The organism is Paenibacillus sp. FSL W7-1279 (assembly GCF_037969845.1).
Classification (GTDB): Bacteria; Bacillota; Bacilli; order Paenibacillales; family Paenibacillaceae; genus Paenibacillus_AQ.
Window position 1 is genome coordinate 1,616,543 of record NZ_CP150215.1, and the last position, 57,671, is coordinate 1,674,213.

Sequence of the window (57,671 nt, forward strand, 5' to 3'; positions counted from 1 at the left end):
TACACCGGAGCGGGGCGAAATATTGACGAGGCCTTCCAGCCTTACGTGAAGAGCATTGACGGAAAGAAAATTGCGGTGCTGGGCGTCAGCCGGGTGCTGTCAGACAATTCCTGGATCGCGGGCAAGAACCATCCGGGCGCTGCTTCCGCTTACACGATGGAGCCGATGCTGAACCATATCAAGAAATCGGCAAAAACAAATGATTACACAATCGTGTACATCCACTGGAACGAGGAATTCGCTGACTATCCGGAAGAATATGCGCGCACGATGGCGAAGAAGATGATCGACGCCGGTGCCGACATCATTATTGGATCGCACAGCCATACGTTGATGGGCATCGAATATTACAAGAACAAGCCGATTTATTATTCGCTCGGGAACTTCGTGTTCAACCGCTCGACTCGGGGCGGGGATAAAACCTTGCTGTCGATGATGGTGCATGTTGAGATTCAGGGCTCCAAGATCACGAGCCGGGTTACGCCGGTGAAGATTATTCAAGGCCAACCGAATCTGATGGACAAGAAGTACAACAAAGAGATTATCGCGAAACTGAACAAACTCTCCTACAATGCAAAGATTGATGCCAACGGCAACGTCAGCAAAAAATAATAGGAAATGTTAAAAACAACTGCGGCTATATGCTGCGGTTGTTTTTTGTGTGCGGTTGGAAGTTCATCTTAAAAATAAGTCGGAAACTGGCAGAAAGGCGTTTGTTTTTATTCCCCGCATTCGACAAAAAGCTCCGCTTACGTCATTCAGTCGCAAATTCCTGCTAAAAAATAAAATAAAATTTTACAAAATATATTGTAAATTGAAATAAAATTTCAATATGATGAAGAGAGAGAAGACGAGTTAATTTCGGTCGCCCGGAGCGGTAATTACGGATCGGCAGCATACTTTTTTGCAGCCCTTCCAGCTAATGACTGAATGTAAAGCCGATAGCGGCAGAGTTAACTTCGTCTTAACACAGATCGGAGGTGGAATTAACAAGCCAGCGTTATACTCCCGAGTAGGTCTTTCGTTCATGAGCGGACTTACAACCGAGAGGAACCAGAGTCCAAGCACAGAGAAGGAGGAATTCATGTACATGTTAAGGAGCAAAAAGAGAATATCAGCGCTGCTCAGCGGTGTGATGTTTCTATCGCTGCTGTTTCCCGCAGGACAAGCTGCTGCAAGCGACCCAGCGGCCGCCGCTACATCGGTCATTGATATGCGGCAGATGGAGATCGGGCCGGGGGCTACATATACTTGGGCGAATATGCAAAAGGGCAGCGGCGAGCAGAAGGTCCATATGGTGGAGTTCAACCCAACGCAGGGGAATCTGGAGCTTCAGCCGGGACTCACGGACGGCAAGGTATACGGCATGCAGGGAGTCAGCAAAATGGCGTCCGATGCCGACAAGGCAGGCAATCGCGTCATCGCGGCGGTAAACGGAGATTTCTATGATATGTCCACCGGCATTCCGCTCGGATTGTTCATGGGGGACGGGGAGCTGTTGACGGATCCGCCCAGCGGCCGGAACGCCTTTGGCATTAAGCAGGACGGAACGAGCCTGTACGGCAGTCCGAAATTAACGAAAAACGTGACGATAGGCGGAACGGTCAGCAGCCTCTCCTCCATTAACCGTCTAAGAGGGACGGACGCACTTGTCCTTTATACCGAAAAATTCAATGCCACCACGATGACCAATAATCTTGGCGACGAGGTCATTCTGGATATCGTAAGCGGCAGGGCCGCCAGCGGGGAGACCTTGACGATGAAGGTGGCTTCCGTTCTTAAGGACCAGGGGAACTCGCCGATTGGCCAAGGTCAAGTGGTTCTGTCCGCTTCGGGCTCGCAGCGGAACAAGCTTGCCGGGTTGAAGGCCGGGGATGAAGTGACGGCGAGTTTTCAGCTGGATAACGAATGGCGGGACGTCACGATGGCGATTGGCGGTACCGTGATGCTGGTCAAGGATGGCGTCGTGCAGCAGCATACCGATCCGGCTGTACACCCGAGAACGGTGGTGGGCAGCAAAGCGGACGGCTCCGTTGTGCTGTTCGAGGTTGATGGCCGCCAGCCGGGGTTCAGTGAAGGGCTTAATTACATCGAGCTTGGTGAAATGCTGAAGGAGCTTGGCGTAGTGAACGCACTGAATTTGGACGGAGGCGGTTCGGCCACCTTCGTTGCCCGCCTGCCGGGAGAAACGGAGCGCAAAGTGCTCAACTCGCCGTCGGACGGCGGGGAACGCAAAACGGCCAACGGCATTTTACTGGTGAACAAGGCGCCAGAAGGAGCAGCGAATAAACTTGTCGTTACACCGACGCTGGAAAGAGTGCTGACTGGTTCATCCGCTACCTTCAAAACGGCGGCCGTGGATCAGAATCTGCATCCGGCGAATATGACGGAGGCCGCGGTTTGGAGCGTTGACCCAGCCTATGGGACAATCGACGCCACCGGGACGTTTAAGGCAGGCAACCAACCTGGATTGACCGAGGTATCCGTACAATCCGGTAATCTGACGGGAAAAGCCGCATTGGAAGTTGTTGATGAGCTGAACGAGCTCAAGTTCTCGGACGCGGTGAAGACATTCTCTTCCGGCTCGACCGAGACGCTCAAGGTCACGGCGCTTCGCAATGGTCAAGTGGTACAGGCCGACAATAGCCGTTTAGAGTGGCGTTCTGAAGGCGATATCGGGACGATTGACGGCAACGGGACGTTTACCGCTACGGACAAGCAGGACGTCAGCGGCAAAATTTTCGTGAAGTACGGTCAAATCGAGACCTCAATCGAAGTGAACGTCGGTCTTCCGCCGGTCATGCTCGAAGATTTCGAGAACGGCCTTAGCCGTTATAAACCGAGCGCCGGTGCGCAGTTCAAATCGACCAAGGTATCCATTGAAACCGATGAAACCTACATTCGTTCGGGGAATGGAGCGTTGAAGCTGGAGTATGATTTTACCGGAATGACAGGCACCTCCGGCGCTTATCTGCAGACCAACGGAACGACAGACAATATTGAAATTCCGGGCTATCCGGAGAAAATCAGCATGTGGGTCTATGGGGACGGCAATGCGCACTGGCTCCGTGCCCAACTGCGTGACAGCAAGGGCGCGATCCCGCTCGATTTTACCGATCAGACAACCGGCGTCGATTTCAAGGGATGGAAGTATCTCGAAGCGTCCGTACCCAAAGGAAGAACCCTTCCGCTGGTGATGGATATGCCTGTTCGTTACATGGAAACCCAGGCTGCAAAAAAAGACGCTGGTGCCATCTACGTGGACGAAATTCGGGCATTGTACGGTCCGGCCAACGACGATATCGATCCGCCGGTTCTGAAGAAATTCTCGCCGGCCGACGGTGCGGAGATTACAGAGAACACGCCGACCATTACCGTGTATGCCGAAGATGCAGGCTATGATCCTGTCGCGCACCCGGGAACGACGCTGATCGATTCGGACAAAATCCGATTCTATCTGGATGGAAGTCTGGTGCAGCATACCCTTTATCCGCCGGAAGGAAGAATCCATTACACGCCGAATGTTCCACTCGCCGATGGCGTTCATCAGGCGAAAGTCACCGTCCGTGATCTGTCGGGCAACCAAACGACCCATGAATGGAACTTTACCGTAAATACCGGTGCAGCCAAAGTGGTATACAATACGCCGGATACGATCTATGTTGGCGGCAGTTACACGCTGGATATCGGAGGTGTGAAAACATCCCAAATCCGCAGCGGCCATGTCGATTTCCAATTCGATCCCACCAAAGTGGAGAATCTGGAGCTCATACCGGGGGATAAGCTGAGTGCATCCCAGGTTAGCGCAAGCATTGACGGTTCAACAGGAAAGGTGAGAGTGACTTGGAAGGATATTCATACCGCATCCCTGCAGGATACGGATTGGATCGGCCAAATCCGGTATGACGTGAAAAAGAACGCAACCGGCAGCAGCATCATTTCGCTTACGTCCGGGGCGGTATCCTTCATCGATACGGGCAATACTGAGTTCTCGTTCTACGGTCTTCCGATGGAATCGCAGATCGCCACGCATTATGCGCTGAGATGGAATGAGGAGGGAACGGTGCAGGGTTATGAAACCGAGTTTAAAGTGACCGATGCCCAAGGTCAGCCTGTGGAAGGCGTACAGATCTTAGCAGACGCGGCAGCGGTGGGCATAACGGATGCGGCGGGTATCCTGAAGACCGGGTCGCTGACGTCCCAGGTCAAGACGTATACCTTGCAGGCAGTGAAAGGAAATCAATATAGTCCGGCCTTGGAGTTTAAGGTATCGCCGCTGGCTGGAAGTCCTACTCCGTTCAACATCAGCGTGGGTATGGGCGAAGATCCAACCACGTCGCGGATGCTGAACTGGCACACGGACCCGGCGACGGAAGGGACTGTCGTGGAATTGGCCAAGCGGTCCGAATTTACGGATTTCGATGCGCCAAACGTCCAGAAGTTCAATGGTGCCAGCGAGCTGTACCATACCTTGGATCTCGGCACGGTCCGCGTCCATAAAGCGACGGCGGCCGGTCTTGAGCCAGGCACAGAGTATGTGTACCGTGTCGGTGACGGCCAAGGTCATTACAGTGCCCAAGGCTCGTTTAAAACGACGGAACTCGCGGGAGATACAACGAAATTCTTGTACTTTGCGGATTCCCAGGCATCCACCGCCAAAGAGTTCGAGCTGTGGGGGAATACGATCGACAAGGCGGCAGCCGAGCATCCGGACGCCGAATTCATGGTCCATGCCGGGGATATGGTGGACAAGGGCTTCCTGGAGGAGCAGTGGAACTATTGGTTCGATGAAGCCCAGAAGCATTTCCTGAATACAACGTTAGTGTCGGCCATCGGCAACCATGAAGTGATGGGGACCAAGGAAAACGGGGACTTCCTGGCTCACTTTAACCAACCTGGCAATGGCTTGGACAGCTTGAAGGGAACGAACTTCTCTTTTGATTACAAAGACGTTCATTTCATTATGCTGAACAGCGAGTATCAGCTGGAGGAGCAGAAGAAGTGGCTCCAGCAGGATCTGGCCAACAACACAAAGAAATGGACCGTTGCGATGTTCCATCGCGGGCCGTACGGCAGCATTTACGACTCCGCCGAGGTACGCAGCCTGTGGGCGCCGCTGCTGGAGGAATTCGGCGTGGATCTCGTGTTAAACGGACATGATCATATTTATATTCGTTCCTACCCGATGATGGATAACCAGATTGTTGCGGACGGCGAGGGCACGACCTACGTCGTGGCGGGGTCATCAGGTCCTAAATTTTACTCCCACACGGAGCGCGGCTGGCATGAGGTGGTCGACGAAGAGAAGACCCAGATGTACGCCTCCGTGGAAGTGAAGGGAGACGCGCTTCATTTTGTAACCAAAACGCTTGGCGGACGCGTCGTGGATGAGTTTACGCTGACGAAGCCGAATCCGGAACAGATTGTTGTAAAATCTGACGAGCTGACGCTCGCAGCTGGCGAAAGTCACGAATTGCAGGCTGCGGTGAAGCCGAGCCGAGCTGAACGAACCGTGGTATGGTCCGTATATCATTCCGAACCGTCGGATCATGTCGTCAGCGTCTCCGAGGACGGCATTGTGACGGCTCAAGGGCTGGGCCATGCGGTCGTAAGAGCGACCAGCACGGTGGCATCGGATGTCTATACAGACGTGAGCATTACGGTAGATCGAATTCCGAACGGCAGCATCGAATCGATACGCTTAAGCGGCAAATCCGAGCTGAAGATCGGGGACACGGATAAGACGGTTACGGAGGCGGTTTATACCGACGGCAGCCATATCCGTTTAATCGAAGGCATTACCTATGCGAGCAGTAAGACGGACGTAGCTTCCATTGATGAACAGGGCTCGGTACGGGCTTTGGCGGTAGGGGCGACCGTTATTTCGGCAACCTACGAAGGATTCAAATCGGAGTACGCTTTGAGAGTAGTCGCCCGTGGCGGGGGGAATCCTGATCCGGGACCGGAGCCGCCGGTAGACCCGCCCGTGCAGCCGCCGGTAACACCACCGGTTACGCCTCCAGTAACGCCGCCGGTAACACCGCCGGTAACGCCGCCTGTTAGACCACCGTCAGGCAGCATCACCCTATCGGCCAGCGAGCTTGCAGCTAAACTGTCGAACGGGCAAGTGATCTTGTCGGTGGACGGAAACTTTACGGATATCACGCTGCCAGGGAATGCAGCAGACATACTCAAGGATGGTTCAATCCGTCTCGAAGCGAAGAATTTGTCCCTAACGATACCGGCCGAAGTGCTTCGTCAGCTGGGCGGTCTTGCAAATGCTGGGCAGCTTGAGAATGGCGCGATAAAACTGAGTGCCTCCACGTTATCGGATGCGGAGATGAAGGAGCGAATCACGCAAGCTGCCCGCGTCTCCGGCGCTAAGCTGACAGCAGCCGGAGCCATGCTGGAGTTCCAGCTTCAATTAACGACAGCGGATGGCAAAGTTCACAGCTTAACGGAATTCGATCATCCGATCATGTTAGAACTGCCGTTAACTTCAGATGTTAATGGCAAAAGAATCTCCATGTACTATTTATCCGGCAGCGGAGAGCTGGAGTATATCGGCGGTGTAAACAAAGACGGCCGCATGGCCGCGGGAATCCGCCATTTCAGCGCTTATGGTTTGCTGGATTACGAGAAAACTTTTGCGGATGTTCCATCTTCGTTCTGGGCTGCGGAAGTTATCGGCGATTTGGCTGCGAAGCAGCTTATCGAAGGCGTCAGCGCGGACCGCTTCGCACCGGCCCAGCAAGTGACCCGGGCTGAATTTGCCGCGATGCTGGTTCGTCTGCTGGATCTTAAGGCAGAAGGACCTGCACCGTTTGCCGATGTGGATTCAAGCAAATGGTACGCCAAGGCCGTGTCAGCAGCTGCCCAGTCCGGCATCGTGAACGGAACCGGCAAAGACAGCTTTACGCCCGACGCACCGATCAAGCGCCAGGAAATGGCGGCGATGCTGGTGCGTGCTTATGCCCACGCGATGAAACTGCAGCAGGAGAGCATCAGCGCGGGAAGCGGATTTACCGATCTCGCCGAGTCCCCGGACTGGGTTCGGGAAGCGGTAGAAACCGCGCATGCCCTCGGTTTTGTTCAGGGCCATACGCCGAGCCGCTTTGAACCGGATGGCCTGACCACGCGTGCGGAAAGCGCGCAGGTCATTTATAATCTGCTGAATAAGCTGAAGTAAATTCTAGAAGGCAGAATACCGCTTCTCTTCTCCTGTAGACCATCACAGTGGAAGAGAGGCGGTTTCTTTTTTTAGACTAACCGCGGTCTACCTTCATGGCATATACGTCGAAAGACATTTTTCTTACAGGTTAAAGAATGGCGGAAGTTCCGATATAATGATTACATGGTCAATGAGTGAATGTAAATCGGAGTAATGGCTAATCTGGTAACCGGGAAGAGGGGAAGAGGGGAAGAGGATGACGGAATACGCGAACACGCCGAAGCCGCCGTATTATGCCTGCATTTTTGTGTCCAAGCGTACAGAGGGTGACCGGGGTTATGGGGCGATGGCCGATAAAATGGCAGAGCTCGCAGCGCAGCAGCCCGGCTATTTGGGGGTGGAGTCTGCTCGGGATGAGGGTCTCGGGATCACGGTATCGTACTGGGATTCCCTGGAGGCCATTCGTTTATGGAAGGAAAATGCCGCACATCAGGTAGCACAGGAACGGGGCAAGAACGAGTGGTATGAAAGCTTTGGCTTGCGAATTTGCAAGGTGGAGAGGGATAGCTTCTACAAGCTTTAGGCAAGGCCAATCAAGGAAGAGGATGGGGAGGAATAATGATGATGCAGAATCCGGGCAAGATCAGATGGGGAATTATGGGGACAGGCTGGATTGCGGAGCAGTTTGCAGCCGATCTGGCGTATGTGGAGAACGCTCAGTTTGTGGCCGTAGGCTCACGTACGGCGAGCAGTGCAGGTGAGTTTGCGTCCAAATATGATATACCGCGGGCTTATGGCAGTTACGAGGAACTCGTGAAGGATCCCGATATTGACGTTGTGTACATAGCGACTCCGCATCCGCTGCACCGGGATCATGCCTTAATGTGTCTTCAGGCCGGCAAAGCCGTCCTGTGCGAGAAACCCTTTACGATTAACGGGGATGAACTGGAGGAATTAGTGGCGGCTGCACGGGAGCAGAAGCTGTTCCTGATGGAGGCCATGTGGACGCGTTTCCTTACGCCGATCCGGCAGGTGCGCGAATGGCTGAACGATGGACTTATCGGCGACGTTCGGCTCGTGAAGGCCGATTTTGGTTTTCGGAGCGGCTGGAATCCGCAGGGCCGTTTGCTGAATTTGGAGCTTGGCGGCGGCGCGCTGCTGGATGCGGGTATTTATCCGGTATCGTTTGCATCCATGATTTTCGGAACCGAGCCGGAGAAGATATGGAGTACCGCGCATATCGGCGAAACGGGCGTCGATGAGCAGTTCTCGGTTATTCTATCTTATGAATCCGGGAAGACCGCTTCATTAAACGGGGCGATCCGCCTAGGATTGACGAATGAAGCTTATATTTATGGTACAAACGGGTATATTCACATTCCGTCCTTCCTGAATGCAACATCCGCTTCGCTTCATGTTGATGGCGAGGAACCGGTGGTTGTTACGGATGATCGTCAGGAAAAAGGGTATAGCTTCGAGGCTTACGAAGTGGGGCAGTGTCTGCTGGAAGGGCGGCTGGAGAGCGACGTGATGCCGCTTGATGAGTCGCTTGCGATTATGAGGCTGCTGGATCAGATCCGGGGGCAGTGGGGCCTGAAGTATCCTTCGGAAGGTTAAGCCGTGACGCTAATTATCGGACTTTTTGAATACGTGAACTGAATGAATTATGAAGCCGATACGGGGGATTGTCCCGTGTTGGCTTCTTTTTTGTGTTTGCTACGGCATGGGCAGCTTAAATTCCTGCCTGATTTATAAAATTATATTTTATTAAAACTATTGAAATTTGAAATAAAATTTCAATATGATAGAGATAGAGATGAACATGTATGTACAGACCATCACGAACATCTACTCCAGCAGATCGACAGGAGGTGAGCTGCAGCCGATTTCGCTTGGAATTGGACTTCAGTTTGGATAGCAAGCACTCATACTAAAGGGAGTGAATTCGTGAATGATAATCAAAAGGCGTGTCTATCGAAGTAAGTCGATCCTATCCGTGACGCTGGCGTTAGCCGTGATGTTCAGCTCGGCTGTTTCTGCTTGGGGTAATTCCGTTGATGAGTACGCAAGCACCGGAGTACCAGGGGCGGTCGTTATGGAAGATTTTGAATCGGTAACAAATTTGTTTGCATCCTCCGCAAGGGGAAAGGCCCAGCTGGATGTAGTGGGGAGGCCGGAGCCAATCTATTACGGACATCACGCTGCAGCTCTAACTTATGATTTTGTGGGCAGCGAATCCGGCACCTCGGCAGCATATCTCAACTTCAAAGACCCGGACGGTTCTACCGGCAGAAGCGTCCCCGGTTCACCGACTGCCCTCGGTTTATGGGTTTACGGCGATGGCGGGAACCATTGGCTCCGGGCCCAGCTTCAGGATTCCTCCGGCGGCAAGCATGCCGTGGATTTAACGTCTACCTCCGGTTTTAGCTGGAAGGGATGGAAATACGTCAAATTTAACGTTCCCTCTACCATCAAGGCTCCTCTCAAAGTGAATCAAATCTATATCACCGAATTAAAAGATACGAATAAAAACAAAGGCACCGTATACTTCGACAGGCTGTCCGCATTCTATACGGGTTCCCAGGTGTACGGGCTCGACATTGGCGGGCTGACGCCCATGGGCGTTGGAGAAACGGTGAAACCCCAAGTATATGCAACCTATGAAGGACAAACGGAACCTGCATTATTAACAACCGGCGTGAAACTCACCAGCAGTGACGACAACATCGCTACGGTGACAGGCGCTACATACGACACCATTGAAGCAATGGCGCCGGGAACGGTAACCATAACGGCTGAATACGGAGATGCGCCAAAATCTCAGTATGAGCTTCATATTACGCAGGATGTGCCAGCCCCTGGAGAATTGCTGTTATCCGGGCCGCTGCATATGGAGACCAGTCTTACCGGAAAAATGAGAACCAGCGTGGTTTACTCCGTCTACGGAAACCAGACGGATCCTGTATGGCTGACTGAAGGAATTAGTTATGCAAGCGATCAACCGGGCGTTGTATCGGTAGATCAAGCTGGTCAATTGACCGCAGTTTCTGCGGGAACGGCAGGCATTACAGCAATGTACCGCGGAGTAACCGCACAGCATGCCATTACGGTGACGGACCCGGTTCCGGTTCTGCAGAGCATCGAACTTCAAGGTCTTACAGCGGTTACGGTTGGAGACTCCTTCGAGACGGCGGTGTCCGCAACCTACTCCTGGATGGAGGAGCCGGTGATCATAACGGAAGGTGTTACGTTTACCAGCAGTAATCCGAGTGTAGCCGCTGTCGACGATAAAGGAGTGGTATCCGGCTTGAAAATAGGTTCCGCTAGAGTAACAGCCACATTCCAAGGAAAGACCAGCTCACTCTACATTACGGTGAATAAAGCCGCCGAGCATCCGAAAACCGAGATGAGAGCCGCCTGGATTGCAACCGTCGACAATATTGACTGGCCCGCCAAAGGAGTCACCGATCCGGATCAGCAGAAACAGCAGTTTATCAGCCTGCTTGATCAGCTGGAGGATGCGGGGATGAACGCGGTCATTATGCAGATCAAGCCGACGGCGGATGCATTCTACCCGTCCAACTACGGGCCATGGTCAGAATGGCTGACGGGAGTTCAGGGCAAGGATCCAGGGTACGATCCGCTGGCATTCCTGCTGGAGGAAGTCCACAAGCGGAACATGGAGTTTCATGCCTGGTTTAATCCATACCGCATCAGTCTTCAAGGAGATGTCAACAAACTTGTGGCAGACCACCCGGCCAGGCAGCATCCGGAGTGGGTCGAAGTTTATGGCGGCAAGCTGTATTTCAACCCGGGGATACCGGAGGCACAGCAGTTTATCATCGACGGGATTATGGAGGTCGTTCGGAATTACGACATCGACGCCGTGCATTTTGACGATTACTTCTACCCGTATCCCGTAACCGGCGTGGATTTCCCGGATACGGACACCTTTAACCAGTACAAAGGCTCTTTTACGAATAAGGGCGACTGGAGAAGAAATAACGTCAATCAATTCATTCAGAAGGTGAACGAAGCTATCAAGGCCGAGAAGAGCTACGTGAAATTCGGCATCAGCCCGTTTGGTATCTGGAAAAATAAATCCAGCGATCCGACCGGCTCTGAAACCAATGGTCTCGAGAGTTACAATGCCATCTATGCCGACTCGAAGAAATGGGTTGAAGAAGAGTGGATCGATTATATCACGCCTCAGATTTATTGGAATATCGGTTATTCCGCTGCCGCTTACGATAAGCTGATCGATTGGTGGAGCGCGATTGTGTCCGGCAGGAATGTTCATCTATACAGCGGACAAGCCGTATACAAAATCGGGTCGAATGCCGATTGGTCCAATCCCGAAGAGATGCCGAACCAGATCCATTACAACCGCAACTTTGAGGAAGTCCGGGGCAGCATGTACTTCAGTTCCAAATGGTTTAAGGATAATGCGCTCGGATTTACCGACAGACTGAAGAACGATCTGTATCGATATCCGGCATTGATTCCGGCGATGCCTTGGATCGATTCGGAAGCGCCGACAGCGCCCAAGAAGCCCAAGGCTGATCACGAGCAGGATGGTGTGAAGCTAAGCTGGAAGTCGACAGATGACGAGACGTATTATGCGGTCTATCGTTTTGATGGCAGAGGCTCCGGCAGTGTTCAAGATCCGTCGCATTTGTTAGGAACTCTCCGAAAAACCGCCGATAAGACGCAATTCTTTGTTGATCATACCGCAGCGGGGGGACAAACTTACACGTATGTTGTGACGGCTGTCGATCGTCTGCATAACGAGAGTGCCGCAAGCAAACCGGTCACGGTGAAAGTGAAACATCATGGTAAGCCTGGAAAGCCTCCGGTGAACCCACCGGGGAAACCGAACAAACCGTGAGTTTACATCCTTACTGGTTAACGGTTGGTTTACTTCCCTAAGTAAGAAGTCGCTTTAGAGAGCGGACTGGCCCGCATCAGGTAAAGGGACACCCCGGCTTATAGCCTTGGGGCGTCCCTTTTGCGTTTGTTCCAATGGACATGCTGCGTGATACAATAGGTGCATTACGACCTGGAGTGTGGTGTATGTTCAAGAAATTAGGAATGGCATTGGTTTACGCCGCCATAGGTGGTCTTGTGTATTTTTATGGAGATACCATATTGGTCTGGATTCGATCGACAGACAGTATGACGCTGATCATGTTCATGGCTGTCATCATGGCCTTGTTTCCGGTGATCCCTTATCCGGTGGTAGGAGGCGTAATCGGTGCCGCCCTCGGGCCGGTTATCGGTGGAATCGTCACTTGGGTCGGCTCTACCGCTGCTTCCATCCTCATGTTTATATTCATCCGATACGGGTTTCAGGAATGGGGCGACCGGGTGCTTTACCGTTATAACAGGCTGGGAAAAGTGACAACGATGTTCGAACGGAACGCCTTTATGACCATCCTGTTTACCCGGTTGATCCCGTTTATTCCTTCCATTGTCATCAATGTGTACGCGGCTCTCAGCAAGGTAACGTTCTCATCTTACAGCATCGCGTCCGCGCTAGGCAAGATCCCTGCGATGCTGCTGTTCTCGATGGTAGGCGATCATCTGATGACCGACCCTTCCCACATCATGATAACCATTGGGGTATACGGCGTATTTCTCGGGATAACCCTGCTGGTTTACCGGTTGTCAGGCTTTGGCCGTTCGGGAAGAACGGAGGGCAAACGGTTATAATTGCTCAATGGATGAGGCGGGACCACTCCGTTCTGCAGATGCGGAGGTCTCGCCCTTTTTCTTTTGGAACCAAGCCCGAACCGCCTCGATCTCTCGCTGATCCATGCCGTTTAAGCTTTCGTTGATCTCGCTGAATATCATCTTCACCTGCAGAGACAGGAGTCCTCTTCTTCGCTGTCTGCGGGTGCCGCTGACCTCCATGGCGATAATCTGCGGTCGGCGTATATACCTGGTGGACATCGCAATGAAACGGCTGCGGATCGTCAGCTGTTTGTCCGTTACATTAAGTCCGGAATCCCGGTGCGAAAGGAGTCCCCAAGCTAACGAGAGCGGGAGGAGCAGAAGCGATAACAAACCGAGTTTGTCAAAATACCAAATGCATGCGCCGCTAACGATCGCGGCAAAAGCCAGCTTCCACCGCAGGTACATCCATTTTGCGCGGGGCGGCGGCGAAGCGGTAATAGGCTGAGCGCTGAATTGAGGCGTGACCCGATCCAGCAGCGCTGGAATATCTACGATCTTCAGTAGAGGATGAAGCATGAAATGCTTGTCGGACTCGGACGTAAGCACATGAACCTTCACTTCAGCGTAACCGAACCAGCGCCGGAATACGCCTTCTTTCACGGTAATGGCCAGCACTCGTTCGGGAGAGAAGAGCAGTCTTTTTCTCTCCAGCAGACCGCAGCTGACCGAGATTTGTTTCCCGATGCGCTCGACGGTAAATCCCGCATATTTGATCGTGTAGAGCACGGCGGAGAGCAGCCAGGATATGATGAACGCCACAGCGGCAATGCTGATCCAGCTCCCGGGCAGCAGCTTCCCTGCCGATTGAAACAGCGATTGGTACATTTGATCCGGGAGCAGGTCATCGGCAAAAGATAAAATACCGCCTACAAAGGCTAAAGCCAGAGACAGGTTGGGCGAGGAGAGCGCGGCAATGAGCAGGCGTCCCGAGGATAGCTGGAGCAGCGTGCTGCGTTCTTCCTCTGCCGTCCCAGGATCGTCTGCGGTATCTCTCCCGGCAGTAGCGCCGAAATCGGAACCCGTCAATGGATCGCTTCCGTATGCCATGTTCTGATTCGACGGTTGAATGGATTCGTGATTCTCTCGGGTTTCCGACGCTTGAACAGCTGCCCTCTCGCTCGGAGCGGGAAAGCTCTGATCGGATGGGTCGGAACTTTCATGAGCTTGGCGAACCTCCCGTTCCGTCTGCCTTGTTCGGGTTTGCTCGCGCAGCCAGCGCTGCAGCCGTTCGCCTTCGCTATTGGTGATGGCAGGCAGTATGCCGCCGCCTTCCGTTTTGCCCGGCGTTTCGATTCGGACCTGGGTGAGTCCCAGTATTCGCTGCAACAAAGGCTGCTCCAAATTCATGGAATGAATGCGGCCTGTATAGATGGACAACTCCTCACGAAACAGAACGCCGCGACGGATGAGGATTTTGTCCTCTTCTAACGTATAGACGAAGCGTTTCCACTTCAGATACCCGTACAGAAGCAGAAGCGAGACCAGGATGGCGATGACGGCGGACAGCCAATACCAGGGGATATCGCGCAGCGATTTTCCGTTAAGGAATTTGATGGATACGAGAGCGGCGATGGGAATGAGCGATTTTACGCTGCCTACGAGCGGGAACAGGATGAACAGCCGGTGCAGTCTTGTCGGTTCATTCATCGTGATCCACCACTTTAGCCAGCTCGCCGATCTGTTTTTTCAGTTCCTCTGCCTCTTCCAGCTTGAGCGCCTGAATAACATGAGTCGTTGCGGCGGTAACGACCTTTACCTTGGCTAGACCATATTTACGAAGGAGCGGCCCCCGCTCAAGCTCCACATGCTGTACACGCGTCATCGGGACAAGGGTGTCACTGAGCCAGATCCAGCCGGAGCGAAGCTCCAACTCTTCCTCGCTTACCTTGAAGCCGAATTGTTTGTAGGTGAAAGAGGGCACGGCCCAAGTAAACCAGGCTCCGAGAACCAGCAGTCCGATGGTGATCCAGCCCGGTATCAGGGTCCACCCGAATATAGCGGCGATGATCAGATAAGCTGCAGCAGCGAGCAGGATCACTCCATCCGTAATGAAACCCGTGATGCGGGAGATCGTTACGGAGTCCGGGTGACATCTGCGCATAGCGTCAAGCCGATTGTCCATATGTATGTTCCTCCTTGATGTTTAAGATTCGAACAGTCCGTGCATTTATATGTATGTCTACGTTGCTCGGGAAGGATTCGTTTCATCCCGTCTTCCGACTTGCTTGCCGTGCTTATCATTGTAGCATAACGGGCTAACGAGCAATTGAACCTGACCTAACGGTTGCATGAACATATGCCGAATCTGTTAAGCTTGAGTTAAGGAAGAACTTGAAATGATCGAGAATGAAAGGATCGCGTGCAATGAAAATAGACCGGCTATTAGCCATAACCGTCCTGCTTCTGAACCGGGGGAGACTGAGCGCCAAGGAGTTGGCCGATCGGTTTGAAGTATCAAGCAAAACCATATATCGCGATATGGATACGCTATGCCAAGCCGGGATCCCGATTGTGGCCCACCAGGGAATATCCGGCGGGTTTGAAATTATGGAGCATTATATGATCGACAAGTACTGGCTGTCCGCCGAGGAGATGAGTGCGCTGGTTACAGCTGTTAAAGGGATGAGCAGTGCACTGGAGGATCAGCAGATGGGCATCCTGCTTGAGAAGGTAAAATCGCTGCTGCATAGGGTAGAGCAGGGGCTTGGCGATGAATATCAAAGGGAACCGGTGGTCATGGACTTTCAGCCTTGGGGACAGCGTCAAGGACTGAAACCCGCCGTGGGCCTGCTCAAAAAGGCTATTCAAGAAAAGCGCCGGGTCGTGATGGAATATATCGATAGCCGGGGCAACGTGGAGCGAAGAACCATTGAACCGGCATCCTTGATTCTGAAAGGAAATATTTGGTATGTACAAGCCTTTTGCCTGGAGCGGGAAGACTTTCGAATCTTTCGGTTATCGCGCATGCAGCATATCAAGATGCTGGATGAGACTTCGGAGACAAGAATGATACCGAGCATGGAACGATTGGAATGGGAGTCCTCTTGGTCAAGCGCGCTGGAGCAGGAGACGGTGCTGCTATTCGAAGCTGCCGCGCGTCAGCGGGTGGCGGATATTTTTCCGCCGGAACGAGTAACCGTCAACCCGGACGGCTCTTTACGCGTTCGAGTGTTATACAAATTGGATGAGTGGTTTTACAGCATGATACTAAGCTTTGGGGATCAGGTGCTGATTGAACAGCCGGGCGAAGCGGCGGAGGAAGTGAAACGTAGAGCGCAATTGATTATGCAGCGATACGATAACCAGGACAGATAGATGTCCACGTTACCTCTTTAGAATAGAAATATATTCATCTCAAGGAGGAAACAACATATGAGTCATAGTCAACAGCAGAATCAAAGTGAACGATGGGTCGAGACTAGATCCGCCATGTTCATTCAGGGTGTCGGCGTTCGAACGACGAACGAAGCGGAGGCAGGACCGCAAGGCAAAATACCGCAGTTATGGGACCGGTATTTCCAAAGCGGGTTGCAGACGCAATTATCTGAAAAGGATCAAGCCATCTATGCGTTGTACACGGATTACGAGAGCGATGCATCCGGGGCGTACACCTTCATTATCGGCAACAGGATGGATGAAGCTGTGGCAGTTGCGGCTTCTACGGAGGAGCTGCAGCAGGCGTCCGTCCCGGCAGCTAAGTACATGGTATTTCGGACAAGACGCGGCCCTTTGATGGAAGTCGTTCCGCAGGTGTGGCATGAAATTTGGAGTTATTTCCAGCAATCAGCCGATAAAAGGACGTATACCGGGGATTACGAACGCTATGACATGCAGGAGTTTGATCCAGCGAATATTGTGGTGGACGTATATATCGCGATTGAATAGGAGTTAATATCGGCAGAGCATTCCAGTGCCTGGAGTGGAAAGCGACTATTCTTCGGATGATATGACCTAACCCGGGAATACGCGATATTGGCTAATCATGAAGAAGAGGGTGATCCTACAATGGGATTACCCTCTTTATTTTACGATCCAAAGTCCGGCTTCTTGATCATCGTTATGAACGTAGTGCCGCCATAATCAAACGTTGCAACTTCCGAGAAGCCCAGTTGGGTATACAAGCGAATGGCTCGTTCATTGAATTTGGCAACGGTCAGCCGAAACGATTGGCGATTGTGAAATTCAGCGATGGATGCCAGCACGAACGAGAGGAACTCTTTTCCCCGGCCTTGTCCGGTCGATTCCGGTTTCATGCCAAGTCCCAAATCCAGCAGATCCTCGTCATATGCACCTAACGGGATTGCGATCGGAATTTGGGCTGATGAGCCTGTACAGCAAAAGCCGAAGAGCTGCCCTTCCTCGTCCAGTATGGCGTAATACGAACACTCCAGAAGTTCTTTCCGAAACTCCTCATCCGGCTCGTTATTGTAGAAGTCATAGGGAGGTTCATAGCTCCATTGCATAATTTGATCGGCGTACGTTTCGGTCATGGCCGTGATACGAAGAGGCATTATTCTCATCCTTTGGGTTTGTTGATATAGGTTTCTTCCCTATATCCTTATTTCGATTTGGAAGTGAAAAAGCCTTCTCTTCCGTGTTCATAGCCGGTCTAAAGGACCCCGAGCCACTATGGAAGAGAAGGCATCCATTCCGAGAAGGTTCAGCTTATTTGAACCCGGTTAACGCCGATCCCGATTTCATGAAATACTTCTGTCCGAAGAAATAGATCAGGATCATGGGAATCGCCATGATGGTGGAAGCCGCCATCAGTTTTTCCCACTGCGCCCCGTGGTCCTGTTGAAAGCTTTGCAGGCCGACGGTGATGGTCCATTTTGCTGAATCGTTCAAATAAATGAGCGGGCCCATGAAATCCACGTACGACCAGACAAAAGAAAACAAAGCGACGGTGGCCAATGCCGGTTTCAGGATCGGCATGATGATCTTGACATATATTCGCAGCTCCGAAGCCCCATCGATCTTTGCTGCCTCGGACAATTCGGTCGGTACGCCAAGCAGGAACTGCCGAAGCAAAAAGATGAAGAACGGTGCCCCGAAGAATGCGCCGATGGTAAGCGGCATGATCGTATTGACCCACCCGAGCTTGGTGAAGATGATGTACTGCGGAATCATCTGCACTTGCGCCGGCAGTATCATGGTCGCCACCACGATGGTAAAGATGATGTTCCGGCCCTTCCAAGGAATGCGGGAAATCGAGTAGGCTACCAGCGGTGCAGAGAATAGCTGACCGATGATATTCACCATACAAATCAGAAACGTGTTCATCATGTAGCGGGTAAAGGGAATAGCTGAAAGCGCCTCTTTATAATTCGACCACTGAAACGTCTCCGGGAAGATGCTCGGCGGGAACTCGAGTATCTCTTCCGGCGTCTTCAACGAGGTCATCACCAGCCATACGAATGGAAACAGAAAGATCACAGCGAATAGAAGAAGGACCAAATGCGGTATGATCACTCGCAGCCTGACAGCCATATTAATCACCTCCGTAATAGACCCAGCGGCCTGACGTTTTTAACAGGATGAACGTAATCAGCAGCACAATGATAAACAGAATCCAGGCGAGCGCCGAGGCATAACCCATCTTCAGAAAGACAAAGGCTTCCTGGTACAAATTGACCGCGTAGAACAGCAGCGATTGCTCCGGCCCGCCCAAAGAGCCGCTTCCATCCACCTTGCCTCCGGCCAGGATATAAGACTCCGTAAAGATTTGAAAGGCGCCGATCAACCCCATAATGAGCTGAAAAAGAATAATGGGGGACAGGGCAGGGACCGTAATCTTCCAGAACCGGTACCACCAGTTCGCTCCGTCTACCTGAGCCGCTTCATAATATTGCCTCGGCACGCCCTGAAGGGCGGCCAGGAAGATTAATGCGCCTGCACCTGATCCCCATAGGCTCATCAGGATAAGAGACGGTTTCGTATAGCGGGGATCAAGCAGCCACGCCGGGTCCGTTAAACCCAGGGTGCGAAGTGCCATGTTAACCAAACCGAAGTCGGGGTTCAGCATCCATGTCCACAAGAGAGCGCTTGCAACGATGGGTATGACGGATGGAAGGTAGAAGATGGTGCGGTAATAATTGATTCCTTTCACTTTGAAATTGAGCATCATGGCAATCAGCAGAGAGACCGCCAGCGTGATCGGCACGGATATGAACGCCATGAAAAAGGTGTTACCGAGCGACTTATAAAAGCGGTCATCCGCGAAGATTAACTCGTAATTCTGAAGCCCTACCCACTTGGGAGGGCTGAATAAATCGTATTCGGTCAGACTCAGGTAGAGCGAACCGAAGAACGGGTAGACCGTAAAAGCCAGAAAGCCGATAATCCAAGGAGAAGCGAACGCCAGGCCAAGGAATACATAATGACGCTCCTTCCGGGACCAGCCTGATACGCGTTTTCGTTGATTGGCTGCTGTGGTGACCTTCATCTTCGCGATTCTCCTTCCGCTTTAAGTTTTTAGTATGCAGCTCCGCCCAATACATCGCTGCATTGGACAGAGCCTGCTCAGCTCATCATTTCACCAGCGGCTGAATCTTTGCCTTTACCTTGTCCAAGCCTTCCTCCATGCTGACGGTACCTCGGAGAATAGCATCATATTGCGCGCTGAATTCCGTCATGTACTCATTCGCGTAGGAAGAAGCCGGGAAGGACTTCAGGTTCTCGCTTCCTGAATAGTCCAGGAATTCCTTGAACCCGGGCACATCCTCATAGAGTGGATTGGAAAAGGCAGAGTTCCTCGTCGGGAGATTCCCAAGGGCAGCCGTAAATTCGGCCATTTGCTCCGGCTCGGTCATCCATTTGATGAATTTCCAGGAAGCATCCGGGTTTTTGACGCCTTTCGGGATATAGAATACGCTGGTAGTCACATTTCCGGAGTTTTTAAATTCCGGGTTGTTCTCATCATAAGGAATCGGGGCAATGCCATAATTCAGATCAGGCGCGTATTGTTTGATGAAGGTGGGCAGCCATTCTCCGTCAATCGTCATCGCATACTTGCCCGAGAAGAACGGATTCTGTGCCGACATGTATTGGCCAAGTCCGGAAGAGAATCGATCCAGATTATCGGAACCGTATTGATCCCAGATCTCCTTCGAGAGCTTAATGGCCGATTGGATCCCGGGATGGTCCGGGGTCACCTGCTGCGTCGCTTCATCATAAAACGATCCGTTGAAGGCATAGCTGAACGTATACGCATCCATTCCGGGCCACAGTCCGAGCCGCTGGAGGCGCCCGCCATCCTCGACGATGCTCAGCTTTTTGATATATTCTTTAAGCTCGCTTATGGTTTCCGGTGGACCGTCATAGCCGGCTTCCTGCAATATATCCTTGTTGTAGAACAGCATGGATACATGCATGGCCGTCGGGATTGCATACGTCTTGCCTTCATGCTGGGACGTGCTTAGGGCGGCCGGCACGAAGTCCTTAAGATCCAAGCCGTCCTTCGTTATATAATCATCGAGCGGCATCATGGCGCCGCGCAGCCCCCACGGCACGACATTTTGTCCAAATTGGGATGCGATGTCCGGAGGATTGCCCCCGGTTATCGCGGTAAGCTGTTTCTGATAGTCGCTTTGGGATAGACCCTTTACTTGAATGTCGGGATTGGCCGAGTTCCACTTGGCAATCAATCGTTCCAGTGCTTCCGCTTCCGGTCCGGTCCATCCGTACCAGAAGTCGAGCGTTACGGCATCCTGTGCAGGTGGATGATCGGATGGCTTGTCACCATCACTGCCTGATTGCGGCGCATTGCCGCCTGAGCATCCTGTTGCGATAGAGAACAATAGAATAAGGCTCCAGATCCAATGTTTCTTCTTACTCATTCCTCTTCCTCCCCTTGAGCTATCGTGTACAATCCGTGTAGCGTAATCAAAGTTCTATTAATTTCCCTCCCCAAAACAGTTGACTAAACAACCGGCCCTGATCCAGTTATTTGTAAGAATTATGGATATCGTAGCATGTAAAAAAATCATTTCATTTCACTATCGTGTTCAAAAATAGGATTATCGTATGGCATTGAACGTTCTATTTGATCGCTTGTTTACGAAAGTCGGTGGGGGAGATGCCCGTGTATTTTTTGAAGATTCTGCAAAAATAGGAGAGTTCGTTAAAACCGGTGGAGTAGCAAACATCCGTGACGGTTAACTCCGGCTGCTTCAGCATCATCATGGCTTGTAGAATCCGCAGGTCGGTGAGATACCGGTTGAATGTTTTGCCTGTCCATTCTTTGAAGAGGATGCAGAACGTGGACCTCGATAAATTCGATAGGGTGCATAGATCATTTATATTCATATCTTCCTGGTAGTGGTTATGGATGTGATCAACGACTCTTGTCATGATTCCCCGGTATTTCTCTGATTTCTCGAATCCTTCTCTGAGCAGTTCACCGTTGACCTGCCGTACCAGAATCGAGAGGAGGATAAGCAGCTTCGCCTTGAGCGCTATTTGAAAAAAAGGGGTACGTCTCTCGTATTCAATCAGCATGTCCTTCAAGACATTTTGGACCGTTACGTCGGTAACGGTGTCCAGCGTTATTTTGGCCTGGGCGTTCATTTCCTGGCGCAAAAAGTATTCCAGGAACGCCACATCGAAAAAAGCATGATCTGTTGGCATTTCCTGAAATCTCTCGTTCACGAAGGCAGGCATAAATTCGCATCCGTAAATCTCGATGTCCTCTTCGGGTGAAATGCTGACACTGTGCAAGGTAAATGGAGGTATAACAAAAATATCGCCTTTGGAGATCTCGTACGCCTGTTGATTGACGGTGTGTTGGAATCCCCCTTTCGCCACATACCAAATCTGAAAATAATCATGACAATGCGTCCATAAGCTCTGTTGATAGGTCAATTTATACATTTTGCACGGAAGACCTTCCAACATTTCCATCTTTGAGTTAAAATAAACGACACCTGATCCAGTTAGTTCTTCAAGATCCACCTGACTCCAATAAATACTCAATGTTTTACCCTCCCCTATTGATTTCCTTCAGAATTAAGAAAACGCTTTCAATTTAGGTGTCAGCTATTTTCTTAAAGATGATTATCCCTGAAAAACAAATCGTGTACAGCATTCCTCTTCCTGCCCTTTGAAATATGTTTCGCATTCGCAAACATCCTATTTCTAGGGGAACGTGGGGTTGTTATGAAAATTGTATATTTGGATGGTTTGAGAGGTTTCGCTGCCTTGATCGTGGTCGTATCTCATTTTTTTCAGGTGTTTGCACCGTCTGTTTTTGAGGGGAGGAAGGAGATCGAGCATTTCGCTTTCGAGGGGATTGCCGCGCGAACACCGTTCAATCTGCTGTTTAACGGCAACTTCTCGGTCTGTCTGTTTTTTGTGTTGAGCGGATATGTGCTCAGCTATCGATTTTTTCAAACCCGGGACAGGCTCGTCATTTATTCGTCTGCCATTCGCCGCTATTTTCGTTTGGCCGTACCCGCCTTGGTGTCCGTTTTGCTTGCTTATCTGATTCTCGTTCTGGATCTCGGAGCGTACGACAATATACGCGGAGTGACGTTATCTTCGATGCCGGATCCGTTTGCTGCTGACGCCAATCTGTTGGTCATGCTGAAGGAAAGCCTGTTTCATACCTTTTTCACGTATGGATCGCAATACAATCCCGTGCTTTGGACGATGACCTACGAGCTGTTTGGATCATTTCTGATTTTTGTTATTCTAGTAACTTGTGGCCGTCATGGGATTCGTTATGCCGTTTATGCCGTCCTTATCTGCGTATTCATCGATTCCTATTACCTGGGATTTATATTGGGCATGCTGCTCAGCGATGTAAAGAATAGCGGGAGGGACTGGCTGGCATCTATCCATCGGCCCTGGATCCATATCCTGCTTCTCTGTATCGGTATTTACACAGGCTCCTATCCCTATGTCGCACCGCAAGGAACGATTTATTCGCTTCTTCAATGGGGAGCTTCCGATTTTAATTTCTTTGTGTTCTATCATGTTATCGGATCCTTCCTCATCCTAGGGGTCCTGTTGAATTCGAACCGAATGCAGTCGATATTCAGCCACAGGTTTTTTGCTTATTTGGGTAAAGTCTCTTTTTCGTTGTACCTTGTGCACTTCTCCGTTATTTGTTCCCTGGGGAGCTTTATATTTCTGTTTCTTAGCCCGCTTCTAACCTATGGCTCCAACGTGCTGCTTACAACGATCATCACGTTCCTGGTTATCGCTGTCACGGCCCATGGGTTCTACAGGCTGATTGATGCCCGGATATTGCTCTGGTTAACGCGGTGGAACAAGCGGCTGTTCTCTGCTCAGAAATTAAGGGGACAGGGACATAGTGGGCAAGTACAAACGGACCAGACCATGAAGGCCGATTATATCAATACAGATCCGTTTATTTCAGCGTGTGGGCGAAAATAAAACGAAAAAACCTTCTCTTCCGCGTACATGGCCGGGCATACGCCCGGTCCATGCCGAGAAGAGAAGGTTTTCTTTTGTCACAGCGACCATTCAAGATCCGCTGGCATGGGTCTGCACCACATGCTGCCTGCGGTAGGCGCCCGGCGTCATGCCGACGGCCTTCTTGAACGTCCGGTTGAAGGAGGTAATGTTGAGATAGCCGACACGCTGGCTGATCTCATTGACGGTCAAGTCCGTGCATGCCAGCAGTTCCTTCGCTTTGTTCATACGGATGCCAAGCAGATGGTCGCTGAAGTTAAGACCCGTCTTCTCCTTGATATAGACGGAGAGGTAGGCGCTCGACAGGTTCAGCTTGGCTGACAGATAGTCGAGAGACAGATCATCGGCATACTGGTTATGGATAATGTTCATGAACATGGCGATGAGCGGCTCTTCGCCAGTATCCTTTTTCTTGCGAATGAGGGCGCAGGAGGCTTCGACGAGCTGGCGGAATACCCCCTGGTAATCTGTTAAGCAATGGCATTCTGCCAATCTTGCGCTCCACTGCTTTAAGGATTGGACAGATGTTTTGTCAATCTGGGCCGTCTCCATATAACTTAGAATCTTGGAAGCGACCGAATCGGCGAAGAAACGGAATTGCGAGATGCCGCCCTCCTTGCGCTGCATGGCCCCGAGCGCCTGATCGATGATTTGCAAGGAACGGCTGTCGCTGCCGGATTGCAGCGCGTCAAGCAGTCCTTTTTCCTGAGACGGGCTTAGGTTGACAGTGTTTGGAAGGACCCGCTGCTTGGTTACCACCTGTGATTCCTCCAAGAGATGTGCCTGTGCGGTCAGTCCTTTGACCTGATGGTAGGCTTGATTGAATTCGGACGAGTGGCTCACTTGGGAACTGACGGCGATGGTGACAAGGAACAATTCCTTTTCCTCATTTAACATGTCCTTGATTTCCTGCAGCAGTTCCTCCAGGCGGGCGGCTTCCTCCCGTTTAAAGATGGATACGATCTCATTCTTTTCGATCTGGAACGTGTGGGATCCCGGATAGCGTTCTGCCGTGATCAGATGAATATGTTCCAGCATATGGCGGACCGCCTGATCGGTCTGGAGGGGGAGCTCATAAACCGGATTCATCCGGAAACGGATGTGATACAGTACCACGATGAAGCTTCCATCATCCGACAGGAAATCCTCCCACTCGCTAATATCGGTATTGATGCTCTTCAGCTGACTGATATAAGAGTAACTGGTTAGAACGGATTTATGCTTGTTCATGCGCTCCCGTATTTCTTCCTTCTCCCGGAACAGCTCTTGAATCCGGTTCTGGATCAGATCGTATTCGGTGATGCTTCCGGATTCCGGCATGGATGAACTGTTGGCTCTGTTCAGCACGGTTGTTAAAATCTGCTTCACCGGCTTGTGCAATCTGCGACTCAGGAAAAAGGAAGCGGCAAGGGCCACGCCAAGCGACAGGCAGAAGATGAGCAGCAAACCGCCGGTCAACCGGCTGAGCTGCGAAGAGACATGGCTGTAAGGCACAGCCGAGACATAGGTCAGTCCGTCGGACCCGGCTTCGGCAAAATAGTAGGTTCCCTCTTTGAGCACGGCCTTCTGTCCGGCTTCAAACGTCGGCAGCTGATCTTGGTTCATGGAGCCCAGCATATAGAGCACTTGGCCTTCGTCATTCAGAATGGCGAGTGCACGATCATCGGATTCGCCGAAGAAGGACTGAGCGGCCTTGTCGATATCGATAAGGGCAATGACCTCATAAGGACTGTCCGGCTGCTTGTAGACAAAAGGCATCAGTGTTTTCTCGGACAAATCGTTGTTGATTTGATAAGTTGCCGCAGGGAGAAGTTTGAAGGATTCCTGATGGCCCTCGTAGCTGCTCCAGAACGAATATGGATACCTCGGGCTTGCATAGGAACGATTGAACATATAGGAAGCATCGCCGCTTCCGGATTTGCTCAGTACAAAATCAAACTCCCGGAGATAAATCAGGGTATCCTCCAGAAAGAACAACGGATTATAGATATCGCTCCGCATCTGCAGCATCACATCTCGAGCCTTCAAGTAATTGACTTCGTTTCCGGCCTGGTGGCGAAGCTGATTATTGAAGCCGATTAATTCGGATTGATTGTATATATCGAACATTAATACCTGCAATCTGCTGAATTGGTTGTTGAACCGCTCTGCCGTATCGTGAACCGCCTGCTGGCTGGTATCGATGATTTCTTTCTGCAGGCTGGTCTTAAAGAGTTGGAAAATGACCGTATAGAACAATCCGAATAACACGATGATGGCCAGAAAGCTCAGAAAAATTTTAAAGAATACACTGCGGCTTTTATGTCTGATCCAATTCACAGCCTTCCCCCCTTTATATTTTTCTGACGTCCAAGGTTTCACAACATTATATAGGACAAGTGTTAAGGATTGTGCCCGATTCATGTTAATCGTTCGTAAAAAATGGATAGTCAATATTTTAGATTTTAAGCAATGCTTTAGGAAATCGGTGTTTCTGCCCATTCATCCAATGAAAGGCGAGACATCATTAAAATGGTCAATACCCTTAATACGTTCGGGTCGTTTATGATGCAGTCGTGGACCTTGGGACACACGAAGACGCATAGACGAAAGAGGGGGGATTGCCGATTTTACAACGTCATCTAAACACCTTGGAAGCGCATTCAAACATTCGCAGGAAAAGTGCTTGGCGAAGATGGATGATGCAGGTTCGCAGAAACTGGCAGCTGTACGCTTTATTTGCACCAGTTCTGTTATACTTCATTGTATTTCATTATGTACCCATGTATGGCGTCCAGATTGCATTTAAGGATTTTATTGCGAACAAAGGGATCATGGATAGTCCATGGGTAGGCTTCAAGCATTTTGAACGCTTTTTTGACAGCTTTTATTTTTGGCGCATTATCAAAAACACGATGGGCATCGGGTTATATGAGCTGGCGGTCGGATTTCCGATTCCGATTATCCTGGCATTGATGATCAATGAAGCCAGATCGGGCCGGTTCCGCCGATTTGTACAAACCGTAACTTATGCACCCCATTTCTTATCTACGGTGGTCGTCGTCGGCATGATCATGATGTTCCTGTCGCCGGTCAGCGGCCTGGTCAATTCGATTATCACCTCCTTCGGCGGAGAGCCGATCGCCTTCATGACGGAGCCCTCCTGGTTCAAGAGCATCTACGTATGGTCCGGCGTATGGCAGGGTATGGGCTGGAGCTCTATTATCTACTTGGCGGCACTCGCCGGGATTGATCCGCAGCTGCATGAGGCGGCCAAGGTGGATGGAGCAGGCTGGTTCCGGCGAATATGGCATATCAATCTGCCGGGCATTGCTCCAACGATGACCATTCTGCTGATTCTGAACATCGGTTCCGTTCTGGGCGTCGGCTTCGAGAAGATCTTCCTGATGCAAAATTCACTCAATATGGAAGCGTCTGACGTCATTGCTACGAATGTATACCGGAGTGGTATACTGGGTGCCCAGTACAGCTTCTCGGCTGCGGTTGGCCTGTTTAACTCCGTTGTAAACTTCATCCTGCTGATTACCGTAAACCGGATCGCCCGAAAAGTCAGCGAGAACAGCCTATGGTAAGGAGGAATGATGCGTATGCCGCAAAGCCGAAGTGAACGAATAGCCGGAGTATTTATTTACATTATACTATCTTTTATCACGCTCCTTGTACTGTATCCTTTATTTTTTGTTCTTATTGCTTCCATTAGTGCACCAGAAACGGTCATGCGAGGGGAAGTATGGCTCTGGCCAAAGGAGCTGTCATTTGTCGGATATGAGCGGTTGTTTGCCAATTCGGAGCTTGTGCGAGGATTTCTGAACACCTTGCTCTATACCACGACGGGAACGGCGCTGAATGTTCTGATGACCATTGCGGCAGCCTATCCGCTCTCCAGGGTTGATTTCAAGGGTCGACATGTATTTACACTCATCATTGTCTTTACTATGTTCTTCAGCGGTGGAATGATCCCCAATTACTTGCTGGTGAAGGAACTGGGAATGCTGGATACGATTTGGGCCATCATTATTCCTTCGGCGGTATCCGTGTGGAACATTATCATCATGCGGACCTTCTTCCAGAGTTCCATTCCGAAGGAAATGCAGGAGGCAGCGTTCATTGATGGGGCGTCCAATATGCGGGTACTGCTGCGGATTGTGCTGCCGTTATCCGGACCGATATTGGCCGTGATGGTGCTGTTCTACGCCGTAGGTCACTGGAATTCGTATTTCAGCGCGCTGATCTACTTATCTGATCGTGCTAATTATCCGATGCAGCTGTTCCTGCGAGAGATTCTGGTACAGGGACAGATGCAGGAGATGGTGGATATCAGCGATGATTCACTGGCGCGAAGTCTGATGGACGCGGAAGCCATCAAATATGCGGCGGTCATTGTGACGAATCTGCCGATGCTGCTGCTGTACCCGTTCCTGCAAAAGTATTTTGTGAAGGGCGTTATGATTGGTGCAATTAAAGGTTGATTACGGATATTTCATGAGGAGGAATTGAATTTTATGGTGATGAGAAAATGGACTTCACTTACATTGGCAGCTGTACTGGCAGCCGGATTGCTGGCAGGCTGCGGTAGTAAAAGCGGGGAAAGTGCAACGGATAAAGGTGAGACGCCGCAAGCCAATTTTAACGAGACCGGCATGCCGATTGTGAACGAGCCCCTCGATCTGACGTTCTTCACGGGCAAGTCGCCATCAAACGGGAGCAAATTCGAGGAAACGCTCGTATGGAAAACCTATCAAGAGATGTCCAATGTGAATGTGACCTGGAACCTCATTCCATTCGATACCCTGACCGAGAAGCGGAATTTAGCGCTGGCAGGTGGAGATTATCCGGATGTATTCTACTCCGCAAGGGTCAGCTCCGCAGAGTTAACCCGTTATGGGGAGCAAGGAGTATTTATACCGCTGAATGATCTGATCGATAAATACGCACCGAATTTCAAAAAGCTGATGGAAGAGTACCCGGATATTCGAAAAGGGCTGACGATGCCGGACGGCAACATTTATTCCCTGCCATCTTTCTACGATCCTGCGCTGCTCTCCATGTTGATTGGTACACCGATTTGGATTAATCAGGAGTGGCTGGATCAGCTCGGGATGAAAGAGCCGCAGACGACAGAAGAATTCTATGCGTATTTGAAGGCGGTAAAAGAAACCGATCTAAACGGTAACGGAAAGCATGATGAGATTCCTTTCGCTTCAGCAGGCATTACCGGAATCATCGATCACTTGAAAGGCTCTTGGGGACTTGGCACAAGCGGACTTGGCCATAAATTGGTGGACATAGATCCGGACACTGGGAAACTGCGCTTCACCAAAGCGTTGCCGGAGTATAAGGAAATGCTCCAGTTCGTAAACAAGCTGCACCAGGAAGGACTGCTCGATAAAGAGATCTTCACGATTGAGGGCGGCGCATTGAATGCCAAAGGGCAAGAGGGCCTGCTCGGTGCCACAATTGTGCCGAATCCGGAGATGGTGATGGGTCGCAAAGAATACATCGGGCTCGGGGCGCTTAAGGGACCGCATGGTGATCAGCTCTATTCCCACGTCAAAGTGCCGATGGTTCACGTAGGTGCATTTGCGATTACCGATAAGAACCCGAATCCGGAAGCAACGATCCGCTGGATGGATTACTTCTACGGGGATGAGGGCGCCCAGTTCTATTTCATGGGTAAAGAAGGCGAGACATTTACGAAGAACGCTGACGGTCAGCTGGAGTATGTGAAGGAGATTACGGAGAATCCAAATGGATTAACGCAGGATCAGGCGTTGGCCAAGTATTTCACTTGGCTGGGGGGCAGCTATCCTGGCTTTGTGCGGGAGAAATGGTTTAAAGCCTCGGAGACACGACCTAACGCCATGGCCGCAGCCGAAAAGGCAGAGCCGTATGCCGTGAAGGAGATCCTGTACAACTTTAACTTTACATTGGAGGAAACGGAGGTCATGACCTCGATTGGTAAAGATATCGAGGATTACGTTAAGGAAATGGAAGCGAAATTCGTGAACGGCTCGGCCTCGTTCAGCCAATGGGATGAGTATGTGAATACACTTAATAAGATGGGATTGGACCGATACATGGAGGTTTACCAGGCCGCTTATGAGCGCTACCAGGCGGAGTAAACGGAAACGATGACAATCGAAAGACGTGGTACGGGGAGGAACCCGTATCGCGTTTTTTGCTATTCCAAACAATTGGTGAAATATTCCAAAAGGGGTGATAAGATCATATTTAATGACAATTAGATGCCTCAAAAAAAATGAGTACTCAAAATCCCACCTTGGCGGGAGTATATTCGTAAGTATCGATATCATGAGGGGAGGAGTCGCACATAGAGCGGAAGACGACTTTCAGGAATATTTCCAAGGGATTCGCGGCATGGTTATTTAAGCAGAGGCGCAGGCATAGCTCAAATAAAAAACTGGAATGGATAGTTGAGCGTTTGATTCAGGGTTCTCTGATCATGTGGGCCATCCTGTTCATACGTTGGTGTATATTGATAACGATTGCTACGATGAGGCATTTTGGAATCATTGATTAATGGCGATGAGTATGCGGGTACTCGTTCTGATAAGGGAAGTATCACAATAGATATGAAGGTAATTTCAAGCGGCAGTTAGCTCGGACACAGCTGCCGCTTGCAGAAGCCCGGCATGGATGTCGCGGCTTTTTTGCTGTCTATCGTCCTTTTTACACAATCCGCCACCTTTATTGAGCATGCGTTAACACTTCTTCCTTACACTTGGAATTAAATAAGGATAGAAGAGGGGATATGGAGTTGAAGCATAAAAGCATGAAAGTAGTCTCGCTGTTGATGGCGGCGGAAATCACGATAGCCTCTTTATTTTCGGCAGGCACCGTGATGGCTGAAGAGGGACAGGAGATACTCCAGACGGCCAGCGCGGAAACAGCATCCCAAGATGCAGCTATCGATATCGCTGCCGTTGATTTCGGCATTACCGATAAGATCTTTCCGGATGCGCATGCAGAAGAGGCATACACGGTGACCGTTGATGTGTATGGTGGACAAGCGCCCTATACCTTCTCGGCGACGGGTCTGCCGGCAGGCTTTGACATTACGCCCGATACAGGATTCATTACGGGTACGCCTGCTGCTGGTCAAGAGGGCGAATATACGGTTGAGGTAACGGTGCAGGATAGCGCACCCGTACCTGCGACCGCTCAGTCGCTTGTGAAATTGCAAGTATTGGGGAAACGCCCAGATCCGGTGGCTGACAAGCTGGCCATGAGGATGATCGGTCATTATTCGGTAGGTACCTCCAATAAGGATGGCGGCGTGGCGGAAATTGTAAAATACAACAAAGATAATGGAAAGCTCTATCTAGTCAATGGTTCAACCCAGCCGGCAAGTCTCGATATCGTGTCTCTTGGCGCTGACGGCAGCTTGCTGAAGGACAAGCAGATTAATGTGGAAGACTTGGCAAGCACAGACGGTTTTCTGTATGGGGACCTGACCAGCGTGGATATCAACACCAAGACGAAGCAGGTTGTGGTCGCTGTACAGGAGCAGGATCATACGAAAGCCGGCAAGGTCCTGGTGCTCGACTATGACGGCGGTTTGATCGGATCTTTTGAAACCGGCATCCAGCCGGACATGGTCAAGTATACGTCCGATGGCCGTTATATCCTGACGGCGGATGAAGGCGAGCCACGTACGGAGACCGCTCCTGATCCGGAAGGAAGCATTACGATTATTGACACCTTATCAGGCGAAGCAAGTCATCTGAAATTTGATGACCCGTCGATCATTGACGATCAGGTGCATATTCGCGGACCTGTGGAAGCGGACGGGCAAATTCGCAGCACCGGAACCAAAGCTGAAGCGATTCGTGATCTGGAACCCGAGTACATCTCGTTGTCCGAGGATGAGCTCACGGCTTATGTCGCCTTGCAGGAGAATAATGCAATCGCCGTGGTCGATATCGCCGCGAAGCGTATCCAATCGGTCAAAGGGCTCGGGTATAAAGATTTCAATCAGCCAGAGAACCAACTCGACCTCCTGAAGGATGGACAAATCAAGTTTGAGAACGTTCCTTTTTACGGCATGTATATGCCGGACGGAATTGCGACCTACAGCGTGAACGGACAGCAGTATATCCTGTCTGCGAACGAAGGGGATGCTACCGGCTGGGATGACCGAAGCAATGAAAGCAACATTGGCAAAATGAAGCCTAGTCTGGATCCGTTATCTCCGGCAGCTCAATTTTTGGCTGACAAGGGAACCACCTATGACAAGGTTGAAGTTGCCAGCGATATGGGCACTGAAGGGCTATATCTGTATGGAGGTCGTTCATTCTCCATCTGGAATGCAGCCGACATGTCCCAGGTGTACGACAGCGGCAGTGATTTTGAGAAGATTACGGCCGAGCGCTTGCCGAATCATTTCAATGCCAGCAATGATAAAACCGATCTGGACAGCCGCAGCGCCAAGAAAGGACCTGAGCCGGAATATGTTGCCGTGGGTAAGGTCGGACAGAAAACGCTGGCTTTTGTCGGACTTGAGCGCATTGGCGGGGTTATGACGTATGATGTCACGAATCCATCCGATCCTGCGTTTCTGAACTATATCAACACACGGGATTTTAACGGCGGGATAGAGTCGGATTCCGGCCCGGAGGGACTGGACTTTATTCCGGCCGCGGACAGCAAGACAGGACGGCCGCTGCTGCTGGTCGCTAATGAGGTCAGTGGAACGGTGGCCCTGCTGGAGCTCCAGGTAACCAAGATTACGCTGGACAAGACATCGCTTAAGCTGAGTCCAGGCGGCACACCGGAACTATTGCAGGCGAGCGTGGAGCCGATCCAAGGCGGTTCAACCGAGTTGGCTTGGAGTTCCTCCAACGAAATGGTGGCTGCGGTAGACCAGAACGGCCTGGTCACGCCGATCTCCGCAGGGGAAGCGGTGATTACCGTCCTGAGCAAGGATGGCTACGGATCAGCGGTAGTGCCGGTTAAGGTAACGGACGGTTCAGTGGATGGAGAACCGTGGAAGTTAACGGTGATGCATACCAACGATACCCATGCGCATCTGGCGGAAGTGGCCAGACGGGCTACGCTGGTTCAGGAGGTCCGCAGCGAAGGCGGGAACAGCCTGCTGCTGGATGCAGGGGATGTATTCTCCGGCGATCTATATTTCACCAAATGGTTTGGGCTGGCGGATCTGGCCTTCATGAACTATATGGGTTATGACGCGATGACGTTCGGTAACCACGAATTCGATCAAGGCACCAAGACGCTTGCAGATTTCGTGAGTAAGGCGCAATTCCCGCTTGTCAGCGCGAATGTGGATCTTAGTCAGGATGCTAACATCTCGCACCTGATTCGTAAGCCGGCGGTGATCGATACCGATCAGCCAAAGACGACGGCAAATAACGGGGTATATCCATACGTGACATTGCTGGTTGACGGCCAAAAGGTCGGGGTATTCGGCCTAACGACCGAGGATACGGCCGAGACGTCCAGCCCAGGAAAAGACGTAGTCTTCCGCGATGCGGTGACTTCGGCCCAGGCAACGGTTGAAGCGATGGAGAAGGACGGGCTTGATAAGATCATCGCCTTGTCTCACCTGGGTTACGCTAAAGATCAGGCGCTGGCCGAGGCCGTCGAAGGCATCGACCTCATTGTCGGAGGCCATACCCATACAACGCTCAATGCACCGGAAGTGGTGACGGACAATCAACACGGTACACCAACCGTCATCGTGCAGGCGAATGAATGGGGCAAGTTCCTCGGCCGGGTAGACCTGCAGTTTGACAAAAACGGCGTTGTTCTCGTTGGCGACGGCGAACTCGACGGCAAGCTGATTCCGGTAGACAGTACGGTCCAGGAAGACACGCAGGCCAAGGATATGCTGGCTCCTTACAAAGCGGAATTGGAAGAACTGATGAAGCAGGTTATCGGTACTGCAGGCGTCGTACTTGATGGCAAACGCGAGAATGTCCGCTCCAAGGAGACGAATCTCGGCAATCTGATTGCGGATGGCATGCTGGCTAAAGCCAAAGAGCTTAAGAATGCTGATATTGCCCTCACCAATGGTGGAGGTATTCGCGCCGCGATCGATGAGGGCGAAATCACGATGGGCGAGCTGAGAACAGTGATGCCATTCGGGAATACGCTGTTTGTCATGGATGTCACGGGACAGCAGCTGAAAGACGGATTGGAAAACGGAATAAGCGGTGCCAAACTGGCGGATCTGCCAGGGAAGTTCCCGCAAATCGCCGGGATGAAATTCAAATGGGATCCTAGCGCTCCGGCAGGCGATAAAGTGTTCGACGTACAGATCATGAAGGACGGAAGCTACAAACCTCTGGTATTGACCGAGACATACCGGATGGCAACGAACAGCTTTGTAGCCAAGGGCGGGGATGGATATAAATCCTTTGCCGATGCGATTGCCGAAGGAAAATACAACGAGGATCTGGGTTACCCGGATTATGAAATTTTTATGGAATATGTGAACAAGCTGGGCGGTAAGGTTACGCCTAAGGTCGAGGGGAGAATTACGGAGCAGAAGAAACCGGCGAATCCGGGCGACGGCTCTTCTCCTGGATCTGGATCAGGCGGGTCGGGAGGCGGTTCCGTAACACCGCCGGTATCACAGCCTAATCCTCCTTCCTCTGGCAAAAACACATCATTGCCAAACGTAATGGCAGGCAAGGATCTGAATATAACTGATGCAGGCGGAGCAGTGGACCGCATTACGGTGAAGGAAGAGGCGTGGAAGAAGGCAGTTGCCGGATTGTCTGCGAACGGGCAGCAGGAACTCATTATTCGGGCTCCGGAGTTGAACCGTGCAGCCGAGTTATCCCTTTCGGCAGCAGGTCTGAAGCTCGCCATGGAACGGAATTCGAATGTGACCCTGGTGCTGGAGACCGCACTTGGAGCCTTCCGTCTTCCAGTGACGGCTCTACATTTGGATGAGGTTCTGAAGCCGGCTCAAGGCTCTGGCAGCATCCAAGTGAAGGTATCCGTGGCTCCGGCAGCCAGCAAGGTAACGGATGCTATGATAAGCAAGGCAGCTTCCATGGGTGCCTCGATGGCTGCGAACGGAGCGCTTCAGTTTGGCGTAGCGGTTGGAGCACCAGGCGCAGAGCAAGAACGAAAGGATTTCGGGAAGCGCGTAATCAGCCGCATCCTGCCGCTGCCGGCAGGGACAGCTTCGAATTCGGTCACTGCTGTAATTTTTGACGCAGATGCGGGAAGCTTCCGATTTGTACCGGCCACAGCGACGACGTGGAATGGTAAACCGGCCATCGAAGTGAAGCATGCCGGAAACGGCATTTACGCACTGCTGCAGTATAAGAAAAGCTTTGCCGATCTAAACGGCCACTGGGCGAAAGCGGAAATCGAATCCATGGCTTCCAAGCTGCTCGTGAACGGAGTTAACGCTAACTCGTACGCGCCGGGCAAAGTAATCACGAGAGCAGAGTTTACGGCAATGCTGGTCCGCGCGATGGGACTTAGTCCGGTCATCGAGAGCGGAGCATTCAAGGATGTTCAGGATGCCTCCGCGTATGCCGGCGAGATCGGCGCAGCGTTGCGTTACGGCTTGATCGAGGGCGGCACTGGCGGTGCCTTCTTGCCCAATGCCAGCATGACTCGAGCGGAAATGGCCGTAATGATCACCAGGGCCATGGAGGCGGTGGATCCGACAGACCTGCCGAACCAGAGTGCGAATGCCAGTATTGAATTCAAAGATCAGGCATCCATCCCTGCTTGGGCGGCTGCCCATATTGCCAGTCTTACGGAGCAAGGCATCCTGCGGGGTGACAACCATGGTCATTTCGGTGCACTCGATTCGGTTACCCGTGCGCAAGCGGCACTTGTTCTGAAACGTACTTTGGCAGCATTGAACTTTATGAACTAAGCGAAGCAGGAATCCATTAGAAATTATAAGACCGTCCTTAAGGTTGCTGAAACCTTAAGGACATTTTTTTTATAACAATGTAAATTGCGAGCGGTTAAAGAGAAGTGCGCTGGTATCCGATAATATCCGTAAGTGTTAGATTAACGATGGGATAAGGATGTGGCTTCATGCGCATTGCGTCTGCATATACATACTGGAGTCAGGTGAAACGGATGGACGCCGAATCAGCCCAAGGCGGATTTGAACAGCTGCTCCAGAAGAGCAAGGAGGAAGAAGAGAATAAGGGAAAGCTGGTAACCGTAAGGGAAAACGGTTATTTGCGTCAGTATATGGTTCAACCGGATGGGAGCAAAATGCTGTTAAGCGAGACGAAGCAGTACGAGAGTGAATCCGCCGCCAGTTCAACAGATCTATCGATGTCGTTGCCTCAAACAGGCGGAATGAGTCATAATACCAAGGACGCTCTCGATCTGTTATGTCTTCAGGCTGGTGCGGTCGGTACCCGTTCCAGCTACAAGATATTCGATATTACCTAAAATGAATAAATACCAAAAAATCATACTGGTAACAAATCGATACTTGCTGTATAATTCTCAGTAAGTCTTGGTTGAACGTGAGATTTTTCATTGTATTCAAGTCTAATTTCACTTATTTTGAAAATAGATGTATTTACATGAAAGAATTCATGTTATAATTTCAATATATCAACTAAGCTCATAGGAATTATCGGTTAATTAGTGAGTGTGAATGCATTACAAAATAAAACATGAATATGGATCTTCGGGGTAAGGTGAAATTCCTAACCGGCGGTGATGCTTCGTTCCGGCGTGAACGAAACTCAGCCCGCGACTCGCTGCGTTCTGGTGTGAATCTGATCGCAGCGACTGACTTGGTGCAATTCCAAGGCCGACGGTAAAGTCCGGATGGGAGAAGATCAAAGATGAGTTTGCCGTGGATGCGAAATTTTCCATTCGGGCGCAGGCTTATTTGATCAGCCCCCGTTTACGTCGACATATGTCGATGACGGGGGCTTTCTGCTAGTAAGACCTCCGTATTCAAGACAGGAGAGGGCAAGATGAGTAATATTAATACTGGAGTCAAGGTGAGACCCTATGGTTCCGACACACAGGCAAGTCGACGTTTTAAGGGAGGGTTCTGGCTCGTCGTTTTGGGAGCCGCCCTGTGGGGCGTAGACCCCTTATTCCGGGTCATTCTGCTTAAGAATCTGACTTCGGCACAGATCGTTTTGCTTGAACATATCATTATTTCCCTGATTGCAATTCCTGTATTGTGGAAGAACCGGGAGGAACTAAAAGGCCTTGGCTGGAATCATGTAGGTGCTCTGCTGTTTATATCCTGGGGCGGCTCGGCATTGGCTACCGTATTGTTCACGATGGGGCTGTCGAGCGGCAATCTGAATGCCGTCCTGCTGCTTCAGAAGCTGCAGCCGCTGTTTGCCATCATTCTGGCCAGCCTGCTTCTGAAAGAGAAGCTTCCGCGCCATTTCGGCATACTGCTCATCATCGCGTTGGCGGGCACGTATTTACTGACCTTCGGTTTAACCTTGCCGATTGGCCATTGGAATGAGTTTATTCAAGTTGGCAGTCTCTTGTCCTTAGGCGCAGCAGCGCTGTGGGGCGGTTCAACCGTCATGGGGCGCCTGATGGTAGGCAAACTGAAATACGAGACGGTAACCTCGCTGCGCTTCGTGCTTGCCCTGCCGCTCCTGACCGTCATCACGTGGAGCGAGGGTGCAGCATGGAATATGCCGGCCTGGAATACCGGGGCCTTTGCCTTGGTATCGCTGAACCTGATCGGTCAGGCATTACTGCCGGGTCTCCTGAGCTTGCTGGTTTATTATAAAGGATTAACCACGACCAAAGCCTCCGTGGCAACACTCGCGGAATTGAGTTTTCCCATGGTGGGCGTGCTCATCAACTGGATCGTATTCCAGCAGATCGTGACAGGTCCTCAGCTTCTGGGATTCCTGCTGATCTGGGTCGTACTGTTTATTATTTCCAGACAGCAATCCGAAGCTTCCCCGCAATTGCAATAAAATCATACGTTTGTAGAAAAAGCCGATCCGGATGGGGTCGGCTTTTTTGCCGTTACACAAAACTGTTCCAGTAAGTTTGCCTGGCGAAAGGATCATTTTTTTGAAAGATATGTAGGGTTTCCGGAATTAAAGGTGTCTTATATAGTAGCACCGGATCTATGGCTTGGTTCAACCAAATGAGATGGTTATAAAGGGGGGAGGATCCATGGAGGATCGGACATTGTTGGACGGGCTTGCGCAGAAAGATCCGCAATGTTTTGAAACATTGGTTGACCGCTATTCACGCTACATAGCCGCGGTGGTCGCTAAAGTGGCCGGTGGACGGTTTAATTCCTACGATGTGGAGGAAATCACCGGGGACGTGCTGGTCAAGCTGTGGACAGACGGGCCCAAAATCATGCTGCGCGGAGATAGCCTCAAGCCTTATCTGGCCATAGCCGCGCGTAATCATACCTTGAATGTTTTGCGAAAAAGACAGCGGGTCATTGAATCCGAATTGGAAGATGATGCGGTTTCTTGTCCTTCTGCAGAGGCATTGGCTATTCTGCGGCAGGAGAAGGAAGCGATTAGCGGCATGGTCCAGGATATGGGGGAACCGGATCGCGAAATCTTCATCCGCAGGTACTTCTATTTGGAGAAAGTCCGAGATATTGCAAGCAGGCTGAATATGCAGGAGAAAGCCGTCACGGCCCGGATCCGCCGGGCAAAGGACAAACTGCGCATTCATTATGAAACCGAGAATCCGTAGGATTTCTATAAGGACCGTGTCTATAGGAGTGAAGCTTCGAATCGATAGCGAAAGGGGATGGATGCAAGTGAAGCGGCGAATTGTAGATATCATGGCCAATATCGACAATCAGGAGCTGGAGAATCTTCTCCTTACGGAGGAAGAGGAACGCGAGTTGACACAGCAAATCAGTATGGAACGCATCAAGAATCGAGCGATGAACCGTATTCAAGAGGAGGAAACGATGATGTTTAAAAACAGGAAAGTGAAAAAATATAAAGCCAGTATCGTTATCGCTGCCGCGATGATTATGATACTTAGCACGACCGCATTTGCGAGCCAATACATGGATAGCTTGAAGCAGTTCTTCGGTCAATCCGCGTCCATTGCGGAAGACGAACGATCACCTATACAAGGGACAGATACCGCGTCCGGGGTAACCATGAATGTGGAAGAAGGGGTTTATGTCGGCAACAGCGGTTATTTGGTGGTCAGCTTCATGAAAGAGGATGGCACGCCATTCCCCGAGGGTGTTTCGATCCCCCTACTTGAACTGAAAACGGAACATGATGTGAGTTATATGGTGGGGCAGCAGCTTCTTGAGGATAACAAAAAGCTTGTCGGCGTATTTGAGATGGATGCGATGAATGACCTCGACGGGCTTAAGGCACGGATCACAGCCGATCGAATCACGTCAGCGGACAACACCCAAGCCGTTGAAGGCCCTTGGGATGTTCAATTCACCATTTCTCCCGGGAAGCAGAGAGAGCAGAGTCTGAATCTGGCGATCGATGAGGGTGAGGAGGCACTGTCTCTCAGTGCTATTAGTGTCTCTTCCATCGGTGTAGCTATCGAAGGCAAGCGTACCGATGGTGAGCTGGATAAACTGCCGGAGTATACGCCGGAGGTTAAGGTTATCGCCGTTGACGGATCAGAACTGATGCTTCATGCCAGTTCGACAAGTACCACAAAGAGCGGGTTTCAGTGGCTGTATAATTTGGACAGCAAGAACAACCTCGTTTTTCTGGGGGATGTGGACATCAAAAGCATCAGCATTGACGGCAACGTGACGAAGCTGAAGTAAATATAGATATATAGGTGGCAGGAGGAATCTCAAGGGGCAGAAGTGATGACTTCTGCCCTTTTACTTGATCAACACCTCAGCAGGAATGGAATCCGAAAGCCGTAAGCGCATCAGGCCATAGCCTAAATACGCTTACGGTTTTTTTGAGGCTTCGGACCGAAATATGATTCATGAGAAAAAAATGTATTGAAATTGGAGAAAACGTCCATTAAAATGAAACTAACTACCATACTAGTTATACTAGTATGGTTAAACGCGACTCTCAACATAGGTGGGAGAGGCAGCTGGGTCACTTTGTCGGTATAACGTTCAAGATACGGAAGTCTATTGGTAAAACCAATATTGTAAGCGCTTAATATTGAAGGGGGGATCAATATAAGGGAGGATATTACCTGCCGTAACGCTGCAACCTGCTTATAGCCACAATAATTGAAAGCGATTTCTTCGTGAGTACTGAATGGAGCTGGATCATGAAACACGGCCATATTCCATGACGAAAGAGGTATGAGAAGAGGCCATACGGATTGGAGTGAATTACGTCGATGGAGCCAAAAGTTGCGCATCATTCCTTGCCAGCCGTGAAAGCGGCCAAGAAGCCATCCAAACTTAAAACCGTCGCTGCCCTGGTCCGGAAGGATTGGCAGCTGTATTCCCTATTGATTTTGCCGGTCATGTACCTGCTCATTTTTAAATATGGACCGATGATTGGCAACGTGATCGCATTCAGGCGATTTATGCCCGGAGGAAGCATCTATGGGGAGAAATGGGTAGGACTGCACTATTTCAACATGTTTATCCATGACCCGGCGTTCTGGAACGTATTCAAGAATACCCTGCTGCTCGGTGCGCTATCCCTGCTCTTTACGTTTCCGGTACCCATCATCTTTGCGCTGCTGCTGAATGAGGTGAAGAGCAGGCGATTCAAGAAATTCGTTCAGACGGCTTCTTATCTCCCGCACTTTCTGTCCATCGTCATCGTTGCCGGGATGATCCTGCAATTGACGTCGGTCAACGGCTCCGTTAACTCGCTCGTGGAGTTCTTTAACGGGGAACGAATCAATTTCATGCAGCGGGCCGAGTGGTTCCGGGCGATCTATATCTCGTCGGAAATCTGGCAGGGCATGGGCTGGGGCGCGATCCTGTATCTGGCCGCATTAACGACGATTGATGAATCGCTGTACGAGGCGGCAAGGATCGACGGGGCCAACCGCTGGAAGCAAACGCTGTTTGTCACGATTCCGGGCATCCTGCCGACGATTGTGACGCTGCTGATCCTGAACATGGGGGCATTCCTGGCGGTAGGGTTCGAGAAAATATTGCTGCTGTACAATCCGGTTATATATGAGACGGCCGATGTGATCTCGACGTACCTGTATCGGGTCGGTCTCGTATCGAACAACTTCAGTTATGCCACGGCCATTGGACTGTTCGAATCCATAATCGGACTTATATTGGTATTCTCCGTGAATGCGATCTCGCGAAGACTGACGGATCGAAGCTTATGGTAAGGAGGGAGCGGTTATGAAGGAGTCAAGATCCTATAAGGTGTTCAAAGTGTGCAATGCCATCATTCTGCTGTTCGTTGTCTTCATCACGCTGTATCCCTTCCTGAACGTGGTCGCTCAATCCTTCAGCGGCGAGTCGTACATCAATTCAGGGAAGGTGAACCTGATTCCGAGGGGCTTCAATCTCGATACCTACAAAACCGTCACCAATGACGCCATGTTCTGGACGAATTACAAAAACACCGTCGTGTACAGCGTGGTCGGCACCGCGATATCGATGTTCTTAACGACGATTTTTGCTTACGCCCTGTCCAAGAAAAGGCTGGTAGGACGCAAGTTCCTGACGATGTTTGCCGTGTTCACGATGTTCTTCAACGGGGGGCTGATCCCGAACTATGTGCTCATTAACAGCCTGGGCTTCAGCAACTCGATCTGGGCCATCGTAATCCCGGGAGCCATCAGCATATATAACATGCTCATCATGAAATCCTTTTTTGAAAATATGCCGGATGAGCTGGAGGAAGCCGCGGCCATTGACGGCTTGAACACGTACGGCATGCTGTTCCGAATCGTGCTTCCTTTAAGCAAAGCGGTCATCGCGACCATGGTTCTCTTCTATGCCGTCGGGCACTGGAACTCCTGGTTTCCGGCTTTCCTGTACCTGGATCAGAAGGAGCTCTTCCCGGTTACGATCTATTTGCGCAACATGATAGCGGGCGCAACGGGCGTGACCTCCGCCGGTGCTACCTCGGCCGATAACCTGACGCAGATATCCGCCAATATCAAATCGGTGACCATGGTGCTAACCATTTTGCCGATATTGACGATTTATCCGTTCGTGCAACGTTATTTCGTAACCGGCATCATGCTGGGCTCCGTAAAGCAATAGGAACATCCGTAAGGACATTTTATTGATATCATGGGGGGAATGAGAAAGTGAAAAAGAGTCATCGATCGTTTGCCGGCAAAGCTTTATTGCTATCGTTAATGTTTGCGATCTTGGCGGCGTGTACCGACAAGACAGGCGGCAAAGAGGCCGAAATTCAGGATAAGGGCGCCATGGAAACCTACGCCGTAGGCGATACGTTCAAGGCGACGGAGCCGTTCGATCTGTCCATCCTCTACAGCGACCAGCCGGCGTATCCTTACAAGCAGGACTGGATGCTTTTTGCTAAAATAAAAGAAATGACGAACGTGACCTTGAAGCCGACGATCGTGCCGATGAGCGATTACAGCCAAAAGCGCAGTCTGCTGATCAGCTCCGGCGATGCGCCGCTGGTCATTCCGAAGACTTACCCTGGGGAGGAATCCGCGTTCGTGGCTTCCGGTGCGATTCTTCCGATCAGCGATTACATTGACCTGATGCCGAATTTCAAGGACAAGATCGAGAAATGGGACATGGAAAGCGAACTGGAAGGGCTTCGCCAGGAGGACAAAAAATATTATGTGCTCCCGGGCCTCCATGAAGCGGTGTGGCCGGACTATACGCTGATCGTGCGCACGGATATATTCGAAAAGCATAACATCGCAATTCCGACCACCTGGGATGAGCTGTATACGGCCATGAAGCAGTTGAAGCAGGAGTACCTGGACGTTACGCCGTTCTCCGACCGCTTCAAATTCAACAGTACGCTGAACATCGCGGCTACGGGCTTCGGAACCAAAGGCGGATGGGGCTACGGCAGCGGACTTACGTATAAGGAAGATACGGATGAATTTGTGTACACGGCGGCAACGGATGAATATAAGGACATGTTGGCCTACTTCCATAAGCTGGTGGATGAAGGATTGCTGGACAAAGAGAGCTTTACCCAGGATGACGATCAGGCCGTGCAAAAGTTCGTGACCGGCAAATCCTTCATCATTAACGGCAACTCCCAGACCGTGGTCCAGCATCGCAATGATATGGACAAAACGCTGGGCGAAGGCAAGTATGCGATCAGCAAAATCACGGTTCCCGGCGGCCCGGCAGGCCAGCTGATGTCCGGCAGCCGACTCGAGAACGGGGTGATGATCACTTCCAAAGTGAAAGAGAGCGAGCATTTTAAAGCCATCCTGCAGTTTATCGACTGGCTCTATTACAGCGACGAGGGACAGGAATTTACGAAGTGGGGCGTCGAAGGCGTAACGTATACCAAGGAAGGCGGCGTGCGCAAGCTGATGGACGACATTAACTACAACGGATTGAATCCGAAGGGCACGAAGGATCTGCGGATCGAGCATGGCTTCTCGGGCGGCGTGTTTGCGTACGGCGGCACGACCGAGCTGCTTCAATCCATGTTCAGCGAGGAAGAGCAGCAGTTCCAGAAGAGCATGAGCGAAACAAAAACCGTCGTGAAGCCGGAGCCGCCGATTCCGTACTCGGTCGAAGAACGCGAGCGAGTGACGCTTTTGAGCACGCCGCTGAAGGACTACACGGATCAGAACACGCTGAAGTTCATTCTGGGCGATCGCGATCTTGCCGAGTACGACAAGTTCGTGAAGGAGCTGGATAGCCAGGGCGTAGGACAATACCTGGAGATTGCGAATAAGACTTATAAAAAATATAAAGAGCAACAATAACCAACGGATCGACAGGCTGCCGTTTCTTTATGGAAAGGCAGCCTGTTTGGAAGTTCGGACGGTCGCGATGTTCCATCCTGCACTGTTGACGACAAGGAGGTTGTTCTAAATTGAGTGTGACCGTTCAAGACGTAATCAACCGATTAACCGAACCAGCGGGACGCCTTGAATCCACGGTGGACGGGGTTGTAGCCGGAAGCGCGGATGCCATCGTTCACGGCATCGCCGTCACGTTCGCCGCCTCGTTTTCGGTTTTGCAGAGAGCCGTACAGACGGGAGCTAACCTTGTGATCACCCATGAGGGGATCTTTTACAGCCACCATGAGGATGGAGTGGATGGGATGCAGGCGAGTTCTGTCCACCAGGATAAAATAGATCTGATCCAATCCGGCAATCTGGCGATTTACCGGTTTCATGATGCGCCTCACAGGTATGTTCCCGATATGATCACACAGGGATTGGTTCAGGCACTGGACTGGGAGCCCTATATCGATACGTACCTTCCTACAGCTGCCCTAGTCACACTGCCCGGAGAACTGACAGTTCAGGAGATTGCAGAAGATATAAAAAGAAAACTGAATCTTCCGTATCTTCGTTATGTGGGGAATCGAAGCGGAATATGCTCCAGAATCGGCATAACCGTCGGCTACCGTGGCGGCGGTGCGCATGCTATTCCTCTCTGCGTGAATGAGCGGCTGGATCTGCTTATCGCCGGCGAAGGCCCGGAATGGGAGACACCCGAATATATCGGCGATGCAGTGGCTCAAGGCCGGAACCCGTCCATGCTTCTGCTTGGTCATGCCGCCAGCGAGGAGCCCGGTATGGCCTGTGCGGCCAAGCTGCTCCGGGAGCTTTTTCCGCAGATTCCCGTACATTATATACCGCCCGTGCCCTTGATTCAGGTAATATAGAGGGAGAAATAACTTCAAGCGGTATCGGAAGAGCCATCCGCATAGAAAGCGATGCGATCAGCCGAATTTTATAACGTAAGCAAAAAGAACACTTGAGCATAAGAGAAAGAGGTAACGACATATGTCAACAGAGCAAAAGATTAAAGGCTCTACCAGGGAGTATTCCTATCAGCTGCTGAAAGACCGGATATTCCATCTGGAGCTGGAGCCGGGTACGAAAATCTCGGAAAAGGAAATTGCGGATGAATTGAACGTCAGCCGAACGCCGGTCCGGGAAGCGTTCATGAAGCTTGCCGAGGAGGAACTGCTCGACATTATTCCGCAAAGCGGGACAATCGTATCCCGTATTAATCTCAAGCATGTTGAGGAAGGCCGGTTTATTAGGGAGAAGATCGAGAAGGAAATCGTGGCGCTCGCCTGCGAATTTTTCCCCGAAGAGTTCCGTTTCCGTCTGGAAACCAATATTGCGCTTCAGGACATATGCGCGGGAAACCATAATTTCTATAAGCTGTTTGAGCTGGACGAGGAGTTCCATCAAATTCTGTTTGAGGGTACGGGCAAAGAACGGACCTGGAAGATGCTGCAGCAACTGAACATTCATTTCAACCGCTTGCGGCTGCTTCGCCTGTCGAAGGACTCCAACTGGGAGAATATTATCTCGCAGCATAAGGAAATGTATCAACTGATCGTTAATAAACAAGCGGAGCAGGCCATGAACGTAATGGAGCGCCATCTGCGTCTTGTCGTTGTGGAGCAGGATATTTTACGCGAGAAGTATCCGCATTATTTTATTTAACAAGCTTTATTAAAAATAATGACCCGCAGGAGAGTCACTTGGGATCAAGTGACCAGCCTTGCGGGCCATTTTTTTCATTAGATCGATCTGCGGATAACACCGTCAAGAATTTGAGCCACATGAGATGGTCCTTGCTCCAGATCCTGTTGATCCAGGGTAACCCAGGAGTACTGTTCATCCATATCAAGGGATCGCTGGAGCCAGCCTGATACCCCTCTGCCTCTGCGGTCGACTTCGACCAGGACGGAAATCCCTTCCTGCTCCGGATACAGAATCAATTCAAGCTCTTTGATATGGCCGGCATAAGAGGAGCCAGGATAAAATTCAATTTCTTGCACAAAAGGAACGCCCTGGCCTAATCTCGGGTGATATTCACATGTGGCCATTTTGAAGCTGAAGCCAAGTTCTTCCACGGCGTCAAAAACAACGGATGCGCCTTCGTCCGGTTCAACGTCGATAAAATCACGGTCCTTCGGATCGATGGCATTGTCGATATCAAGGCCGGTATGGATCCATACCGGCTGCCGCGAAATGGTGAGCGGCGTTTCCAGCGGCAGGGCAAAAGAGAATGGTATTTCCTGTTGATCGCCAGGCTTTAACGTGAGGCGGCTGGAGACATTGATTTTGGCAAGGGTATAGGATTCTATGTACTTCTTGTCGTCGCTTTCCCTGGTGTATTCCGTCATCACTTTCAAGTAAATACGGTCGACCGTCTGCTCTACGTTTCCTCCTTTAATGTGAATGACGCCGCGTACTTCTTCACCTGGATAATAGGAGGATTTTTCGAGATGCGTATCGATCTGGGCTGCTCCAATTCCTACACTGGCTAGCATTTTGTTAAAAAACGACATAAAAGATACCTCCATAAGAGAATGTATGATAATGGAATTATACGCTGGAAGATTGCCTATGGTTTCCGAATTGCAAAAATATTTTTTTGCAGTTTACGTAGTGAAGATATTGACTCCCTGGAAGCTGAAGAATAGCCATGAAATCAGGAAAAAGAGTACAGCCCGTTAGCATTCGCAGGTTCGGCATGGTATATTGGACACGATACCATTAAGGATGGAGCATTCAAGGCATGAGCGAACAACAACGTTCCGGACAAGGAACCAAAAATAACAAATCAACGGCATACGGAAAGAAGCCGGGTGATAAAGCGGCTGCGAACCAAACAGGGGCCAAGCCGGCTTTTAAGCGCGAACATAGGAAGAACAAGGATTCGTTATCGGCTTCATCGTATTCGAAGGCGAAACCGTCCGATAAATATAAGCAAGGAGTACGCGGGCCACGGCCTTCATCCGGACGTGAGCACGCAGATGAGCTGCAAGCAGGCGACATTATTGTCGTTACGATCAAACGGCTTGGCATTAACGGCGAAGGGGTCGGTTATTACCGCCGTAAGGCAGTGTTTATTGACGGAGCGATCACGAACGAAGTTGTCAAAGCCGAGGTGAAAGAGGTCCAGCCTAAATTTATCAAGGCACAGCTGGTAGAAGTGGAGAAGCGATCGCTTTACCGGATTGAACCTCCTTGTCCGGTATTCGGCATCTGCGGCGGCTGCCAAATTCAGCATATCTCCTATGAGGGACAGCTGCAGGCTAAGACGGATATTGTGCGTGAGGCGTTCAGCCGGTATGCAGGACGGGACGATGTGAAGTTTAAGCCGATCCTCGGCATGGAGCACCCATGGAATTACCGGAACAAAGCGCAGCTGCAGCTGAAACGGAAGGGCCACGAAGTGATCGCAGGGCTCTATGAAGCGGACAGCCATACGATTGTGGACATTAGCGGCTGCCCGATTCAGCATCCGAAGGTGAATGAAGCGGTGGAGAAGGTCAAATCCGTCCTCGAAGAGTTGCGGATTCCGATGCACAAGGAGAATGGGAACAAGGACGGCGTTCGGACGATTGTGGTTCGTCACGGCTTCCAATCCGGGGAGCTTCAGGTGACGCTGGTGACGGCCGGAAGCAAGCTGCCAAGGCAGGATGATCTCGTTCGCATGCTGCGCCTTACCATTCCGGAGGTGAGCGGGATTTCACTCAATATTAATCCGAAGAAAACCTCACTCATCTTCGGAGACCGGACAATCTCGCTGTGGGGAGCCGAGAGCATGCAGGAATCGCTGAGTGACCTGCAATTCTCGCTGTCGCCCAGAGCGTTCTTCCAGCTGAATCCGCAGCAGACGGTCAAGCTGTATGAGTCGGTCCGGGGGGCAGCCGGATTGACGGGGAAGGAAACCGTCATCGACGCCTACTGCGGAACGGGCACGATCGGCCTGTGGCTTGCGCCTTATGCCCAGGAGGTGCGCGGGATCGAGACGATCCCCGAAGCCGTCGAGGATGCCAAGGCCAATGCGCAGCGAAACGGGCGGACTAATGCGAGCTTTCACGTCGGCCAGGCAGAGGAACTGCTGCCGCGCTGGGTCAAGGAGGGTTTGAAGCCGGACGTCATCATTGCCGACCCGCCGCGTACCGGCCTGGACTCGCGCTTCCTGGAGACGGTGCTCCGCACCAAGCCGAAGCGGTTTGTATACGTATCCTGCAATCCCTCGACCTTGGCGAAAGATTGCAAGGTGCTGCTTGACGGCGGTTATGAGCTCGATTGGGTGCAGCCGGTCGACATGTTCCCGCAGACAAGCCATGTGGAGGCGGTAACGCTGTTGATCAGGAAAGACAATTAAAGCGGAGATATTGCAAAGAGGGGCGAAAGAGCCCCTCTTTTTTCATTGTTATAGCAGGACACTTGAGACATCACATTACAAGATTATGGAACAAGACCGTTTGTAGTGAATATTGACCAATTCCAGTCCGCTTCGGTCGACAACACTCATTTTCTATGATATGGTAGCAAGTAATTAGGCATTTCGTTCCCTTGGGACGAGGTGCCTTCTCGCATATTTATAGCCGTTTTACATTAAATGTCTATATGGAGGTGATGCAATGGTGCTCCTGATTTCCCCGCTACGGGGGGAGAAATCCGTAGTTCATTATGGACGATCGATGGAGAGTGCACCCAAATAACGATAATCTGAGGAGTGTTGTTGAGATGAGAGTAAATTTACGAGCAGAAACGCGCGCCGCGATGAACAAAACTGGACTTAAGCAGCTTCGTCTTTCGGGACGAATTCCGGCGGTTGTATTTGGCACAGGGGAAAACAATATGATGATTCAACTGTCCACCAAAGAATTCGGCAAATGGGCAAGGAACGGCAAGGGAGGAATCCTTGAGCTCCATTTTGACGATCGGGAGCCGCTTCCGGTTTTGCTGGAGTCCGTTCAGCGTGATCCAATTACTCGTGAATACATTCATGTCGACTTTTTGCGCATCAATATAAATGAAGTTGTTCGGACGAGAGTAAATCTCGATTACATCGGCGCCGCCAAGGGAGCCAAACTTGGAGGCGTCGTCCAAATTCAAAGCACGTTCATCGAGATTGAGTCTTTCCCTGACCGTATTCCTGCCATCATTCCAGTTGATATCAGCGAACTGGATATCGGGAATTCCTTACACGTCGGGGATCTTAAACTGCCCGACGGGGTCGGGCTGATCTCTTCGGCAAACGAACTGCTCGTGTCGGTGGTGACACCGAAAGTCCAGTCGGAGCAACCGGAGGCTATGTAATTTCTGCTGCCGGCGATTACTTCCCGATACTCCATCGGGAAGCGATCGCCGGTTTTTTGCGTAAAATTTGATCAGAATCCGGAACTTTCCATCAAGTGAGACTAGGCTTGGCCGTCATTATTATTGTACACTCAAGTCATGTGAACTGCGGTCTGTCGCTTATTCGGCAGCTGCATACTAAGCCAATGAAGGAAGTGTCGAACCATGAATGCAGAATCCGTTATGGCGGAGCTTGAAGCGCTAGGCAAGGAACGGCTCAAGAAAATGTATCTGTCCAATGGGGCGCGTGAACCGCTCTTTGGCGTGGCGACAGGTGCCATGAAGCCGATGGCCAAGAAAATTAAAATCAATCAGCAACTGGCTGAGCAGCTTTATGCCACCGGGAACTACGACGCCATGTACTTTGCCGGCATCATTGCAGACCCTAAAGCGATGACGGCAGCGGATTATAATCGCTGGATGGATGCGGCCTATTTTTATATGCTGTCCGACTATGTGGTTGCCGTAACGTTGGCAGAGGCAGATATTGCGCAAGACGTTGCCGATCAATGGATCGCAAGCGGCGAAGAGCTCAGAATGTCGGCGGGGTGGAGCTGTTACTGCTGGCTGCTCGGCAGCAGACCGGATCGTGAGTTCCCGGAGAGCAAAATCTCGGCCATGCTCGAACTGGTGGAAAAGACCATTCACGAGTCTCCGGACCGAACGAAATCCGCAATGAATAATTTCATGTACACTGCAGCCATCTCCTATTTGCCGCTTCATGATAAGGCGGTTGAGACCGCAAAGGCCGTAGGACCGGTAGAAATGAAGCGGGACAATAAGAGCAAGTTCCTGAACGCTTCCGAAAATATTAGGAAAGAAGTCGAGAGAGGGAAACTAGGTTTTAAACGCAAGTATGTGAGATGTTAAACCATGTTTTTAATCGGCGGATTTGATGGAAGACCTAAAGAAGGCGGTGTTTTGCTGCCTTCTTTTAAATATCCTTTTTCATATAGTAATGCGTATGCCGTCCGGCATTCTCGATCTGGCCATATACCTCATACCCCTGCTTGATGTAAAAATCCAAGGCTTGGAAGCTCAATGTATCCAATTTAACAAACTCGCATTGTTTCTCTTTCGCTATTTTTTCCGCCTCGTTTAACAGCTTGGCGCCGTACCCCGATTTACGGAAAGCTTCATCCACGAACAAGTAGTGGATCTCCAGCCAGTTCCAGCATATTTCCCCCACAATTCCTCCCAAAATCTGACCGTCCGCATTCCTCAACAATAGGTTTACTTCCTCATAACGGCCCTTTAAGTCGTCTGGGAAATGCTTGAGATTATACTTAATCATTTGGTTCCTTACGTAATTTATGTCGGCGCTGTTTGATTCTGCAGTTTCATTAGTAAAATAAATTTGCATAAGGTTTGCTCCTTCTGGTATGCCAGATCTGTGGTATGTGTAGGATACGAAATCGGTTTATTCCTATCTTTCTCAAGATATCATAGCTTTCGAGTGGATCGGCGGTAAAAAATCTTTTTAAAAGAATGTACCCGTGAGGCAACGGGATGCCTATGCTATACTGAGGTTGTTATTTGATCCGCTTCATCTAAGGGAGGATTGTCCTTACATGTGTTGCATCGCATTCATACGTATTCGTTAATGATGGTACAGAACATCTAAATCCGTCCATTTTCATGTAAAAATGCGAAGGATTATTTGTGCTGTGCCTTTTTCATTACTATACGAATGAATGAGGTGCTTTTTTGTGTTTAAACATAATAAAAATAGTCGGAAAAAACTGAAGAAACCTTCTAACTTTTCCGCTCAGCATTTATTAATCAGCAAACGGCTGATTCATGATATGATCGATTTGGCCCGGATTCAATCCACCGATACCGTGCTCGATATCGGAGCGGGGACAGGGGCATTAACCTTTCCGCTGGCAGAGAAGGCGGCACACGTGCTCGCGATCGAGACAGATCCGGCGTTTATTGATAAACTGTTCAGCAAGATAAAAGATGGCAGCAACATTCGCGTTAACCCGTCTGATTTCCTGGAGGTTCCTCTTCCGAAAAGTCCGTTTGCCGTCGTGGCGAATATTCCGTATTCGATCACCACAGCGATCATGGCGAAGCTGCTGGATCATCCCGGCGTGCCGCTGCAGCGAGCCGTGCTGCTTGTGGAGAAGGGGGCAGCCAAACGTTTTACGGCAGTTCCGGTTCAAGATCCGCGTATCTTAAGCTGGAGGATGCATTATGACCTGCGGCTCGTGCGGACCGTATCTCCTCAACATTTTGCGCCGCCTCCCAAAGTGGATTCCGCTATTCTAGCCATCAACCGGAGGAAACAGCCGCTCATTGCCACGCAGCATCAACCGAAGTTTAGAGCGCTGGCAGCCTACGGATTGCGGGACCCGAGGCTGCCGTTATTCGCGTCTCTGGCGGGCGTGTTCACGCCTCCTCAGATTACGAAGCTGGTCCGAATGCTGGGGGTGGATCGAGATCTCCCCATCGGGAGGCTGAACGAAGAGCAGTGGGGGACTGTATTCCATACGATGCTCCAGCATGTGCCGTCGAATCGTTGGCCCAAACTTTCAAGCTCGAAAGGCAAATCCAAAAAAAGAGAATAATAACGGGGATATCCGTCGTTTCTAATACGATCATTTATAAAATGTTCGCAGAATTCGCTTGACCCTGACACTAGTGTCAGGGTTTACAATGAAATCGAATCGTTCATCCAGGAGGCGAAAAAGCATGAAAATCGGAGAACTTGCAGCCCGTACCGGCGTCAGCATCCGTTCGCTTCGATACTACGAACAGCAAGGATTGCTTATGCCGGTTCGCAACGAGAACGGGTACCGGGAGTATTCGATTCTCGCAGAAGAACAGGTGCGTACCATCCAGTTATATTTGAATCTAGGATTGTCCACCGAGCAGATCGCGGGTTTCCTGCATTGCGTCTTGAAAAATAAAGAGGCGTTTTGCGCGGAAGTGTTTCCGATTTTTCGTCAAAAAATTGCAGAGATCGATGCGCAAATCCACCAGCTAAACCATATCAAGATGAATCTGGAGGAACGCATGCAATCGATTCTGGAGGAACGAGAATCGGAAGAAGCGGAGGAATGCAAATGAGTTTACCACGAATAGATGCAGCCAGCTTTCAAGACGCGATTAAACAGAATGGAGTCACTCTGGTTGAATTTGGAGCCACATGGTGCCCGCCGTGCAAGGTGCTGCTACCCATTCTGGAAGAGCTGAGTCAGGAAGAAGCGGGTCGCCTGGATGTCTATCAGGTGGATTGTGACGAATCCCCGGAGCTTGCCGCTCAATTCGGTATTATGTCCATGCCGACGGTGATCGTGTTTCATAACGGAGAACCGGCAGACAAACTGATTGGACTTCGACCTAAGAGTGTGTACCAAGCGGCGCTAGGCCGTTATGTCTCATAGAATCGAATATAGATTGATTGAGCGAAAACGCCTCTGTTGTTTGATGACACAGAGGCGTTTTCTATTGAGGTAGAGGGCATTATACGCCGTGTATCGAATTCTTATATAGCAACCGTAATTCGCTGCCGAAGGAGATACTTTCATGAGATCAAGAAGGAAAATCATATCTCTTCTGACTATCATCGTACTAAGCTGTCTTGCCATGAGCGTGGTAGACGCGGTGATCCGTCCGGATTATGCTGTTAAATCCGCCATCAAGATCATCCTGTTTCTGACATTACCGATTGGTTACGCCGTGATCGCCGGCGGGGTACCGTTTCGGAGGCTGTTCACCTTCGAGAGAAAAGGCCTCCTGATGTCCTTGCTGCTGGGATTCGGCGTATTCACTATCATACTCGGCGGATATTTTTTGTTGAGTCCTTTATTTGATTTCACCAACGTAACAGGAGCCTTACAGGAGAACTTGGGGGTAAACGCAGGCAATTTTGTGTTTGTAGCCCTTTACATATCGATTGCGAATTCACTGCTGGAGGAGTTCTTTTTCCGGGGTTTTGCTTTTTTTACGCTGAAGGAGCAAGTCGGACGACGGTTTGCTTATCTATTCAGTGCAGGGGCCTTTGCCGTGTATCATATTGCGATGATGTCCAGCTGGTTCTCGGTAGGGCTATTCCTCTTATTAATCGCCGGTCTGGTTGTCGCGGCCCTACTGTTTAACTGGTTGAATGAGCGTAGCGGCAATATTTACGCATCTTGGATGGTCCATATGTTTGCCAATCTTGCCATTAACACCATCGGATTTATGCTGTTTGGGATCATCTGATGAAGGATTAGATTTGTTTGCGGATAAATATACGCCTTGCAAGGCGGTGGAAAATTTTAGGGAGGCGTTTTAACTGACAACAGAAATCTTTTTCTCAACCAACCCCATCGGTCATGTAACGGATGAGCAGCTCCAGACCATGCTGGACAGACACCATCTAGGGAACCTCATTTCAGCTGAGAAAACGTCTAAGGGAGTAGGAAATCAGACGTTGTTCATTAACTCGAGCAAAGGAAGCTATGTATTGAAGGGAAATCCCCTTTATGCAGGGCAGTTCGCTGAAGAGAAATTTTATACGGACTATTTGCAAAAATATACATCACTGCCTTTATCGGCTCCGTATCTGCTGGATGAGTCCAGCGATATTTTCGGCTGGAGTTACGCGATCATGCCCCGTCTTCATGGCGTACATATGAATGATCCACAATGTAGAGCAAGTCTTGGCGCAGCGGATCGAATGGATATTGCCTCTTCAGCAGCCAACATTTTAAATGAAATGCACGGCTGGACAGTGAATCAGTATGGCGAGCTCGACCCGCAAACACTAAAGATCCGCCCGTTTGAGGGATCTTATAAAGAGTGGCTCTACAACCGGATTCGGTTTTGGTTACAGGATGCCAAGCAATATTCCCAGATCACCCGAGCCGATACGGAATGGGTTGAAGAGGTGCTGCGTGCCTCGGCGGATGAGTTCGATAAGCATTGCTCCCCCACTTTTGTTATGGGGGATTTCAAGGCAGAGAATATGCTGGTAGCGTATGATACGGTTCGTCAGGCGTGGCGAATCAGCGGCATTTTTGATTTTACGACCGTATATTTTGGGGATGGAGCAGCGGATTTGCCCAAGATGGTGATTATGTATTGGGATTTCGAGGAACAGGAAGCAGCGCGGCATTTTGTACAGATGTACTTGCAGGGTTCTGCCAATAAGGAAGGCTTTGTTGATCGATTTAGAGTGCATATGCTCCATCAGCGTATATTGGATTGGGGATGCGCCAAAGCGATTGGTGCAGTTACTTGGGATCCGCAGCTTGCTTTTTCCGAATGGGCAAAAGATTATGTTTATGCCATGGACTACTTGAGATCGTGGATTGCATGATGCTTGTGAAATTCCGGATTGACCTTCACATCATGTGATGGTTTACAATGCGGTTAACCGAATGAAAAAGGAGCTGCTGCGTGTGCATATTAGTGAGTTGTCACGTAAAACGGGCGTAAGTTTGCGTTCCTTGCGTTATTACGAGGAGAAGGAACTATTGTCTCCGGACCGTCAGAATAATGGCTACCGTGAATATAGGGAGACGGATATCGAGCGGGTTCGGCTGATCCAGATGTATTTTAGCCTGGGATTGACGGTGAAGGAGATTATGAGTTTTTTCCAATGTGCATTTGATGAGCAGCCGAGAATCGAATGTCTTCCGAATGCGATTGAGATAGGTAAGCGGAAGCTGGATGATATCCAGCTGCAGATCGAGCTGCTGAAGCAGGCGGAAATTCATTTGCAGAAGAACATTAAGGCATGGGAAGCTATTTTGGACAAGGGGGATCGGCGTAATGAACAAGGTTGACGGGCTGGTTGTGAAGCGAGTTGCTGTCGTGACGGGGGGCAACCGTGGAATTGGAAAAGAGATTGCAAGGCAGCTTGCTGCCAAAGGACTTCAGGTGATCATTACGTCCCGGGACGAAGGGAAGGGGAGGTTAGCTGTCCAGGAATTGCTTGCGGCCCGGCTCGATGTAAAGCTGCAGGTGGCGGATGTCCACGAAATCAACGATGTGGCACGGATGATGGAGCGAATACAATCAGACTACGGCCGTCTTGACGTGCTGGTGAACAATGCCGGGGTTATTTTGGACCGAGGGGTTTCTGTGCTGGATGTAGAGGAGTCGGTCGTGCGGCAAACGCTGGAGACGAATTTTTTTGGTGCTTTTCGTATGACGCAGGCGGCGATCCCTCTGATGAAGAAGCATCATTATGGGCGTATTGTAAACATCTCTTCCGGTCTTGGTGCTTTCGAAATCATGCAGGATGGTTACGGTTTAAAAGGGTCGTCCTCGGCTTACCGTATCTCCAAAACGATGCTGAATGCGTTAACCTGCCTCGTCTCGCAGGAGGTAGCCGGTGCCGGCATAAAGGTAAACGCGGTTTGCCCGGGCCGGGTTCAGACCGATATGGGCGGTGAGGATGCTCCGTTAACCGTTGCCGAAGGGGCTGATACGGCTGTTTGGCTGGCGACGATGGAGGATGATGGGCCTAGCGGGGAGTATTTCCGTGAGCGGCAGCGAATCGCTTGGTGATGTGGCGGGAATTTTCGCTATGCAAGGGATGACATCTATTGTTTGGTTTACCGATGGATGACGCTGCTAATGATTAGCAATATAAAAATACTCTGAAAAAGACCCATTTCGAAGATGCTGATGTATAATAATCGGTATCAGGAGGTGCAGAGTATGAGTGATATCAACATTTTTGGCCATCAGGCTTTGTTTGAACATGTCTACAAAAGTGCTCCAATTGGCATTGCCCTGGTTACGATAGATGGAAATTGGATCAGCGTAAATCCTGCGGCTTGCAAAATGTTTGGCTTGACGGAAGAAGAATTGATGGCACAGCCGGCAACCGATTATATTTATTCTGATTGCATTAACAATAAAGATAAGCTGTTTCAATCTTTGGATGAGACGTCCTCAACCATTGCGGTGGAAAAACAATTCGTACATAGAGACGGCCGTGGCATCTGGGCATCGATGCATGTTTCTCTGGTTCGTGACGAAAAGGATCAAACTCCTTTGTTTTTCATTTCGCAAATTGTTGATATTACCAACAGCAAGGTTGCCGAGCAAAGGCTCCAGGAGAGCATTGAACGCTATACCTCGCTGAAGAAGTATAACCATGATGCGATCATTTCCTTCAATCTGGAGGGAAGGATCATTAACGGGAACCAGATGGCAGAGCAGCTGACTGGTTTTAAAATTCCCGAATTAATTGGAACCCGGATTTCCAATTTGATCGGTGAACGTCATCTTGCTCGTATACTTTCTCCTTTAGCGGATTATGTTGCTGTCGAGAAAGCTATAAACGTTATCCATCACAAAAACGGACACACGGTTGAAGTGCTAGCTACGCTTGCACCGATTGTCATTCATAACAAGAATGTGGGTTTTTACATTATTGCCAAGGATATGACAGAGCAGAAGAGACTCATCATCGAGAAGGAAGCAGCCGAGAAGACAAATAACGCCAAGAGCGAGTTTCTGGCGATGATGAGCCATGAGATCCGCACGCCGATGAATGGTGTGATCGGGATGACGGACTTGATACTTGAAACAGAGCTTGATGAGGAACAGCGGGAGTATGTACAGATCATTAAGAAAAGCGGGACAACCCTTCTGAACATCATCAATGATATTTTGGACTTTTCAAAAATCGAATCGGGCAGAACGGAGCTGGTGGAGGAAACATTTAATCTAAGAACGGCTTTGTCCGAGACATTGAACCTGATTCTTCCGAAGGCGCTGGAGAAAAATATTGAGGTGACCACCTCTGTAGCTTCTGACGTGCCGAATCAAGTGTATGGGGATGTGACAAAGCTAAGGCAGATCTTAATGAACCTGCTTAGTAATGCGATTAAATTTACGCCTAATGGCGCCGTCTCCATCGCTGTGCAGTGTGTCGAGGACCAGGGGAACTCGGCCCTTATCCAATTCTCCGTTATGGATACGGGCATTGGCGTGCCGAGTGAGAAGGTTGCGCAGTTATTTGAACCCTTTTATCAAGTGGACCACTATATGACCCGCCAGGTGGAAGGAACGGGGCTGGGTCTGGCGATCTGCAAAAAACTCGTTCAGTTGATGGGCGGAGATATCTGGTATGAGAAGAATCAGAACCAGCAGGGGTCTGTCTTTACGTTTACGGTTGATTTTTCGTTTAAGCCGAATGATGTCAATCAACAGGAGAATGGGGCCGTTCACGAGAATCACTCCTCAGGAAACGATCTGAAAATTTTGATTGCCGAGGATAATGAGGTGAATCAGTTAGTCCTCAAGAAAATGATTGAGAAGCTGGGATACCATTCGACCACCGTCCAGAATGGACTCGAGGCGGTTGAAGCCTTCGAGCGTTATCCGTATGACATCGTGTTCATGGACATTTCGATGCCCTTCATGGATGGAACGGAAGCGGTCCGGCTCATTAAAGAATCGGTATCATCCGAAAAACAGCCCTTTATCGTGGCCGTTACGGCCCATGCGATCAAGGGCGATCGCGAGAAATATTTAGGGATGGGCATGGATGAGTATGTAAGCAAGCCTGTCAGCATGAATGTTATCTCGGGCATTATTGATAAGTTTCTGGCTGAGCGAGATATGTCTCAAGCCTAAACAGATGAAAGCTCAAGTGATGTCGCTTGAGCTTTTATTCATTCTAATTATAGGAACGAATTCGCATGCAGTATGCAGCTGCTAATCTGCCGTCGCGTGTATGGGAGTTGCAGTCATAGTGAATGAAAAAACGGCCTGCGGGAAGAATCCCGACAGGCCGTTAAAGTTATAAAGGATGTCCTAAGAAGCGTTACCGGTTACGCTGCTTCCGCTTTTCGTAAGTTTATAGGTGATGACCTCGCCGCTCCAGAAATGGAATTTAAGAATCACTTCTCCGTCTTTGACCTCATTAAAAAAGGTAGGCTTGAGCTTGATTTCATCCGTTGAGTAGGATGGGGAGAACGTATATTCAAACTCTTTGAAGGAGGTCCAGTCCTGCGGTCCTGCATTGCCTCCCGTCGCGTATACCGCCTCCATCGTGGCTAGCTGATCTCCGTTGAACGTCGTTGGAATGCTGAACGAATCGGTTGTACCCTGCGTGTTGCGAAGCTCGGGCTTATCATGGAAGATGACCCTGAAATTCCAGTCCGCACCGCGGTTGAATTTG

The 57,671-nt window shown here is 50.5% G+C and carries 44 protein-coding genes and 1 riboswitch (2 of these 45 running past the window's edge); of the genes, 33 read left to right on the plus strand and 11 right to left on the minus strand.

Annotation, left to right across the window (positions count from 1 at the left end):
• The 6 genes from MKY82_RS06845 to MKY82_RS06870 all read left to right on the plus strand — a co-directional run.
• On the plus strand, positions 1–612 hold the 3' portion of the coding sequence (locus MKY82_RS06845) for a CapA family protein (RefSeq protein ID WP_339295788.1). 483 nt of this gene lie to the left of the window's left edge; 612 of the gene's 1,095 nt are visible here — the last part of the coding sequence; its start codon lies beyond the left edge, outside the window; its stop codon occupies positions 610–612.
• Between the two features lie 472 nt (positions 613–1,084).
• The gene (locus tag MKY82_RS06850; protein WP_339295789.1) at positions 1,085–7,189 is read left to right on the plus strand and encodes a phosphodiester glycosidase family protein; all 6,105 of its coding nucleotides are present in this window, start codon (positions 1,085–1,087) and stop codon (positions 7,187–7,189) included.
• Between the two features lie 238 nt (positions 7,190–7,427).
• Entirely contained in the window at positions 7,428–7,754 is a 327-nt protein-coding gene (locus MKY82_RS06855) for an antibiotic biosynthesis monooxygenase (RefSeq protein ID WP_339222277.1), read from the plus strand.
• A 38-nt stretch (positions 7,755–7,792) separates the two neighbouring features.
• A complete protein-coding gene (locus tag MKY82_RS06860; protein WP_220686281.1) occupies positions 7,793–8,788 on the plus strand; it encodes a Gfo/Idh/MocA family oxidoreductase in 996 nt (331 codons plus the stop codon).
• A gap of 334 nt (positions 8,789–9,122) precedes the next feature.
• On the plus strand, positions 9,123–12,059 hold the full coding sequence (locus tag MKY82_RS06865; RefSeq protein ID WP_339222280.1) for a family 10 glycosylhydrolase: 2,937 nt from the start codon (positions 9,123–9,125) through the stop codon (positions 12,057–12,059).
• Positions 12,060–12,244: 185 nt separating this feature from the next.
• On the plus strand, positions 12,245–12,883 hold the full coding sequence (locus MKY82_RS06870) for a TVP38/TMEM64 family protein (RefSeq protein WP_339222282.1): 639 nt from the start codon (positions 12,245–12,247) through the stop codon (positions 12,881–12,883).
• On the opposite strand, the gene MKY82_RS06875 is transcribed toward MKY82_RS06870, so the two are convergent.
• Complete coding sequence (locus tag MKY82_RS06875; RefSeq protein WP_339295790.1) at positions 12,878–14,554, minus strand: PH domain-containing protein; 1,677 nt, start codon at positions 14,552–14,554, stop codon at positions 12,878–12,880. The genes MKY82_RS06870 and MKY82_RS06875 overlap by 6 nt on opposite strands.
• Positions 14,547–15,029 (minus strand): PH domain-containing protein, encoded by a 483-nt coding sequence (locus MKY82_RS06880; protein WP_339295791.1) that lies wholly within the window; start codon positions 15,027–15,029, stop codon positions 14,547–14,549. Before MKY82_RS06880 ends, MKY82_RS06875 begins: the two co-directional genes overlap by 8 nt.
• Positions 15,030–15,271: 242 nt before the next feature.
• Here MKY82_RS06880 and MKY82_RS06885 point away from each other — a divergent pair, with 242 nt between their 5' ends.
• Positions 15,272–16,222: a YafY family protein gene (locus MKY82_RS06885; protein ID WP_339295792.1), complete on the plus strand. Its 951-nt coding sequence runs from the start codon at positions 15,272–15,274 to the stop codon at positions 16,220–16,222.
• 57 nt (positions 16,223–16,279) lie between these two features.
• Positions 16,280–16,792 carry a GyrI-like domain-containing protein gene (locus MKY82_RS06890; protein WP_339295793.1) on the plus strand — a complete coding sequence of 171 codons (513 nt, stop codon included), beginning with the start codon at positions 16,280–16,282 and terminating at the stop codon, positions 16,790–16,792.
• A 140-nt stretch (positions 16,793–16,932) separates the two neighbouring features.
• Here MKY82_RS06890 and cpaA read toward each other — a convergent pair whose 3' ends face one another.
• The 5 genes from cpaA to MKY82_RS06915 form a co-directional block, all read right to left on the minus strand.
• Positions 16,933–17,418, minus strand: a complete 486-nt coding sequence (cpaA, locus tag MKY82_RS06895) for a capreomycin N-acetyltransferase CpaA (protein WP_339295794.1) — start codon at positions 17,416–17,418, stop codon at positions 16,933–16,935.
• A gap of 154 nt (positions 17,419–17,572) precedes the next feature.
• The gene (locus tag MKY82_RS06900) at positions 17,573–18,397 is read right to left on the minus strand and encodes a carbohydrate ABC transporter permease (RefSeq protein WP_113058600.1); all 825 of its coding nucleotides are present in this window, start codon (positions 18,395–18,397) and stop codon (positions 17,573–17,575) included.
• Between the two features lies 1 nt (position 18,398).
• Complete coding sequence (locus tag MKY82_RS06905) at positions 18,399–19,352, minus strand: sugar ABC transporter permease (RefSeq protein WP_339222295.1); 954 nt, start codon at positions 19,350–19,352, stop codon at positions 18,399–18,401.
• An 85-nt stretch (positions 19,353–19,437) separates the two neighbouring features.
• Complete coding sequence (locus MKY82_RS06910; protein ID WP_339222297.1) at positions 19,438–20,745, minus strand: ABC transporter substrate-binding protein; 1,308 nt, start codon at positions 20,743–20,745, stop codon at positions 19,438–19,440.
• Positions 20,746–20,947: 202 nt separating this feature from the next.
• A complete protein-coding gene (locus tag MKY82_RS06915; RefSeq protein ID WP_220686271.1) occupies positions 20,948–21,880 on the minus strand; it encodes an AraC family transcriptional regulator in 933 nt (310 codons plus the stop codon).
• 183 nt (positions 21,881–22,063) lie between these two features.
• Between MKY82_RS06915 and MKY82_RS06920 the strand changes: the two genes are divergently transcribed.
• The gene (locus tag MKY82_RS06920) at positions 22,064–23,305 is read left to right on the plus strand and encodes an acyltransferase (RefSeq protein WP_339295795.1); all 1,242 of its coding nucleotides are present in this window, start codon (positions 22,064–22,066) and stop codon (positions 23,303–23,305) included.
• A gap of 90 nt (positions 23,306–23,395) precedes the next feature.
• Here the strand turns inward: MKY82_RS06920 and MKY82_RS06925 are convergent, their stop codons facing one another.
• Positions 23,396–25,663, minus strand: a complete 2,268-nt coding sequence (locus MKY82_RS06925) for an AraC family transcriptional regulator (protein WP_339295796.1) — start codon at positions 25,661–25,663, stop codon at positions 23,396–23,398.
• 362 nt (positions 25,664–26,025) lie between these two features.
• Between MKY82_RS06925 and MKY82_RS06930 the strand changes: the two genes are divergently transcribed.
• The 13 genes from MKY82_RS06930 to MKY82_RS06990 all read left to right on the plus strand — a co-directional run bounded on the left by MKY82_RS06930 (position 26,026) and on the right by MKY82_RS06990 (position 44,872).
• On the plus strand, positions 26,026–26,916 hold the full coding sequence (locus tag MKY82_RS06930; RefSeq protein WP_233355163.1) for an ABC transporter permease subunit: 891 nt from the start codon (positions 26,026–26,028) through the stop codon (positions 26,914–26,916).
• A 15-nt stretch (positions 26,917–26,931) separates the two neighbouring features.
• On the plus strand, positions 26,932–27,813 hold the full coding sequence (locus MKY82_RS06935) for a carbohydrate ABC transporter permease (RefSeq protein WP_071221163.1): 882 nt from the start codon (positions 26,932–26,934) through the stop codon (positions 27,811–27,813).
• 33 nt (positions 27,814–27,846) lie between these two features.
• Positions 27,847–29,466 (plus strand): extracellular solute-binding protein, encoded by a 1,620-nt coding sequence (locus MKY82_RS06940; RefSeq protein ID WP_194541325.1) that lies wholly within the window; start codon positions 27,847–27,849, stop codon positions 29,464–29,466.
• Between the two features lie 650 nt (positions 29,467–30,116).
• Positions 30,117–35,231, plus strand: coding sequence for a choice-of-anchor I family protein (locus tag MKY82_RS06945; protein WP_339295797.1), 5,115 nt, complete (start codon positions 30,117–30,119; stop codon positions 35,229–35,231).
• A 167-nt stretch (positions 35,232–35,398) separates the two neighbouring features.
• The gene (locus MKY82_RS06950; RefSeq protein WP_339295798.1) at positions 35,399–35,767 is read left to right on the plus strand and encodes a hypothetical protein; all 369 of its coding nucleotides are present in this window, start codon (positions 35,399–35,401) and stop codon (positions 35,765–35,767) included.
• 236 nt (positions 35,768–36,003) lie between these two features.
• A riboswitch (FMN riboswitch) is annotated at positions 36,004–36,170 on the plus strand.
• 136 nt (positions 36,171–36,306) lie between these two features.
• Positions 36,307–37,287: a DMT family transporter gene (locus tag MKY82_RS06955; RefSeq protein WP_339295799.1), complete on the plus strand. Its 981-nt coding sequence runs from the start codon at positions 36,307–36,309 to the stop codon at positions 37,285–37,287.
• Between the two features lie 205 nt (positions 37,288–37,492).
• Positions 37,493–38,035 carry a sigma-70 family RNA polymerase sigma factor gene (locus tag MKY82_RS06960; RefSeq protein ID WP_220686264.1) on the plus strand — a complete coding sequence of 181 codons (543 nt, stop codon included), beginning with the start codon at positions 37,493–37,495 and terminating at the stop codon, positions 38,033–38,035.
• A 61-nt stretch (positions 38,036–38,096) separates the two neighbouring features.
• Entirely contained in the window at positions 38,097–39,098 is a 1,002-nt protein-coding gene (locus tag MKY82_RS06965; RefSeq protein WP_339296646.1) for a hypothetical protein, read from the plus strand.
• 542 nt (positions 39,099–39,640) lie between these two features.
• Positions 39,641–40,606 (plus strand): ABC transporter permease subunit, encoded by a 966-nt coding sequence (locus MKY82_RS06970; protein ID WP_071223639.1) that lies wholly within the window; start codon positions 39,641–39,643, stop codon positions 40,604–40,606.
• Between the two features lie 13 nt (positions 40,607–40,619).
• Positions 40,620–41,492 (plus strand): carbohydrate ABC transporter permease, encoded by an 873-nt coding sequence (locus MKY82_RS06975; RefSeq protein ID WP_339295800.1) that lies wholly within the window; start codon positions 40,620–40,622, stop codon positions 41,490–41,492.
• A 47-nt stretch (positions 41,493–41,539) separates the two neighbouring features.
• Positions 41,540–43,165 (plus strand): extracellular solute-binding protein, encoded by a 1,626-nt coding sequence (locus tag MKY82_RS06980; protein ID WP_339295801.1) that lies wholly within the window; start codon positions 41,540–41,542, stop codon positions 43,163–43,165.
• 110 nt (positions 43,166–43,275) lie between these two features.
• Complete coding sequence (locus MKY82_RS06985) at positions 43,276–44,076, plus strand: Nif3-like dinuclear metal center hexameric protein (protein ID WP_220686261.1); 801 nt, start codon at positions 43,276–43,278, stop codon at positions 44,074–44,076.
• A gap of 121 nt (positions 44,077–44,197) precedes the next feature.
• Positions 44,198–44,872 carry a GntR family transcriptional regulator gene (locus tag MKY82_RS06990; RefSeq protein WP_194541333.1) on the plus strand — a complete coding sequence of 225 codons (675 nt, stop codon included), beginning with the start codon at positions 44,198–44,200 and terminating at the stop codon, positions 44,870–44,872.
• 77 nt (positions 44,873–44,949) lie between these two features.
• Here the strand turns inward: MKY82_RS06990 and MKY82_RS06995 are convergent, their stop codons facing one another.
• Entirely contained in the window at positions 44,950–45,723 is a 774-nt protein-coding gene (locus tag MKY82_RS06995) for a sporulation protein (protein WP_339295802.1), read from the minus strand.
• Between the two features lie 230 nt (positions 45,724–45,953).
• Between MKY82_RS06995 and rlmD the strand changes: the two genes are divergently transcribed.
• The 3 genes from rlmD to MKY82_RS07010 all read left to right on the plus strand — a co-directional run bounded on the left by rlmD (position 45,954) and on the right by MKY82_RS07010 (position 49,405).
• Positions 45,954–47,555, plus strand: coding sequence for a 23S rRNA (uracil(1939)-C(5))-methyltransferase RlmD (gene rlmD, locus MKY82_RS07000; RefSeq protein WP_339295803.1), 1,602 nt, complete (start codon positions 45,954–45,956; stop codon positions 47,553–47,555).
• Between the two features lie 365 nt (positions 47,556–47,920).
• Positions 47,921–48,496 (plus strand): 50S ribosomal protein L25, encoded by a 576-nt coding sequence (locus tag MKY82_RS07005; protein ID WP_339295804.1) that lies wholly within the window; start codon positions 47,921–47,923, stop codon positions 48,494–48,496.
• Between the two features lie 204 nt (positions 48,497–48,700).
• Positions 48,701–49,405 carry a DNA alkylation repair protein gene (locus tag MKY82_RS07010; RefSeq protein ID WP_194541337.1) on the plus strand — a complete coding sequence of 235 codons (705 nt, stop codon included), beginning with the start codon at positions 48,701–48,703 and terminating at the stop codon, positions 49,403–49,405.
• A gap of 64 nt (positions 49,406–49,469) precedes the next feature.
• Here the strand turns inward: MKY82_RS07010 and MKY82_RS07015 are convergent, their stop codons facing one another.
• The gene (locus MKY82_RS07015) at positions 49,470–49,898 is read right to left on the minus strand and encodes a GNAT family N-acetyltransferase (protein ID WP_220686258.1); all 429 of its coding nucleotides are present in this window, start codon (positions 49,896–49,898) and stop codon (positions 49,470–49,472) included.
• A 346-nt stretch (positions 49,899–50,244) separates the two neighbouring features.
• Between MKY82_RS07015 and erm the strand changes: the two genes are divergently transcribed.
• From erm to MKY82_RS07055, 8 genes are all read left to right on the plus strand, one after another.
• The gene (erm, locus tag MKY82_RS07020) at positions 50,245–51,108 is read left to right on the plus strand and encodes a 23S ribosomal RNA methyltransferase Erm (RefSeq protein ID WP_220686257.1); all 864 of its coding nucleotides are present in this window, start codon (positions 50,245–50,247) and stop codon (positions 51,106–51,108) included.
• A gap of 124 nt (positions 51,109–51,232) precedes the next feature.
• Entirely contained in the window at positions 51,233–51,610 is a 378-nt protein-coding gene (locus MKY82_RS07025) for a MerR family transcriptional regulator (RefSeq protein ID WP_071223574.1), read from the plus strand.
• Positions 51,607–51,927: a thioredoxin family protein gene (locus MKY82_RS07030; protein WP_113058574.1), complete on the plus strand. Its 321-nt coding sequence runs from the start codon at positions 51,607–51,609 to the stop codon at positions 51,925–51,927. The genes MKY82_RS07025 and MKY82_RS07030 overlap by 4 nt, the downstream gene beginning before the upstream one ends.
• A 142-nt stretch (positions 51,928–52,069) precedes the next feature.
• Positions 52,070–52,747: a CPBP family intramembrane glutamic endopeptidase gene (locus MKY82_RS07035; RefSeq protein WP_220686256.1), complete on the plus strand. Its 678-nt coding sequence runs from the start codon at positions 52,070–52,072 to the stop codon at positions 52,745–52,747.
• Between the two features lie 244 nt (positions 52,748–52,991).
• A complete protein-coding gene (locus MKY82_RS07040) occupies positions 52,992–53,846 on the plus strand; it encodes an aminoglycoside phosphotransferase family protein (protein WP_339295805.1) in 855 nt (284 codons plus the stop codon).
• Positions 53,847–53,907: 61 nt separating this feature from the next.
• The gene (locus MKY82_RS07045) at positions 53,908–54,315 is read left to right on the plus strand and encodes a MerR family transcriptional regulator (protein WP_220686255.1); all 408 of its coding nucleotides are present in this window, start codon (positions 53,908–53,910) and stop codon (positions 54,313–54,315) included.
• The gene (locus tag MKY82_RS07050) at positions 54,302–55,042 is read left to right on the plus strand and encodes an SDR family oxidoreductase (protein WP_220686254.1); all 741 of its coding nucleotides are present in this window, start codon (positions 54,302–54,304) and stop codon (positions 55,040–55,042) included. Before MKY82_RS07045 ends, MKY82_RS07050 begins: the two co-directional genes overlap by 14 nt.
• A gap of 153 nt (positions 55,043–55,195) precedes the next feature.
• Positions 55,196–57,124: a PAS domain S-box protein gene (locus MKY82_RS07055; protein WP_194541343.1), complete on the plus strand. Its 1,929-nt coding sequence runs from the start codon at positions 55,196–55,198 to the stop codon at positions 57,122–57,124.
• A 180-nt stretch (positions 57,125–57,304) separates the two neighbouring features.
• Here MKY82_RS07055 and MKY82_RS07060 read toward each other — a convergent pair whose 3' ends face one another.
• Positions 57,305–57,671 carry the 3' end of a cellulase family glycosylhydrolase gene (locus MKY82_RS07060; RefSeq protein ID WP_339295806.1) on the minus strand. The gene runs 1,346 nt beyond the window's last position, so only the last 367 of its 1,713 coding nucleotides appear in the window; the start codon falls outside the window, past its right edge — the gene reads right to left on this strand; its stop codon occupies positions 57,305–57,307.

What these genes read in the sequence shown, in the direction of transcription:
- MKY82_RS06850 (WP_339295789.1), top strand. Translation starts at nt 1,085, where the DNA reads ATGTACATGTTAAGGAGCAAAAAGAGAATATCAGCGCTGCTCAGCGGT.
- MKY82_RS06855 (WP_339222277.1), top strand. Translation starts at nt 7,428, where the DNA reads ATGACGGAATACGCGAACACGCCGAAGCCGCCGTATTATGCCTGCATT.
- MKY82_RS06860 (WP_220686281.1), top strand. Translation starts at nt 7,793, where the DNA reads ATGATGCAGAATCCGGGCAAGATCAGATGGGGAATTATGGGGACAGGC.
- MKY82_RS06865 (WP_339222280.1), top strand. Translation starts at nt 9,123, where the DNA reads ATGATAATCAAAAGGCGTGTCTATCGAAGTAAGTCGATCCTATCCGTG.
- MKY82_RS06870 (WP_339222282.1), top strand. Translation starts at nt 12,245, where the DNA reads ATGTTCAAGAAATTAGGAATGGCATTGGTTTACGCCGCCATAGGTGGT.
- MKY82_RS06875 (WP_339295790.1), bottom strand. Translation starts at nt 14,554, where the DNA reads ATGAATGAACCGACAAGACTGCACCGGCTGTTCATCCTGTTCCCGCTC.
- MKY82_RS06880 (WP_339295791.1), bottom strand. Translation starts at nt 15,029, where the DNA reads ATGGACAATCGGCTTGACGCTATGCGCAGATGTCACCCGGACTCCGTA.
- MKY82_RS06885 (WP_339295792.1), top strand. Translation starts at nt 15,272, where the DNA reads ATGAAAATAGACCGGCTATTAGCCATAACCGTCCTGCTTCTGAACCGG.
- MKY82_RS06890 (WP_339295793.1), top strand. Translation starts at nt 16,280, where the DNA reads ATGAGTCATAGTCAACAGCAGAATCAAAGTGAACGATGGGTCGAGACT.
- cpaA (WP_339295794.1), bottom strand. Translation starts at nt 17,418, where the DNA reads ATGCCTCTTCGTATCACGGCCATGACCGAAACGTACGCCGATCAAATT.
- MKY82_RS06900 (WP_113058600.1), bottom strand. Translation starts at nt 18,397, where the DNA reads ATGGCTGTCAGGCTGCGAGTGATCATACCGCATTTGGTCCTTCTTCTA.
- MKY82_RS06905 (WP_339222295.1), bottom strand. Translation starts at nt 19,352, where the DNA reads ATGAAGGTCACCACAGCAGCCAATCAACGAAAACGCGTATCAGGCTGG.
- MKY82_RS06910 (WP_339222297.1), bottom strand. Translation starts at nt 20,745, where the DNA reads ATGAGTAAGAAGAAACATTGGATCTGGAGCCTTATTCTATTGTTCTCT.
- MKY82_RS06920 (WP_339295795.1), top strand. Translation starts at nt 22,064, where the DNA reads ATGAAAATTGTATATTTGGATGGTTTGAGAGGTTTCGCTGCCTTGATC.
- MKY82_RS06930 (WP_233355163.1), top strand. Translation starts at nt 26,026, where the DNA reads ATGCAGGTTCGCAGAAACTGGCAGCTGTACGCTTTATTTGCACCAGTT.
- MKY82_RS06935 (WP_071221163.1), top strand. Translation starts at nt 26,932, where the DNA reads ATGCCGCAAAGCCGAAGTGAACGAATAGCCGGAGTATTTATTTACATT.
- MKY82_RS06940 (WP_194541325.1), top strand. Translation starts at nt 27,847, where the DNA reads ATGGTGATGAGAAAATGGACTTCACTTACATTGGCAGCTGTACTGGCA.
- MKY82_RS06945 (WP_339295797.1), top strand. Translation starts at nt 30,117, where the DNA reads ATGGAGTTGAAGCATAAAAGCATGAAAGTAGTCTCGCTGTTGATGGCG.
- MKY82_RS06950 (WP_339295798.1), top strand. Translation starts at nt 35,399, where the DNA reads ATGCGCATTGCGTCTGCATATACATACTGGAGTCAGGTGAAACGGATG.
- MKY82_RS06955 (WP_339295799.1), top strand. Translation starts at nt 36,307, where the DNA reads ATGAGTAATATTAATACTGGAGTCAAGGTGAGACCCTATGGTTCCGAC.
- MKY82_RS06960 (WP_220686264.1), top strand. Translation starts at nt 37,493, where the DNA reads ATGGAGGATCGGACATTGTTGGACGGGCTTGCGCAGAAAGATCCGCAA.
- MKY82_RS06965 (WP_339296646.1), top strand. Translation starts at nt 38,097, where the DNA reads ATGCAAGTGAAGCGGCGAATTGTAGATATCATGGCCAATATCGACAAT.
- MKY82_RS06970 (WP_071223639.1), top strand. Translation starts at nt 39,641, where the DNA reads ATGGAGCCAAAAGTTGCGCATCATTCCTTGCCAGCCGTGAAAGCGGCC.
- MKY82_RS06975 (WP_339295800.1), top strand. Translation starts at nt 40,620, where the DNA reads ATGAAGGAGTCAAGATCCTATAAGGTGTTCAAAGTGTGCAATGCCATC.
- MKY82_RS06990 (WP_194541333.1), top strand. Translation starts at nt 44,198, where the DNA reads ATGTCAACAGAGCAAAAGATTAAAGGCTCTACCAGGGAGTATTCCTAT.
- MKY82_RS06995 (WP_339295802.1), bottom strand. Translation starts at nt 45,723, where the DNA reads ATGTCGTTTTTTAACAAAATGCTAGCCAGTGTAGGAATTGGAGCAGCC.
- rlmD (WP_339295803.1), top strand. Translation starts at nt 45,954, where the DNA reads ATGAGCGAACAACAACGTTCCGGACAAGGAACCAAAAATAACAAATCA.
- MKY82_RS07005 (WP_339295804.1), top strand. Translation starts at nt 47,921, where the DNA reads ATGAGAGTAAATTTACGAGCAGAAACGCGCGCCGCGATGAACAAAACT.
- MKY82_RS07010 (WP_194541337.1), top strand. Translation starts at nt 48,701, where the DNA reads ATGAATGCAGAATCCGTTATGGCGGAGCTTGAAGCGCTAGGCAAGGAA.
- MKY82_RS07015 (WP_220686258.1), bottom strand. Translation starts at nt 49,898, where the DNA reads ATGCAAATTTATTTTACTAATGAAACTGCAGAATCAAACAGCGCCGAC.
- MKY82_RS07025 (WP_071223574.1), top strand. Translation starts at nt 51,233, where the DNA reads ATGAAAATCGGAGAACTTGCAGCCCGTACCGGCGTCAGCATCCGTTCG.
- MKY82_RS07030 (WP_113058574.1), top strand. Translation starts at nt 51,607, where the DNA reads ATGAGTTTACCACGAATAGATGCAGCCAGCTTTCAAGACGCGATTAAA.
- MKY82_RS07035 (WP_220686256.1), top strand. Translation starts at nt 52,070, where the DNA reads ATGAGATCAAGAAGGAAAATCATATCTCTTCTGACTATCATCGTACTA.
- MKY82_RS07045 (WP_220686255.1), top strand. Translation starts at nt 53,908, where the DNA reads ATGAAAAAGGAGCTGCTGCGTGTGCATATTAGTGAGTTGTCACGTAAA.
- MKY82_RS07050 (WP_220686254.1), top strand. Translation starts at nt 54,302, where the DNA reads ATGAACAAGGTTGACGGGCTGGTTGTGAAGCGAGTTGCTGTCGTGACG.
- MKY82_RS07055 (WP_194541343.1), top strand. Translation starts at nt 55,196, where the DNA reads ATGAGTGATATCAACATTTTTGGCCATCAGGCTTTGTTTGAACATGTC.